The 57,671-nt window shown below is 63.3% G+C and carries 44 protein-coding genes and 1 pseudogene (2 of these 45 only partly in view); 22 read left to right on the forward strand and 23 right to left on the reverse strand.

Annotated features, from left to right (window positions below):
* The 9 genes from zomB to EHW12_RS01075 form a co-directional block, all read left to right on the forward strand.
* Positions 1-897, forward strand: partial view of a flagellar motor control protein ZomB gene (gene zomB, locus EHW12_RS01035; protein WP_125050187.1) — the 3' portion only. 1,023 nt of this gene lie to the left of the window's left edge; the window shows 897 of its 1,920 coding nt (coding positions 1,024-1,920); its start codon lies off the left edge, out of view; its stop codon occupies positions 895-897.
* Positions 898-1,227: 330 nt separating this feature from the next.
* Entirely contained in the window at positions 1,228-2,238 is a 1,011-nt protein-coding gene (locus EHW12_RS01040; RefSeq protein WP_125050188.1) for an alpha/beta hydrolase family protein, read from the forward strand.
* 252 nt (positions 2,239-2,490) lie between these two features.
* Positions 2,491-4,374, forward strand: coding sequence for an alpha/beta hydrolase-fold protein (locus tag EHW12_RS01045; RefSeq protein WP_003943922.1), 1,884 nt, complete (start codon positions 2,491-2,493; stop codon positions 4,372-4,374).
* 106 nt (positions 4,375-4,480) lie between these two features.
* On the forward strand, positions 4,481-5,032 hold the full coding sequence (locus EHW12_RS01050) for a DUF732 domain-containing protein (protein WP_003943980.1): 552 nt from the start codon (positions 4,481-4,483) through the stop codon (positions 5,030-5,032).
* A 9-nt stretch (positions 5,033-5,041) separates the two neighbouring features.
* Entirely contained in the window at positions 5,042-5,995 is a 954-nt protein-coding gene (locus tag EHW12_RS01055) for a cutinase family protein (protein ID WP_003943848.1), read from the forward strand.
* A gap of 205 nt (positions 5,996-6,200) precedes the next feature.
* Positions 6,201-7,196, forward strand: a complete 996-nt coding sequence (locus EHW12_RS01060) for an LLM class F420-dependent oxidoreductase (protein WP_007731815.1) — start codon at positions 6,201-6,203, stop codon at positions 7,194-7,196.
* 182 nt (positions 7,197-7,378) lie between these two features.
* Positions 7,379-9,268, forward strand: a complete 1,890-nt coding sequence (fadD32, locus tag EHW12_RS01065) for a long-chain-fatty-acid--AMP ligase FadD32 (protein WP_003943899.1) — start codon at positions 7,379-7,381, stop codon at positions 9,266-9,268.
* A 37-nt stretch (positions 9,269-9,305) separates the two neighbouring features.
* Positions 9,306-14,249 carry a polyketide synthase Pks13 gene (gene pks13 / locus EHW12_RS01070; RefSeq protein ID WP_007731814.1) on the forward strand — a complete coding sequence of 1,648 codons (4,944 nt, stop codon included), beginning with the start codon at positions 9,306-9,308 and terminating at the stop codon, positions 14,247-14,249.
* Entirely contained in the window at positions 14,246-15,787 is a 1,542-nt protein-coding gene (locus EHW12_RS01075; protein ID WP_003943957.1) for an acyl-CoA carboxylase subunit beta, read from the forward strand. The genes pks13 and EHW12_RS01075 overlap by 4 nt, the downstream gene beginning before the upstream one ends.
* Here the strand turns inward: EHW12_RS01075 and EHW12_RS01080 are convergent.
* Entirely contained in the window at positions 15,784-16,695 is a 912-nt protein-coding gene (locus EHW12_RS01080; RefSeq protein ID WP_030535818.1) for a LysR family transcriptional regulator, read from the reverse strand. The genes EHW12_RS01075 and EHW12_RS01080 overlap by 4 nt on opposite strands.
* A gap of 73 nt (positions 16,696-16,768) precedes the next feature.
* Here EHW12_RS01080 and EHW12_RS01085 point away from each other — a divergent pair, with 73 nt between their 5' ends.
* Complete coding sequence (locus EHW12_RS01085) at positions 16,769-17,719, forward strand: DMT family transporter (RefSeq protein ID WP_125050189.1); 951 nt, start codon at positions 16,769-16,771, stop codon at positions 17,717-17,719.
* On the opposite strand, the gene EHW12_RS01090 is transcribed toward EHW12_RS01085, so the two are convergent.
* From EHW12_RS01090 to EHW12_RS01100, 3 genes are all read right to left on the reverse strand, one after another.
* On the reverse strand, positions 17,716-21,018 hold the full coding sequence (locus EHW12_RS01090) for an arabinosyltransferase domain-containing protein (RefSeq protein ID WP_125050190.1): 3,303 nt from the start codon (positions 21,016-21,018) through the stop codon (positions 17,716-17,718). The two genes, EHW12_RS01085 and EHW12_RS01090, sit on opposite strands and share 4 nt — an antisense overlap.
* A 73-nt stretch (positions 21,019-21,091) precedes the next feature.
* Entirely contained in the window at positions 21,092-24,346 is a 3,255-nt protein-coding gene (locus tag EHW12_RS01095; RefSeq protein ID WP_125052502.1) for an arabinosyltransferase domain-containing protein, read from the reverse strand.
* Between the two features lie 82 nt (positions 24,347-24,428).
* Positions 24,429-24,698, reverse strand: coding sequence for a helix-turn-helix transcriptional regulator (locus EHW12_RS01100; RefSeq protein WP_003943854.1), 270 nt, complete (start codon positions 24,696-24,698; stop codon positions 24,429-24,431).
* 49 nt (positions 24,699-24,747) lie between these two features.
* Here EHW12_RS01100 and map point away from each other — a divergent pair, with 49 nt between their 5' ends.
* Positions 24,748-25,512 carry a type I methionyl aminopeptidase gene (gene map, locus EHW12_RS01105; RefSeq protein WP_030535815.1) on the forward strand — a complete coding sequence of 255 codons (765 nt, stop codon included), beginning with the start codon at positions 24,748-24,750 and terminating at the stop codon, positions 25,510-25,512.
* 9 nt (positions 25,513-25,521) lie between these two features.
* On the opposite strand, the gene EHW12_RS01110 is transcribed toward map, so the two are convergent.
* Complete coding sequence (locus tag EHW12_RS01110; protein WP_042921226.1) at positions 25,522-27,354, reverse strand: hypothetical protein; 1,833 nt, start codon at positions 27,352-27,354, stop codon at positions 25,522-25,524.
* A gap of 317 nt (positions 27,355-27,671) precedes the next feature.
* On the opposite strand from EHW12_RS01110, the gene EHW12_RS01115 reads away from it, so the two are divergent.
* Positions 27,672-28,361 (forward strand): MspA family porin, encoded by a 690-nt coding sequence (locus EHW12_RS01115; RefSeq protein WP_037126068.1) that lies wholly within the window; start codon positions 27,672-27,674, stop codon positions 28,359-28,361.
* 21 nt (positions 28,362-28,382) lie between these two features.
* On the opposite strand, the gene EHW12_RS01120 is transcribed toward EHW12_RS01115, so the two are convergent.
* From EHW12_RS01120 to EHW12_RS01140, 5 genes are all read right to left on the reverse strand, one after another.
* Entirely contained in the window at positions 28,383-29,015 is a 633-nt protein-coding gene (locus EHW12_RS01120; protein WP_202022615.1) for a hypothetical protein, read from the reverse strand.
* A 99-nt stretch (positions 29,016-29,114) separates the two neighbouring features.
* Positions 29,115-29,723, reverse strand: coding sequence for a TetR/AcrR family transcriptional regulator (locus EHW12_RS01125; RefSeq protein WP_228401673.1), 609 nt, complete (start codon positions 29,721-29,723; stop codon positions 29,115-29,117).
* Positions 29,724-29,796: 73 nt separating this feature from the next.
* A complete protein-coding gene (locus EHW12_RS01130) occupies positions 29,797-31,650 on the reverse strand; it encodes a galactan 5-O-arabinofuranosyltransferase (protein ID WP_125052506.1) in 1,854 nt (617 codons plus the stop codon).
* Between the two features lie 90 nt (positions 31,651-31,740).
* Positions 31,741-32,502 (reverse strand): decaprenylphospho-beta-D-erythro-pentofuranosid-2-ulose 2-reductase, encoded by a 762-nt coding sequence (locus EHW12_RS01135; RefSeq protein ID WP_007731800.1) that lies wholly within the window; start codon positions 32,500-32,502, stop codon positions 31,741-31,743.
* On the reverse strand, positions 32,499-33,932 hold the full coding sequence (locus EHW12_RS01140) for an FAD-binding oxidoreductase (protein WP_003943934.1): 1,434 nt from the start codon (positions 33,930-33,932) through the stop codon (positions 32,499-32,501). The genes EHW12_RS01135 and EHW12_RS01140 overlap by 4 nt, the downstream gene beginning before the upstream one ends.
* Positions 33,933-33,995: 63 nt before the next feature.
* On the opposite strand from EHW12_RS01140, the gene EHW12_RS01145 reads away from it, so the two are divergent.
* The 3 genes from EHW12_RS01145 to EHW12_RS01155 are packed head-to-tail and all read left to right on the forward strand — an operon-like array spanning position 33,996 to position 36,435.
* Complete coding sequence (locus tag EHW12_RS01145) at positions 33,996-34,469, forward strand: GtrA family protein (RefSeq protein WP_269465953.1); 474 nt, start codon at positions 33,996-33,998, stop codon at positions 34,467-34,469.
* Positions 34,470-34,523: 54 nt separating this feature from the next.
* Positions 34,524-35,432, forward strand: coding sequence for a PIN domain-containing protein (locus tag EHW12_RS01150; RefSeq protein ID WP_125050191.1), 909 nt, complete (start codon positions 34,524-34,526; stop codon positions 35,430-35,432).
* 19 nt (positions 35,433-35,451) lie between these two features.
* Positions 35,452-36,435: an alpha/beta hydrolase gene (locus tag EHW12_RS01155; protein WP_030535811.1), complete on the forward strand. Its 984-nt coding sequence runs from the start codon at positions 35,452-35,454 to the stop codon at positions 36,433-36,435.
* 13 nt (positions 36,436-36,448) lie between these two features.
* Here EHW12_RS01155 and EHW12_RS01160 read toward each other — a convergent pair whose 3' ends face one another.
* Positions 36,449-37,057: a TetR/AcrR family transcriptional regulator gene (locus EHW12_RS01160; RefSeq protein WP_158170230.1), complete on the reverse strand. Its 609-nt coding sequence runs from the start codon at positions 37,055-37,057 to the stop codon at positions 36,449-36,451.
* Between the two features lie 209 nt (positions 37,058-37,266).
* Here EHW12_RS01160 and EHW12_RS01165 point away from each other — a divergent pair, with 209 nt between their 5' ends.
* Genes EHW12_RS01165 through EHW12_RS01180 form a run of 4 tightly spaced genes read left to right on the forward strand, consistent with a single transcriptional unit; the run spans position 37,267 to position 41,823 of the window.
* Complete coding sequence (locus EHW12_RS01165; RefSeq protein WP_065351774.1) at positions 37,267-38,058, forward strand: cyclase family protein; 792 nt, start codon at positions 37,267-37,269, stop codon at positions 38,056-38,058.
* A 53-nt stretch (positions 38,059-38,111) separates the two neighbouring features.
* Entirely contained in the window at positions 38,112-39,044 is a 933-nt protein-coding gene (locus EHW12_RS01170; protein ID WP_030535808.1) for a fumarylacetoacetate hydrolase family protein, read from the forward strand.
* Positions 39,041-40,279, forward strand: a complete 1,239-nt coding sequence (locus EHW12_RS01175; RefSeq protein ID WP_030535807.1) for a thiolase family protein — start codon at positions 39,041-39,043, stop codon at positions 40,277-40,279. The genes EHW12_RS01170 and EHW12_RS01175 overlap by 4 nt, the downstream gene beginning before the upstream one ends.
* Positions 40,276-41,823 carry an AMP-binding protein gene (locus EHW12_RS01180; protein WP_058038043.1) on the forward strand — a complete coding sequence of 516 codons (1,548 nt, stop codon included), beginning with the start codon at positions 40,276-40,278 and terminating at the stop codon, positions 41,821-41,823. Before EHW12_RS01175 ends, EHW12_RS01180 begins: the two co-directional genes overlap by 4 nt.
* Here the strand turns inward: EHW12_RS01180 and EHW12_RS01185 are convergent.
* From EHW12_RS01185 to rfbA, 6 genes and pseudogenes are all read right to left on the reverse strand, one after another.
* A complete protein-coding gene (locus EHW12_RS01185) occupies positions 41,812-42,672 on the reverse strand; it encodes a hypothetical protein (protein ID WP_125050192.1) in 861 nt (286 codons plus the stop codon). The genes EHW12_RS01180 and EHW12_RS01185 overlap by 12 nt on opposite strands.
* Before the next feature lie 34 nt (positions 42,673-42,706).
* On the reverse strand, positions 42,707-43,798 hold the full coding sequence (locus EHW12_RS01190) for a trypsin-like peptidase domain-containing protein (RefSeq protein WP_003943984.1): 1,092 nt from the start codon (positions 43,796-43,798) through the stop codon (positions 42,707-42,709).
* 69 nt (positions 43,799-43,867) lie between these two features.
* Positions 43,868-44,698, reverse strand: a complete 831-nt coding sequence (locus tag EHW12_RS01195; protein WP_050655616.1) for a glycosyltransferase — start codon at positions 44,696-44,698, stop codon at positions 43,868-43,870.
* On the reverse strand, positions 44,695-45,126 hold the full coding sequence (locus EHW12_RS01200; protein ID WP_041814505.1) for a GtrA family protein: 432 nt from the start codon (positions 45,124-45,126) through the stop codon (positions 44,695-44,697). Before EHW12_RS01200 ends, EHW12_RS01195 begins: the two co-directional genes overlap by 4 nt.
* 37 nt (positions 45,127-45,163) lie before the next feature.
* Positions 45,164-45,756, reverse strand: a pseudogene (gene rfbC / locus EHW12_RS01205) (dTDP-4-dehydrorhamnose 3,5-epimerase).
* Positions 45,757-45,775: 19 nt separating this feature from the next.
* A complete protein-coding gene (gene rfbA, locus EHW12_RS01210; protein ID WP_020905793.1) occupies positions 45,776-46,651 on the reverse strand; it encodes a glucose-1-phosphate thymidylyltransferase RfbA in 876 nt (291 codons plus the stop codon).
* A gap of 107 nt (positions 46,652-46,758) precedes the next feature.
* On the opposite strand from rfbA, the gene rfbB reads away from it, so the two are divergent.
* The gene (gene rfbB, locus EHW12_RS01215) at positions 46,759-47,766 is read left to right on the forward strand and encodes a dTDP-glucose 4,6-dehydratase (protein WP_054188651.1); all 1,008 of its coding nucleotides are present in this window, start codon (positions 46,759-46,761) and stop codon (positions 47,764-47,766) included.
* On the opposite strand, the gene EHW12_RS01220 is transcribed toward rfbB, so the two are convergent.
* Both EHW12_RS01220 and EHW12_RS01225 read right to left on the reverse strand, forming a co-directional pair.
* On the reverse strand, positions 47,763-48,689 hold the full coding sequence (locus tag EHW12_RS01220; protein ID WP_020905795.1) for an NAD-dependent epimerase/dehydratase family protein: 927 nt from the start codon (positions 48,687-48,689) through the stop codon (positions 47,763-47,765). The genes rfbB and EHW12_RS01220 overlap by 4 nt on opposite strands.
* Positions 48,690-48,691: 2 nt before the next feature.
* A complete protein-coding gene (locus EHW12_RS01225; RefSeq protein WP_223257872.1) occupies positions 48,692-49,720 on the reverse strand; it encodes a glycosyltransferase in 1,029 nt (342 codons plus the stop codon).
* 108 nt (positions 49,721-49,828) lie between these two features.
* On the opposite strand from EHW12_RS01225, the gene EHW12_RS01230 reads away from it, so the two are divergent.
* A complete protein-coding gene (locus tag EHW12_RS01230; RefSeq protein WP_081557214.1) occupies positions 49,829-50,509 on the forward strand; it encodes a class I SAM-dependent methyltransferase in 681 nt (226 codons plus the stop codon).
* On the opposite strand, the gene EHW12_RS01235 is transcribed toward EHW12_RS01230, so the two are convergent.
* A complete protein-coding gene (locus EHW12_RS01235; RefSeq protein WP_054188737.1) occupies positions 50,464-52,683 on the reverse strand; it encodes a hypothetical protein in 2,220 nt (739 codons plus the stop codon). The genes EHW12_RS01230 and EHW12_RS01235 overlap by 46 nt on opposite strands.
* Before the next feature lie 135 nt (positions 52,684-52,818).
* Here EHW12_RS01235 and EHW12_RS01240 point away from each other — a divergent pair, with 135 nt between their 5' ends.
* On the forward strand, positions 52,819-54,672 hold the full coding sequence (locus EHW12_RS01240) for a glycosyltransferase (RefSeq protein ID WP_054188650.1): 1,854 nt from the start codon (positions 52,819-52,821) through the stop codon (positions 54,670-54,672).
* A gap of 3 nt (positions 54,673-54,675) precedes the next feature.
* Here the strand turns inward: EHW12_RS01240 and EHW12_RS01245 are convergent, their stop codons facing one another.
* The 3 genes from EHW12_RS01245 to EHW12_RS01255 form a co-directional block, all read right to left on the reverse strand.
* Positions 54,676-55,503, reverse strand: a complete 828-nt coding sequence (locus EHW12_RS01245) for a class I SAM-dependent methyltransferase (protein WP_125050194.1) — start codon at positions 55,501-55,503, stop codon at positions 54,676-54,678.
* A gap of 46 nt (positions 55,504-55,549) precedes the next feature.
* Entirely contained in the window at positions 55,550-56,620 is a 1,071-nt protein-coding gene (gene rsgA / locus EHW12_RS01250) for a ribosome small subunit-dependent GTPase A (protein ID WP_050655629.1), read from the reverse strand.
* 174 nt (positions 56,621-56,794) lie between these two features.
* On the reverse strand, positions 56,795-57,671 hold the 3' portion of the coding sequence (locus EHW12_RS01255) for a glycosyltransferase family 2 protein (protein ID WP_125050195.1). It continues 20 nt past the right edge of the window; only the last 877 of its 897 coding nucleotides appear in the window; the start codon falls outside the window, past its right edge — the gene reads right to left on this strand; its stop codon occupies positions 56,795-56,797.

The raw sequence follows: 57,671 nt of genomic DNA on the forward strand, positions 1-57,671 counted from the left end.
ATTCTCGGCAGTGGGCTGATCCTCGGGATCTACTCTCTGCGCGTCGGCGGCGACTTCATGCACGGCCGCGTCCTGTTGCCGGTGCTGTTCTGCCTGCTCATCCCGGTGGCGGTCATTCCGTTGCGGGTGCCGGCGCGGGCAGCGTTCGGAAGTAATCGCGACACCGCGATCTTCGGAGTCTCGGCGGTGCTGTGGATCGGCACGATCATCTGGGCCTTCTTCGCCGCGAACACGACGGGTATGCCCGAAGGATCCGTGGTGGGTCGCTCGGGAATCGTCGACGAGCGAGCGTTCTACGCACTCAACACCGGTCACAAGCATCCGATCCTGGCCGAGGACTACCTCGACTATCCGCGAATGCGTGCCATGGTCGAGACCATCGCGCGGACTCCGGAGGGTGGGCTGCTGCTGCCGTCCGCGAGCTACGACTCCTGGTTCGTCGTCCCACCACCCGGACCGATCGAAGAGCCGGCCGAGCACGTCGTCTTCTTCCTCAACCTCGGAATGACGAGCATGAACGTCGGCCTCGACGTTCGGGTGCTCGATCAGATGGGGCTGGCGTACCCCCTGGCAGCTCACACCGAGCGACTCGAGGACGGCCGGATCGGGCACGACAAGAATCTCTATCCGGACTGGGTGGTCGCGGACACGGGAATGATCGACGTTCGACCGTGGCTGCCGTTCTTCCTCGACGAAGACTGGGTTGCGGACGCAAAGCAGGCCATCACCTGCCCGGAAACGCAGGAGCTACTCACGTCGTACCGCTCCGAGCTGACCTGGGCCAGATTCAAACAGAACTTCCAGCAGGCATTCGACTTCGCGAAGTACCGATTCGACCGGGTTCCGGCCTACGAATTGGAACGCTGCGGTCTCGTTCCACCGGAGTCACCCAGGTGATGTGATCAGCATCACCGACTGTTGAGGGTTTGAATATTTCGATTCAGTAACACCGAATTGATTGGCCACGATGTACTCGAAGACGATTCACCTAACCTGAATCACCCCGAGGGGTGATGACGGTGTTGCTCGCGGATTGGGACGTAACGGTCCACCTATTTGTCACAGCTGAACCTGTGACATAAAGTCCAGCGAGCGCAGTGTGACTTGGAAGAGGTCCGCTGCCGACCCGAACTCGTTCGGGCTGGCAGAAAAGCCTGTTCCCCGACGGAATCCGCCGGAACCACTCCACCGAGTGGGTTCCGCAGACGAAGAGAGAGAGCAGTATCCATGCGTTTTGCCAGAAAGAGGCTGACCCAGCGCCTCAAGCACCGAGCGTTGGCCATCGGTGCCGCAGCACTTGTGCTCCCCCTTGCTGCAGGAGTTGCCGGTAGTGCTGTCGCCTCTGCTGCGCCTGCGCACACTGCTCCCGGCCACACCGCCCCCTCCGGCGGATACGACGAGCTGTGGGTGCCCTCCTCGATGGGCAACATCAAGGTCCAGGTCCAGTGGGCCGCTCGCGGCGGAAACGCTGCCCTTTACCTCCTCGACGGCCTGCGTGCGCGTAACGACGCCAACGCGTGGAGCTTCGAGACCAATGCGATGGACCAGTACCGCAACGACAACATCACCCTCGTGATGCCCGTCGGCGGCGAGTCCAGCTTCTACAGCGACTGGTATGCACCGTCGAACTTCAACGGCCAGCAGATCACGTACAAGTGGGAAACCTTCCTCACCGAAGAACTCCCCAACTTCCTCGCGAACTACGGCGTCTCGCCCACCAACAACGCGGTCCTCGGCCTCTCGATGGGTGGCAGCGCTGCTCTGACGCTGGCTGCTTACCACCGTGACCAGTTCAAGTTCGCCGGCTCGCTGTCGGGCTACCTGAACATCTCGGCTCCGGGCATGCGCGAGGCAATCCGCGTCGCAATGCTCGATGCCGGTCGCTTCAACGTCGACTCCATGTGGGGACCGCCGTGGAGCCCGTCCTGGCTGCGCAACGACCCGTTCGTCTTCGCACCGCGTCTGCAGGGCCTGTCGATGTACATCTCGTCGGCAAGCGGCCTGCCCGGTGAATACGACCACCCGCGCGCACCGATCGACTACTACAACACGGCTAACGGCATGGGCCTCGAGGCTCTCGCCCTGGTCAACACTCGTGCATTCCAGATCCGCATGAACTCGCTGGGTATCCCGGCAACCTACAGCTTCCCGTCCAACGGCACGCACTCGTGGCCGTACTGGTCGGCAGAGCTGTGGAAGGCTCGCGGCCAGATCCTCGACACCATGAACGCTTGGTGATCGTGCGCGATCCCGTGACCTAGTCACTTCACCAGTGCCGTTCCGGACTCCTCGAAGGAGAACCGGGACGGCACTTGTGTATTCAGGTGCTGCACAAGCGCCCGATGTCAGTAACAATTGCACCACCAGTAACAGCGCGGCTACCCCAAGCGGGGATCGTTTGCGTGTAGAAATAGTTTCAACGGGGGTCTGGCTGCTCAGGCGGCCACACGATCGACGCGCGGACCGAACGTAAGGAAAGAGAGTGAGCTCATGCGAGTAGGCCTTGCCACGGAGGACCGTCGCCGGTCCCGGGCAACCTTCCGGACAAAGGTCGTCGGCGCACTGGCAGCGATGCTGGTTCTGCCGATCGCCGCGGGCTTGACGACGGCCGGAACCGCGGCAGCCGCGCCGGCACCTGCTCAGGCCGCACCGGCCGCCACCCAGAACCCCACCGGAGCAGCGGTCACGAAGGTCGACTGGCTCAGCGAGCGTCGCGTCGCGCTGTGGGTGAACTCTCCCGCGATGGGCACCCCGATTCAGGTGCAGATCCTCTTGGCCCGCGATTGGAACGTCAATCCGTCGGCCAGCTTCCCCTCGGTCTGGATGCTCGACGGTCTTCGCGCGACCGACAACGAGAACGCCTGGACCTACGAGACCGACGCCGAGTCCTTCTACGCGGACAAGAACGTCAACGTCATCCTCCCGGTCGGCGGTCAGTCCAGCTTCTACTCCGACTGGCTCCAGCCCGACAACGGCAAGAACTACCAGTGGGAGACGTTCCTGACCAAGGAACTGCCCCCCATCCTCGAAAAGGACTGGCGGACCACGCAGACACGCGGTGTCGTCGGTCTGTCGATGGGCGGCACGTCCGCCATGTTCCTCACGGCGCGCAACCCCGGCTTCTTCAAGTTCGCCGCTTCGCTCTCCGGCATCCTCACCACCACCTCGCTCGGCATGCCTCAGGCAATCCAGTTCGCGATGACCGACGCCGGTGGATACAACTCCGCCGCGATGTGGGGACCGCCGTCCAACCCGCAGTGGGCTGCACACGATCCGTACGCGCTCGCCGAGAAGCTCAAGGGCGTCAGCCTGTACGTCTCGAGTGGTAGCGGTACGACCGGCCCGTACGACCAGCCGTCGGGAATTCCCGGCGTGAGCACCAACTACGCAGGCATGGGCCTCGAGATCCTCGCTCGCCTGACCTCGCAGACCTTCGCGACCAAGCTCAACCAGCTCGGAATCCCCGCGCAGGTCAACTACCGCCCGTCCGGAACCCACTCGTGGCCGTACTGGCAGTTCGAGCTTCATCAGCTGTGGCCGCAGTTGGCCAACGCCATCGGCGTCGAGGTCGAGAAGCCGGCTTGCGGCACTTCGGGTGAGATCGGTGCGACGGCCGCAGCCAACGGCTGGATCGGTGACTGCATCACCCCCGAGTACAGCGTCGCGGGTGGCCTGGCACAGGACTTCCGCAACGGTCGCATCTACTTCACCAGTGGAACGGGCGCCCAGCCCGTCGCCGGTCGTATCGCCGGCGCGTACATGAACACCGGAGCAGCGGCCGGCCCGCTCGGCTTCCCGCGTACCCCCGAACTCGGTACCCCCGACGGACGCGGACGCTTCAACCACTTCCAGAACGGCTCCATCTACTGGACCCCGCAGACCGGCGCTCACCCCGTCAGCGGCGACATCCTCGCCGAGTGGTCCGCACAGGGTTGGGAAGGTGGCCCGCTCGGCTACCCGACTGCCGACGAGATCGCGACCCCCGGCAAGCCGGGCAAGGTCCAGGGATTCGAGATCGGCGCAATGTACAGCAGCGCCAACGGAACTCACGCGGTTCTCGGAATGATCATGGGCAAGTACGGCGAACTCGGCTGGGAAAACGGCTGGCTCGGATTCCCGAAGTCGAACGAGGTTCCGATCAAGGACAACGGACGCTTCACCGAGTTCGAGGGCGGCAACATCTACTGGAGCCCCGGCACCGGTGCATGGTCCGTCGAGAACGGTCCGCTGTTCGACGGTTGGAAGAGCGTCGGATACGAAGGTGGACGACTCGGATTCCCGATCAGTGACAAGTTCGACATTCCCGGTGGTGTCCAGCAGAACTTCCAGTTCGGCTACATCACGGTGATCGGTGACAAGACAGAAGTTCACTAACTCACAGTGGTGCACGACGGGCGGGCCCGATCACGGATCGGTGCCCGCCCGCGTGCGTTGCGTAACCTGTTGATGGACTTTCGACTGAAGGCAAGGACGGACATTGATGTCGCTTTTCTCGGGTAACCGAAACACTTGTGCACGCGCGATCGCGGTCGGCGCCCTGGCGCTCGCCACCGGTGGCGCGCTTGTCGCGTGCGGTAGTGACGACTCCACTGCAACCTCCAATCCGGTCACCACGACGTCCGCGGCGGCTTCGTCCTCGAGCGGTTCGGCATCTGCGTCCGCCTCTGCGACCACGACGGCGTCGGCTGCGCCCACCAGTCCGGGAGCCGCGGCCACCGCGCCGCCGGAGCAGCCGCAGAGCATCGAGGGCTTCCCGGGTCCCACAGTCGTCGAGGTCAGTCCCGAGGCACAGAAGTTCCTCGACGGACTGAAGGCGAAGGGCATCACCCCAGCCGGTGACGGAAGCATCGCCGTCAACACGGCCAATTACATCTGCGCTGCCGGTCCTCAGACCGACGACGAGGTCCTGACCTTCGTGACCGCCTTCGTCGGCCAGGAAGCGTCGGCGGAAGGCAAGCAGATCACTCCCGAGCAGGCAGGTGCGAACGCTCAGATCTACATCGACGTCGCCAACGCCACCTACTGCAAGTAGGCGCGGGTCATGGCGAGGTCTGGAAAGCGTCGTGGGTGCCTGATCCCGCTGCTGATCATTCTTGTGGTCGCAGCGGTCGTGATCGGCGGTTGGTACATCCTGGCCGGGCGGGTGCCTTCGCCGACTCCGATCCCGCCGAGCCCGGAGCCTCCGGTGTCTCAGCCGGCCAGTTGCCCCGATGTCCAGGTAGTAGCCATACCGGGTACGTGGGAGTCGAGCGCTACCGACGACCCGTACAACCCGACGGCCAATCCGGCGTCCTTGATGCTGAACGTGACCCGTCCTCTGCAGGAGAAGTTCGATACTTCACGGGCCGACGTCTACACCGTTCCGTATGTCGCACAGTTTTCGAATCCGGTGGCGATCCCGCCGGACGGACAGCAGTCCTACAACAACAGTCGGGCCGCGGGAACTGCTGCCACTAACGACTTTCTGATGAAGCGGCACGCCGAGTGCCCGCTCACGAGTTACGTCCTGACCGGATTTTCCCAGGGCGCGGTGATTGCGGGTGACGTCGCCGCGAGTATCGGCGACGGTACCGGCGCGGTGCCTGCCGATCTGGTTCTGGGCGTCGGCTTGATCGCCGACGGTCGGCGCGATCCGGCGTTCGGGAACACCGTTGGCCCGAGCGTTGCCGGTGTCGGCGCCGAGCTGTCGCTGAACGGGCTGAAGCTGCCCGGTCTCACGATGACCGGCCCGAGGCCCGGCGGGTTCGGTGACCTCAACGATCGGACCTATCAGATCTGCGCGCCGAGCGACGGTATCTGCGACGCGCCGGCAGCCGCTCTCAACCCGACCAACTGGCTGAGTTCGGCGCCGCGACTGCTCGAGTACTACAACAACCCTGTGCACGCGATGTACAACTCCTTCCAAGTCGATCCGAACGGCACGACGGCCACCCAATGGATGGCACAGTGGGCTGCGGAGAAGATCGACGCTGCACCGACGCCGCCCCACAGTTGAGTCACCGCCGCACTGTTGATTCGTCACAATCGGGCGTCTCGGGAGTTCGCTCGCGGGTAATCTGCTCGTTTGGTCCCGGTAGAGTGCTGCACGGTCCGGGGGCTTCCTCTACAGTGCTGTCACGTAAGTGACTGGCGAGTAGGTTCGATTTGTCCGAGTTTGTAGTTCGAGTACGACGTACGTGTCCATCACAGGAGATCGATATATGAGTTCCACCCACGGCAGCGATGCCCTACGCAAATTTCGGTTTGCGGCCGGTGGCGAGGGCAACGCCGAAGAGGGTGGTGCGCGACGCTTCGTCAAGCTCGCGCAGAAGGCCGAGGAACTCGGCTACGACTCGTTCATGATTCCGGATCACCTGGGTAATCAGGTCGGCCCGATCGCCGCTCTCGGAGCGCTCGCGGTGGCCACCGACAAGATTCGTCTCGGCACCGCCGTGTTGGCCAACGGCTTCCGTCATCCTGCTGTGCTCGCGAAGGACGCGGCGACAATCGACGTGCTGTCCGGTGGTCGACTCGAACTCGGTATCGGTGCGGGCTGGATGAAGGAAGAGTTCGACAAGGGCGGCATCGCCTACGAAAGTCCGGGCGTTCGCATCGAGAAGCTCGAGGAGTCTCTGCAGATTCTCGACGTTCTGCTGCGCGGGCAGGAATGCACTTTCGAAGGCAAGCACTATCAGGTGCGCGGCCTCAAGGGCAGCCCGCGACCGCGGCAGGGCCCGCGGCCACCGATCATCGTGGGCGGCGGAGGCCCGAAGATGCTTGCTCTCGCGGCGAAGTACGCGGACATCATCTCGGTCGCCACACCGACCAACCGTGACGGGCGGCTTCTGCTCTCCGGAATCACGATGGAAAAGACCATCGAACGTGTCGAGCGGATCCGCGAAGCTGCCGGCGAGCGTTTCGATGAGATCGAACTCAACTGGACCATCACCATGATCATGATCACCGACGATCGAGAGCAGGCTGCCGAAATGGCAATCGCCGCTCTGGACCAAGGTTTTCCGCCGAACATCGAAGTGGATCGTAAGCTGAGCGTGGAGGAGCTGTTGAACTCTCCATACCTGGCTGTGGGCACTTTCGAGGAAATCGCAGACCAGATTCGACTGGTCCGCGAGAAGACGTCGATGTCGTACGTCGGGGTCTTCCCGACGCAGATGGAAGCGTTCGCCCCGATCATCCCGTTACTGGCGGGCGAGTAGGCCGGAGAATACGGACGATGCGAATCTGTAACATATCGATGGTTTGGGATCGATGAAGTGATTCAGGTGAGTTGCGCACAAAGTGCGATTCGATTGATCGAAGATGGACCCGAGAGAGCGAAGGAAGTCTGGGGCGCAGGCATGAAAGACAGTGCTTGTGTGATCGCTTCGGAGGAGATGGAATGAACGCGCTGTTCGATGGCTTTCTCGACGAGAAGGGCCAGATCCGCCTGCAACCAGGCTTCACGCTGGTCGACTACGTCGAGCAACACTCGCGTGTCAACGCGGACGAGCTCGCGTATCGGTACATCGACTACTCACGCGAGCGTGACGGTGAAGCCCTGGAGCTGACCTGGGAGCAGTTCGGTGTGCGTCTGCGCGCTGTTGCAGCCCGTCTGCAGCAGGTCACCAAGCGTGGCGACCGCGTCGCGATTCTTGCTCCGCAGGGACTCGACTACGTCATTTCGTTCTTCGCGGCCATTCAGGCCGGTTCCATCGCGGTGCCGCTCTTCGATCCGGACGAGCCCGGTCACACCGACCGTCTTCACGCTGTTCTCGGTGACTGCAAGCCGACTGCGATTCTGACTGCCGCATCGTCGGCGGCCGGTGTTCGCCAGTTGTTCCGCTCGCTTCCCGCTGCCGAGCGTCCGCGCATCATCGCCGTCGACGCGATTCCCGATACCGTCGGTGAAACGTGGGTTCGTCCCGACATCGAACTCGACGACATCGCGTACCTGCAGTACACCTCGGGTTCGACCCGAGTTCCCGCCGGCGTGGAGATCACCCATCGTGCTGTCGGAACGAACGCGCTCCAGATGGTCGACTCCATCGAACTCAACGAGGACTCACGCGGTGTCACGTGGCTGCCGCTGTTCCACGACATGGGCCTGCTGACGGTCATCCTGCCTGCTCTGGGCGGCAAGTACATCACCATCATGAGCCCGCGCGCTTTCGTGCAGCGGCCGTACCGGTGGATCAAGGAACTTGCTGCGGTTTCCGACGGCGCCGGCACCTTTGCTGCCGCTCCCAACTTCGCTTTCGAGCACGCTGCCGCGCGTGGCCTGCCGAAGGACGGCGAGACCCTGGACCTGAGCAACGTCATCGGTCTGATCAACGGCAGTGAGCCGGTCACGACGTCGTCGATGCGCAAGTTCAACGACGCTTTTGCTCAGTACGGTCTGCCCAAGACTGCGATCAAGCCGTCGTACGGCATGGCTGAGGCGACGCTCTTCGTCTCCTCGACCAAGCATTCCGACGAGGCCAAGGTCATCTACGTCGACCGCACGGAACTCAACAAGGGACGCATGGTCATCGTCGACCAGTACTCCGAGAACGCAATCGCGCAGGTCTCCTGTGGGTACGTCTCGCGCAGTCAGTGGGCGGCGATCGTCGATCCCGAGACGCTGACCGAGGTCCCCGACAATCACGTCGGCGAGATCTGGTTGCACGGCGAGAACATCGGTATCGGCTACTGGGGTCGCCCCGACGAGACGGCGGAGACCTTCCACAACAAGCTGGACAATCGGTTGAGCGAAGACAGCCACACCGAGGGCACGCCGGCGGATGCCAACTGGATGCGTACCGGCGACTTCGGCGTCTACGTCGACGGCGAGCTGTACATCACCGGGCGCGTCAAGGACCTCGTGATCGTCGACGGTCGCAATCATTACCCGCAGGACCTCGAGGCTTCGGCTCAGGAAGCCAGCCCGGCTCTGCGCCCCGGCTTCATCGCTGCGTTTGCCGTACCGGCCAACCAGCTGCCGTCCGTCGTGTTCTCCAACACGCACTCGGGTCTGAAGTTCGACGACGACGATTCCTCGGAGCAGTTGGTCATCGTGGCCGAGCGTGCTCCCGGCGCAGGCAAGGCCGATCCGCAGCCGATCGCGGACACCGTGCGTGCGGCGATTTCTTCCCGTCACGGTGTTACGGCCCGAGACATCCTGCTCGTCCCCGCGGGTTCGATTCCGCGTACGTCCAGCGGCAAGATCGCTCGCCGCGCGTGTAAGGCGAGCTATATCGAGGGAACGTTGCGAGGCGGCTATCAGCAGACCGCATTCCCCGATAGCGTTTGAGGAGCAGTCCCTTCATGATCGGTGGCTTGGTGAGTTGATGGTTGAACAAGATGGTGCGCAGAGCAAAGACGTTGTGAGCGAGATGAGTGTCGCGCAGCTGCGTGAGTGGCTTCGCAATTGGATCGCCAACGCGACCGGTCAGCCGGCGGGTTCGATCACGGACGATCGCCCGATGGAAGAGTTCGGGCTCGCCTCGCGGGACGCAGTCGCTCTGAGCGGAGACATCGAGGATCTGCTCGGCGTCACGCTGACCGCCACGGTTGCCTATCAACACCCCACCATCGCTTCGCTGGCTACTCGGATCATCGAAGGTGAGCCCGAGGCGCCGCAGGAGACCGTCGACGCCTCGTACTACGTCTCAGGCGGCACGACGGACGCTCACGACATCGCCATCGTCGGACTGTCCACACGATTCCCCGGTGCCGGGCACACGCCTTCGGACATGTGGGAAATGCTGGCGGACGGACGCGACGGCATCAGCGACCTCCCCGAGGACCGCTGGGCCGAGTTCATGTCGGATCCCGCCATCAAGGCCGCGGTCGAGAACGCGAACACCAAGGGCGGGTACCTCGACGACGTCAAGGGCTTCGACGCCGAGTTCTTCGCGATGTCTCCGCTCGAGGTCGTCAACGTCGATCCGCAGCAGCGCCTCGCACTCGAACTCGCGTGGGAAGCACTCGAGCACGCTCGCATTCCGGCCAGTGGGCTCAAGGGCAAGCAGGTCGGTGTTTTCATCGGCAGTTCCGCCAACGACTACCAGTTGCTCGCGGTCAGTGATCCGACGACGGCGCATCCGTACGCGTTGACCGGAACGTCGACGGCGATCGTCGCGAACCGGGTCTCGTACTTCTTCGACTTCCGTGGACCGTCCATCGCTCTGGACACCGCGTGTTCGTCTTCGCTGGTTGCCGTTCACGAGGCTGTGCGTTCGCTGCGCAGCGGTGACTCCAACATCGCGCTGGCCGGTGGCGTCAACATGCTGCTGGCCCCTCCCGGAACCCTCGGTTTCGATCAGACCGGGATGCTCGCTCCCGACGGAAAACTGCGTGCCTTCTCCGCTCAGGCTCAGGGCATCGTTCGCAGTGAGGGCGGCGGACTCGTCGTGCTCAAGCGTCTCGAAGACGCCGAGCGTGACGGAGATTCCATCCTCGCGGTGATCGCCGGATCCGCGGTCAACCAGGACGGCCGTTCCAACGGTCTGCTCGCACCCAATCCCGATGCCCAGGCCGACGTGTTGCGTTTCGCGTACCGCGACGCCGGAATCTTGCCGACCACCGTCGACTACATCGAGGCGCACGGAACGGGTACCGATCTCGGTGATCCCATCGAGGCCGACGCGCTCAGTCGTGTCGTCGGTCGTGGTCGTGACGAAGACAAGCCGGCTCTGCTCGGTAGTGCGAAGACCAACTTCGGGCACCTGGAAGCAGCTGCGGGCGCCGCCGGCCTGATCAAGGTCGTTCTGGCGATGCAGGAAAACAAGATTCCCGCGACGATCAACTACCTGGGCCCGAACCCGCACATCGACTTCGAGAAGTCGCACCTGCAGGTGACGCCCGAGGCCACCGACTGGCCGCGCTACACCGGCAAGGCTGTCGCCGGTGTCTCCGGTTTCGGTTTCGGTGGAACCAACGCGCACGTCGTGGTCAAGGAGTACGTACCTGCCGACGCGGTAGTCGATGAACCGGTTGTGGATGCCCCGGTGGTCGACGAACCGGCAGCAGAGAACGAGAGCACCGTTGTGCTGGCCGTTTCCGGTGCGCTGCCGTCGCGTCGTCGCCGCGCAGCCGCTGATCTGGCCGACTGGCTCGAAACCGAAGAGGGAAGCAAGACGCCCCTCGCCGACGTCGCCCGCACACTCGCGCGTCGCAACCACGGACGCTCGCGCGCCGCTGTTCTGGCGAAGACGCGCTCCGAGGCCATCAGCTCGCTGCGTGCCGTCGCCGCGGGCAAGCCTGCTCAAGGAGTCTTCTCCGCCGACTCGCCGTCGCCCAAGGGCGCGGTGTGGGTGTTCTCGGGCTTCGGCTCGCAGCACCGCAAGATGGCCAAGCAGCTCTACACGGAGAACTCGGCCTTCAAGGCGGCCGTCGACGAGGTCGACGCGCTGATCCAGGACGAGGCCGGTTACTCGATGGTCGAGATGTTCCTCGACGATTCGATCGAGTACAACGTCGAGACCGCCCAGGTGGGAATCTTCACCATCCAGGTCGGTCTGGCCGCGTTGCTGCGTCACCACGGCGCCGAGGCCGAAGCCGTGGTTCCGCACTCGATGGGTGAGGCCGCTGCCGCATACGTGTCCGGTGGTCTGAACCTGGAAGACGCTGTGCGCGTGATCTGTTCACGTTCACGGCTGATGGGTGAGGCCGAGGGCGCACTTGTCGGTGACGACATCCGTCTGATGGCTCTGCTCGAGTACAGCGCATCCGAGATCGAGGCGCTACTGCCCACGTACCCCAAGCTCGAGGTCTGTGTTTACGCAGCTCCGACGCACACGGTGATCGGTGGACCACAGCCGGACATCGAGGCGATCGTCGCGGCCGCCGAGGCCGACGGCAAGATGGCGCGTGTCCTGCAGACCAAGGGTGCCAGCCACACCTCACAGGTCGATCCGTTGCTCGGCGAGCTTGCCGCGGAGTTGGCCGGTATCGAGCCGACCACGTTGAAGCTCGGCGTCTACTCGTCCGTCGACAAGGACACTTTCTACCGTCCCGGTCACGAGCCGATCCATCAAGAGGCGTACTGGGTCAAGGGTCTTCGCCACAGCGTGTACTTCACCAATGCGGTACGCGGTGCAGTTGCCCACGGCCACACCACTTTTGTCGAGCTTGCACCCAACCCGGTGACGCTGATGTCGGTGGCGGCTACCGCTTTCGATTCGGGCCTGCACGATATGGAGCTCATCCAGACGCTCAAGCGTAAGGAAGACGAGTCCGCGGGTGTTCTTGCCGCTCTCGCACAGCTGTACGTGCACGGCCATGCCGTGAACCTCGAGTCTCTGCTTCCCGCAGGCGATTTCGCTTCGGTTCCGCGTACCGCATTCCTGCGTAAGCCGTATTGGCTCGACATTCGCGTCAGTGCCGGCGGTTCGGCTCGCGTACCCGGTTCGCACGTCGCTCTGCCCGACGGCCGCCACGTGTGGGAGGTCGACGCATCCGCCGTCACCGATCTGGCTGTGCTCGTGAGCGCTGCTGCCGGACAGGTGCTCTCGGATGTCGCTCTCACCGCCGCCGTTCCCCATGGTGAGCTGGCCGGCGCTGCGACCCTGACCACGACACTCAACCCGCATCCGGGTGGAGCGTCGGTGCAGGTGCACGCCCGTGAGGGTGCTACGTTCCGTTTGCTGTTCGACGCCGTCGTCACGTCCGGTGAGCCGCTGCCCGAGCTGGTCGTCAGCGCGCCGGTCAAGACCAGTGCGCCGATGGAATCCCTGGCCGAGGTCGTCGAAGACGCCGGAGACAAGTGGGATCCGAACGGTTCGCAGAGCCTCGACGACCGCCTCAAGATCGTGGTAGCCGAGTCGATGGGGTACTCGCCGGAGGATCTGCCGGCCGAGGTTCCGCTCATCGAACTGGGTCTCGACTCGCTCATGGCGATGCGTATCAAGAACCGCGTCGAGTACGAGTTCGACATTCCGCAGCTCCAGCTCCAGGCAGTCAAGGATGCGAGCCTCAACGAGGTCAACAAGTACCTGCGCTACGCGATCGACAATCGCGAAGAGGTTCAGGCGATGGCCGACAAGCAGGCCGCGGAGAAGTTGGCGGCCGACGCTGCTGACGAGGACGTTGCTCCCGCAGAGGTGGCAGTGGAACTACCTACCACTGCTCCGGTTGCTGCTGCGCCTTCCGATCCTTCTCGAGCCGGAACTGCCGACGACGCAGGCTCGGACGTTCCGCCGCGAGATGCGGCCGAGCGCTTGACGTTTGCGACGTGGGCGGTTGTCACCGGGAAGTCGGCCAAGGGCATCTTCAACGATCTGCCGATCGTCGGTGACGAGGTCGCCGAGAAGCTTGCTGCTCGGCTTTCCGAGCGTGCCGGCGGCGAGATCACTCTCGACGACGTTCTCGACTCCACCACCATCGAAGAGCTTGCGGACGTCGTTCGCCAGTACCTCGAGGACGACGGCAAGATCGACGGACTCGTACGTACTCTGCGTGCCCGTCCCGAAGGTTCCACTGCCGTACCGGTATTCGTCTTCCATGCTGCCGGTGGTTCGACGGTGACGTACGAGCCTCTGCTCAAGCGCCTGCCCGCCGGCACGCCGATGTACGGGTTCGAGCGGGTCGAGGGCTCGATCGAAACCCGCGCTGCTGCTTACGTTCCGCTGCTGCGTGAGATCCAGGGCGACGGGCCGTACGTGCTGTGTGGCTGGTCGTTCGGTGGCGTGATGTCGTATGCGGTCGCGAAGTTGCTGCGCGAGCAGGGCGCCGACGTGCGTGTGGTCGGGCTGCTCGACACCGTCATGGCCGGCGAGGTCGTGCCGGACACCGAGGCGGAACGACGCAAGCGCTGGGAGCGCTACGGCAAGTTCGCCAAGCGCACCTACAACCTGGATGTGCCGCTGCCGCTTGACGTTCTGGCTTCCACCGAAGCCGACGAGGATCAGATCCAGATCTTGATGGACATGATCAAGATGAGCGGTGCCAAGATTCCCGGCGGCATCATCGAGCATCAGCGGACGTCGTGGTTGGACAATCGCGCCATCCAGACGGCCGAGTTCAGCAGTTACGACGGCGACGTCGTGCTCTACATGGCTGACAAGTACCACGACGAGCTGATGACGCTCGAGCCTGCATTCAAGACCCGCAAGGCAGATGGTGGCTGGGGTGACTACGTGAAGAACCTCGAGGTCGTCTACATCGGCGGGGACCACCTGCAGATCGTCGACGAGCCGTACATCGCGAAGGTTGCGGCAGACCTCACCACCAAGCTGGCCCAGATCGAGACAGCTCAGACCAAAGCAGCGGAAACCGGAGTTCAGAAGTGACGACAACCACCGCGGAGAAGCTCGCTGAACTCCGCGAAAAGTTGGAGAAGGCAAAGGAACCCGGCTCGGCTCGGGCCATTGCCAAGCGCGATGCAGCAGGGCACAGCACGCCGCGCCAGCGCATCGACATGTTGCTCGACCCCGGTAGCTTCATCGAGATCGGTGCCCTGGTGAAGATGGCGGGCGAGGGCAACCCGTACAGCGACGGCGTCATGACCGGTCACGGAACCGTCGACGGGCGTCCGGTAGCCGTGTTCGCGCACGATCAGACGGTGTTCGGCGGTGCCGCCGGAGAGATGTTCGGCCGTAAGGTCGCAGCTGTCAACGATTTTGCGCTGAAGGTGGGCTGCCCGGTCGTCGGTATCAACGATTCCGGTGGAGCTCGCATCCAGGACGCCGTTTCCTCGTTGGCCTGGTACGCCAACATGGGTTCACGTCAGGAGCCGTTGTCCGGCCTGTGCCCGCAGATCTCGGTCATCCTCGGTAAATGCGCCGGCGGTGCCGTGTACGCCCCGATCAACACGGACGTCGTGGTCGCGACCGAAGAGTCGTACATGTTCGTCACCGGACCCGACGTCATCAAGTCGGTCACCGGCGAAGAGGTCAGCCTCGAGGACTTGGGTGGAGCCCGCAAGCAGGCGGAGTACGGAAACATCCATCACGTCGCTCCCGACGAGAAGGCTGCCTTCGACTGGGTGCGTGAGTACCTGAGCTTCATGCCGTCGTCATGCCAGGAGAAGGCGCCGCTGATCAACCCGGGCCTCGAACCCGAGATCACCGAGTCGGATCTCGAACTCAATGCGTTCATGCCGGATGCCGACAATGCCGGCTACGACATGCACGACATCATTCTGCGGATCTTCGACGACGGCACTTTCCACGAAATCGGAGCCCAGGTCGCGCACAACGTGATCACCGGATTCTCCCGCGTCGACGGCCTGCCCGTCGGTGTCGTGGCCAACCAGCCCACGTACCTCAGCGGCGCCCTCGACGCGGACAGCTCCGACAAGGCCGCTCACTTCGTGCGTCTGTGCGACGCTTTCAACATCCCGCTCGTCTTCGTCGTCGACACACCGGGCTTCCTTCCCGGCGTCGATCAGGAAAAGGTCGGCGTCATCAAGCGCGGCGGGCGTTTCCTGTTCTCGTACATCGAAGCCACTGTGCCGAAGGTGACTGTGGTGGTTCGTAAGGCGTACGGCGGCGGTTATGCCGTCATGGGCTGCAAGCAGCTCGGTGCCGACATCAACCTCGCGTGGCCGACCGCTCGTATCGCCGTGATGGGCGCCGAGGGTGCCGTCAACATCATGGGGCGGCGTCAGCTCGCCGAGGCCGGCGAGAATGCACCCGCGGTGCGTGCTCAGCTGATCAACTTCTACAACGAGTTCGTCGCGACGCCGTACATCGCGGCCGAGCGCGGATACATCGACGCGGTGATCGAGCCTTCGCAGACGCGTCTCGAGATCCGTAAGGCTCTGAAGTTGCTCGCGGACAAGACGATCTTCAAGAACCCGCGCAAGCACAACTTGATGCCGCTCTAGTTCTTTTTGTCACCGAGGGCGTCGAACTGGCGGCGTAGCGCTTCTATCGCCGCCAGGACGGCCGGCCTTTCGCTGTCGGTCCGCCAGGCGAGGTAAATGTCTCGGCCGAGCGGCGGAAGGGTGTCGAGCATTCGAACACCTTCCGGCGGTACAACTCTCGCCAGACGTGGAATCAATGCGACGGCGAGGCCCTGAGCGACGAATTCGACCTGGGTGGGAAACTCGGCGACCTCGTACTCGATTCGTGGGTCGAACCCCTGCGCGCGCAGGGTCCGGACGGTGAAGGTGTGAAAGTCCGTTCCCCGGGTCCACGTCGCCCAGGCGTGCTCGGACAGCTCGCTGAGCGCGACGACCTTGTTCTCCGCCAGCGGATGTGACGCCGGGAGAGCGAGCAGCGCCACGTCGTCGTACACGGGTGTGAAGGAGAGTCCGTCGGGAAGTTCGACGGGCAGAGTGCTCCAACTGTCGACCACCACGACGTCGAGGTCGCGGCGAATCAGTGCGGGGAGCAGTTCTTCGGATTCGCCTTCGTTGAAGGTGATTTCGAGCTGGGGGTGCGCGTGCCTGATCTCGGCGATGGCTCGCGGCAGCACCGTCCTGCTGGGGGAGACCAGGGCGCCGATACGTACGCGGCCCGTCACCTCGCTCTGCAGCGACGCGATTTCCGCCTCGGCCTGAGCGAGCGTCGAGAGAACCTCTGCGGTTCGGCGCGCGAGGATTCGGCCCGCTTCGGTGAGTCTCACACCGCGGCCCTGCGGTTCGAGGAGCGGAACACCGACCTCGCGCTCGAGTTTGTTCAACTGCTGCGAAATCCCGGACGGTGTGACATGCAAGGTGCGGGCGGCCGCCGCTACTGATCCGTTCTCGGCGACGGCGTGCAGGGCGCGGAGTCTTTCGAGATTCAACACAGTAGCAATGCTACCGAATATACGGTCTGAACATTTGCTTGTGCTGAATAGTTAGCGGCAGGAACATTGTCGAGTGACCACTCTGACCTCCGCGACCGCGCAGACACCGACACCCAGCCGAACTCCTCGGGGGCGCATCGACCCTCGACTGCTCGTCGTCGGAGGCGCAGCCGCGATCTCGATCAGTTCGCTCCTCATCAAGCTGGCCGATGTCGGGCCCTCGACGGCCGTCTTCTTCCGTTGCTTCCTGGCCCTGCCGCCGCTGTTGTGGTTGGCATGGCGGGAGTACCGCCGGGTGGGCAAGCCGAGCCGGCGGGCAGTTGTTCTGCAGGTGCTCGGCGGTCTGTTGCTCGGACTGGATTTCGCGTTGTGGTCGCAGTCGATTCTGATGATCGGCGCGGGGATGGCGAGCGTCGTCGTGAACGTGCAGGTGGTCGTGGTGCCCGCACTGTCCTGGTTGGTGTTCGGCAATCGGGTGCCGATGCGGTTCGTCTTCGCCCTGCCGTTCATGTTCACGGGAATCGCCTTGGCGGGCGGCGTGTTCGGAGGTGGGGGAACCGGCGACGACTTGCTGTGGGGAACGGCGCTCTCGCTCGTCTCCGGAATCGCCTACGGCGGCTACATCTTCGTGGTCGGCCGGACGGGCGAGGCGGATCGGGCCGCGAGCCAGGTGTTGATCTCGACGACGTCCGCGGGCATCGCCGGGTCCGTCATCGGATCACTGTGGGGCCGGATCGATTTCGTCCCGGGCTGGGAAGCGTTCGGCTGGCTCGCGGCACTGGCACTGGTCGGCCAGGTGTTCGGCTGGATGCTGATGGGGCACTCGCTCCCTCGGCTTCCCGCCGAGGTGGGCGCGACGCTCCTGCTCATGCAACCGGTACTTGCCGTACTGCTGGCGGTTGTGCTGCTCGGCGAACGGCCAGGCGTTGGGCAACTACTCGGGTGCGTCGTCGTTGTCGGAGCGGTCTCTGCCGTCTCCGTACGTCGCACCCGAGCAGTCACCCGAGTAGGTAGCGCAGGCTAGTGCACTCGCATCTCGCCGGGCATCCACATGCCCGAGCGGGTTGCGGTGCCCGTCTCCACCTCTGCCGGAACCGCATTGGGGAAGTACCGGTCGTACCGCTCGAGTGATCCCCAGTCCCGCGCCCAGTCGTCCTTCAGGTACGTAGGAACCGTCGTCGCACCGGCAAGAACCTCGGTGAATCCGAGCGGGCCACCGTTGTCCGCGGACTGCCAGGTGTCGGTGGAACTGACCGCAAGAGGACGGTCCGGGAGGATGCGGAAGTTCGGCATCTCGGCCACACCGTTCTGATGTGTGAACGGACGTTGGCACGGGAACTGAAGGCCGACAGCCCAGTCCAGGAGGACCGGCTGCTCGTTGCCGATGTACGAGTTCAGGGACTCGAGCTTGGGCACGCGCGGCGGCGTGAATGCCATCCACTGATCGCCCGTGAGGTTGGGATCGAACGCGACCACCCGAACGGCGTCCGCGTCCGGCGCGAGTTCGTCGATCGGGATACGGACGTTGCGCCACGACGGCGCGGGTCCGATGTCTCGCGGCATGTACGAACCCTGAACCTGCACGGTTCCGTCGGGCTGAGTCTTGCCGTACTCGACCAGAAGTGACTGGCCGTACGTGATCGCACCGGTGTTGTCGACGGACCACACACGCCCGGCGACGGACATGACCACCAGCGGTGATTCTTCACTGCGAGTGGGCAATCCGTACCAACTCGAGATGAGGGAAGCAGGTTCCTGCACGCCGGGCTGGTAGCTGCCCATGACCGGCGTTTTCGACGGATCGAGGCCGAAGGGGAGCTTGGCCGTGCTGCCGTTGACGCCGACGTTGCCGGTGCCGCCGCTGGTTCCGGCACCGGAACCGGTGGCGAAGGTGGGACCGACACTCTGGCTGTCGGTATTGCCCATGCCCTGCTTGACTTCGATGTAATCCGCAGTCAGATCGCTGGGAACCCCATTGGGGGAGAAGCCCTTCGAATCAACTCCGGACAACGGATTCTCGGCGTTGAATCCGGGAGCGGTCAGAGGCCGCAGATTCCCGGAATTGACGTCGGTCTCGACCAGAACGTCCTCGGCCATGCCGCAGGTCTTGCCCGCGAGTGCCTCGATGTTGCTTCGGCCCAGCGAGTACGCCGGGTACTGCGACACTGCACCCTTGAGTAGCGAGAGCACCTCGAACAGGACCATCAGACCGGCGATCACGGTGAGGGGAGCGGCCGCGAACTTGCGAATTCGTCTGCCCTTGGCCGTGTTCGGCTTCTCGGGCGGGGCGGCAAATCCCTCACGCAGGTACTGCCAGGCGGCAAAGGCCAAGGCGAGAGCAAAGAGCGCGAGGAACAGGGTGTTGGATTCACGGCCGTCGTAGGAGATGGTCTTGTCGAACCACGGCACGCCGTAACTCGAGACGTACCAATAGCCGTTGATGCCGGCGAACGTCAACGCGAGCATCAGGAGCAGTCCGGCCACGAACACCGATCGGTTACGACGCGAGCGCAGGGCGGACGCGGACACGGCCACGGCGGTCAGCGCGGCGAGAGAACCGGCGATGCCCGCGTACGCACCGAAGTGGTGAGTCCACTTGGTGGGGTTGAACATCATCAGGAACATCGTGCCGAAGACGACGCCGACCAGGCGCCACGACGGACCGGTTGCCGCGCCGGGGACGCGGCCGCGGCGCAACAACACGAAGAGCGTCGTGAAGAGGCACAGGATCATCGTCAAGAACGCGAAGCGTCGGGCAACCGAGCCGTCGACTGTCTGGACGAAGAGGTAGTAGTAGCGCAGGAAGTCCTGGTACCACTCGAGATTGGGGCCGATGATCGTTCGGACGCGCGTGGCTTCCATGACACCGGCAAAGGTCTGGTCGGCGAAGATGACCACCAGCACGATGGTTCCGGCAGCGGCGATCGGAGCGAGAAGCGGCAGTGTGCCGACCAGTCGGTGACGTTTGACGACGATGCGTACCAACGGGCGCACACCGGCGAGAAGGGCTGCGATACACATCAATCCGGTGGGTGCGGCGGCAAGAGTGAAGGCACCGATCAAGATTGCCGTGGCCGCGGGCAGCAGACGTCCGGTGGCGATGGCGCGCTCGATGGAGCACCAGGTGAGCAGTGCGCCGAGAGCCACGATGGGCTCGGGACGAAGACCGTTGTTGTACGCCAGCCAGAAGGACAGGAACACCAGACCGCCGGTCCAGAGGGCGACGTTGCTCCGGCGAACCGCCCGGCCGAGACGCGGGACGACCTCGCGGCTGATGACCATCCAGCACAGGATTCCGGCGAGCAGAGCGGGCAGACGCATGAACGGGCTCGCGGTCGAGATCTTCGCCATCACGGCCAGCACTTCGTAATACCAACCGAACGGGGCCTCGGGAACGCCGAACCAACGGAAGTAGTTGGCCATGTATCCCGCGTCCGGTGAGACTCGGGCCATGGTGAGGAGGTAACCGTCGTCGGCGGTGTTCGCGCCGATGAAGTGCCACACGACGAGCGTGCCGACCACCACTCCGTCGATACCGGAGAACTTCCACCAGCGTGCGGGCAGGAAGCGTCGGTGCTTGCGGCCGTCGGTGCCGTCGAGGCGAGCCAGGGCGACCAGCGCGACGATGGTCGAGAGGACGGCCACGATCATCGCGACCAGCTTCAAGACGCTGGGGCTCAAGGAGAAACGTGAGTCGATCGTCATCGAGAAGCCGAGGCCCTCGGGGGCAGCGCCGTCGGGCAGGTCGCTGAAGACGCCGACCACCTGCGGGCGGAAGTCACCGTCGAGCTGGCCACGAATCGGGTTGCCGTCGGGATACGTCAGTCCGACGAACTCTGCCGTGGTTCGGTTGACGTCGGAGCTGAACGCGATGGCGCCACAGCGACTGGACTCGACGTCCTCGCGTGCCGCCGAAGCGACGACGACGTTGCGATCGAGCACGTCGACGCTCGTCGCGGACACCCGGACGAACATCGACGACAGTGCCGCGCCGTCGCCCTGTGCAGGTGCCGTCGACAGCAAGATGCCGCCGCCCTCGGGCAGCGAGCTGACCGCGGTACAGGGGATCGACGCGTTGACGTCGATGGGAACCTGCGCCATCAGAGGTGCCTCGACGTCGCCGATCACACCGTTCTGCGGCCAGTTGACCGAAGCCGTCGTCTGCACGACGGGAAGCAGCGGAGTTGCCAGTGCGAGCACGAAGCCGAGCAAGCCGGCGATGATCGCGACCCATCGCGTGCGATGGAAACGCTCGCGGGCATCCTGACCAGCAGGAGGCGGCGAACTCGAAGTCTGAGGTGAAGCTGTCACGGCGTCGGGCACGGCTACCGATGGTATGTCAGGGCTGAGCGTGGACCTACCGTGCCTGGGTGGTTGGTAGGTCCACGCGTAACAGTTACGACTGGTAACGAATCGGGCCCGGTGTCCAGGTGCCCGATCGGGTCTCGGTGGTGACGTTCATTTGCGCGGGAACCGCGTCCGAATCGAGCGGTGTGTACTGCTCGAGCGATCCCCAGTCACGATCCCAGTCGTTGTCCAGATAGGTCGGCAATGCCCTGGCCGAGAGCAGTTCGGTAGTCCAGCCGAGCGGTCCGCCGCCGTAGTGGTCCTGCCAGGCGTTGGTGGACTCCGCGCCGATGCGGTCGGGCAGGATGCGCCAGTCGGGGATCTCGGCGACGCCGTACAGGTGATCCACCGGACGTTGGCACGGGAAGGCCAGACCGACAGCCCAGTCCATCAGCACGGGATCGGTGGATCCGACGACGTCCTGCAGCGTGCGCATGGTCGGCACTCGTGGCGGTGTGACCGCCAGCCACTGGTCGGCGCTGATGTCGGTGTCACTGGCCACCAGACGCACGGTGTCGGCGTCTGCGGGCAGCTGATCCATCGGAACGCGCAGGTTGCGCCACGACGGCGACGGGCCGATGTCGATCGGATCGACACGTCCCAGTGCGTCGACGCTCCCGTCGGCCTGCTTCTTGCCGTACTCGACCTGCAGCACTGCGCCGGGGGTGACGATGCCGTCGGAGTTGACGTAGCGGATGCGTCCGGCGGCCGCGACGGTCAGGAGCGGTGCGGCGTCGTTGCGCTCGGGGAGTGAATACCAACCGGTGGTCAGTGACGCGTTCTGAGGTGCTCCGTAACTACCGAGCACCGGGGTTTTTGCGGGGTCGAGCCCGAACGGGAGCGCGACGTTGCTGCCGTTGACGCCGGCCGTCGACTGCGAGCCACCGGCGGTGCCGGATCCGGTTCCCGGCGTGGTGGTGCCGGACTGCGAGGTCGAGGTGTCGAGGCTGTTTGCACTGCCTGCCGTCGAGTCTTCTGCGTCGGCCGTGAGGTCGCCTGCAACCCCGTCCGGCGAGAACCCGGTTGATTCGCTCGCACCGAATGCACCTGCGCCGGCGAGATCGGTGGGCCGATCCGTCAATTGCAGAACGCCGGCGTTCGGATCGGACTCGACGAGTACCTCACCCGCGAGACCGCAGCTTCCGCCGAAGACGGATTCGATGTTGGACTTGCCGATCGAATACGCGGGGTACTGCGCGACCGCGCCCTTGAGCAGGGACAGCACCTCGAACAGCACGACCGCTCCGGCCGCGATGGTCAACGGTGACGGGGCGAGAAGGCGGAGTCGCCTGGTCTTCTTGACGCTGTCCTCCGTGCCGTTTCGCCGGCGCGGCTCCATGACGTGGTACCACGCGGCCAGCAGCAGCGCGAGAATCGTGAGGCCGAGGAAGGCCGTCGAGAATCCCTTGCCGGCGATTGACGGCGGCTTGTCCCACCACGGGACGCCGTAACTCGAGACGTACCACCAGCCGTTGGAGCTCGTGAACGCCACAGCGAGGATGAACAGGATGCCCGCGGCGAACAGCGCGCGGTTTCGTTTGGAACGCATGCTCGACGCACTCACACCGACGGCAGCGAGGACGGCCACCGTGGCGGCCAGACCGGCGTACACACCGAAGTGGTGAGTCCACTTGGTGGGGGTGAACTGCATCAGGAGCAGCGACGCGAACACGATGCCGAGGATTCGGCGCGAGGGCCCGATAGCGGTGCCGGGGATCCGGCCCTTGCGCAGGATCATCATGACGCAGAAGACGAGTCCGACGATCATGACGAACATGCCGAAGCGGCGGGCCAGTGAGCCGTCGGGGGAGATGGTCATCAGTGCGTCCCAACGCAACCGTTCCTCGAACCACGGAACGTTCGGCCCGACGGCCGTTCGCACTCTGGTCGATTCGAGAACTGTCGCGAGGGTTTGATCTGCGAAGACCGCGACGAGCACCACGGTTCCGGCGGCGAGAATCGGCATGATCTGGGACAGGAAGCCGACGCGTTTGCCGCGGGCGATCAGGATCTGCAGGATCGGCCGGGCGCCGGCGATCAACGCGCCGATCGCGATCAACCCGGAAGGTCCGGCGGCCAGCGAGAATGCGGCGATCAGCACGGCCATCGCGGCGGGCAACAGACGTCCGGTAGCGATGGCGCGTTCGATGGAGCACCACGTGAGCAGAGCGCCGAGGGCGATGATGGGCTCGGGGCGCAGGCCGTTGTTGTACGGCAACCAGAAGGCGAGGAACACGAGCCCGCCGGTCCAGATGGCAACCTTGTTGCGGCGCACCGCAACACCGAGTCGCGGGATCACCTCGCGGCTGATCACCATCCAACACAGAATGCCGGCGATCAGCGCGGGCAGGCGCATCCACATGCTCGCGGTGCTGACCTTCGCGAACAATGCCAGCACGTCGTAGTACCAACCGAACGGCGCTTCGGGGACTCCGAACCAGCGGAAGTAATTGGCCATGTACCCGGAGTGCTCCGAGACCCGGGCCATGCCGAGCAGGTAACCGTCGTCGGAAGTGTTGGCGCCGAACACATGCCACAGCGCCAGCGTGCCGATAACCAGGGCGTCGATGCCGGTGAACTTCCACCATCGCGCCGGCAGGAACCGCCGTGCACGACGGCCGTCGACGCCGTCGATCCGGTGCAGTGCGTACAGCGAGACGATGGTCGAGAGTGCCGCGACGATCATCGCGAACAGTTTGAGAAGTGTGGGGCTGGACGAGAACCGGGAGTCGACGTCCATGTGGGCGGACAGTCCGGCGGGCGCTGCGCCCTGCAAGTCGGTGAAGATGCCGACAACCTGTGGGCGGTAGTCACCGGTCAGGGTGGTGCCGACGCCGTCGATACCGGTGACCGCCGCGACGGTCTGCTCGGAGTTGGTCGTGATGGTGATCGCCGTGCACCCGCTCAGTTGATCGAGCGGGGTCGAGATCAATACCGAATCGCGGATGAGTGCTTCGAGGCGGTCGGCAGTGGTGCGGACGGTGAGGCCGCGGGCGTTTCGGTCCGGCGCCCCGTTCGGCATGGTCGAGAGCAGTGTGCCGCCGCTGCCGCCCAACTGGCCGAGGGTGGAACACGGGATGGTGATGTCGAGCGATGTGGGCGAGTAGGAGATCAGCGGCGACGAAACGCTGTTGACGGTCCCACCCTGCGGCCAGTCGATGCTCGCGGCTTCCTGCTTGACGGGCAGGAAGGGCGTAGCGAGTGCAAGAAGCAGGCCAAGAAGGCCGGTGACTATCGCGATGAGTCGTGCCGTCCGGACTCTCTGGGAATCCGATTCTCGGGGAGCTTCGGGGCCAGTGGGCACGGGTTTCGGGGGCACTACTACTTCAGACGGCACAAGGAACGATGTTAGGCGAGTGCGGGCCCGCACATCCTGAGAGAACTACTCAGGATGCAACTTCCTGTTCGGATTGTGGTGTTTCAAGTGTTCGGGCGATGGTGTCGAGTGAAATACCCAACACTTCCGCGACCGCGCTGATGGTGAAGAAGGCGGGTGTCGCGATGCGGCCGGTTTCGATCTTGCGCAGAGTTTCGACCGAGATGCCGGCGTCGAGCGCTACCTGAACCATGCTTCGGTCGCCCCGCGCCGATCGCAGGAGTTCACCCAGTCGTAGTCCTCGTTCGAGTTCTTCCGCCGTCAGCGGCACGCGCACCATGTGCTTATAGTAATACCGGTATAGTTATTCGACAAGGAAGGTGTTCGAAATGGTCGAAATCAAGACCGCAGGGGAAATCGACGCGATGGCGGCGGCTGGGAGAATCACGGCGCAGGCTCTGGCTGCGGCGCGTGAGGCGGCAAGCGTCGGGGTGACGTTGCTCGAATTGGACGCCGTTGCCGCGGAGGTTATTTCGGCGGCCGGCGCCTCGGCGCTGTTCTTGAACTACCGGCCGGCAACGGCATCGACGCCGTTCCCAGGCGCCATCTGTGCGAGTGTGAACGATGCTGTGGTGCACGGTATCCCGAATGAGTACCGGCTTCGCGACGGTGACCTGGTCAGCATCGACTGCGGCGCGAGACTCGACGGCTGGTGCGGCGACTCCGCCATCAGCTTCACTGTCGGGCGGGGGAGTAGTGAGGATCAGGCACTGATCGACGCGACCGATGAGGCACTTGCCCGTGGCATTGCCGCTGCCCAGCCCGGAAACCGATTGGGCGACATCGGTGCCGCGATCGGACAGTACGCGCGTGGCCGCGGGTACGGCATGCTGGCCGATCACGGTGGGCACGGCATCGGCCGCGAGATGCACGAAGGCCCGGACGTGCCCAACGAAGGTCGAGCAGGCAAAGGCTTCCGGCTGCGTCCCGGCCTGGTCATCGCCATCGAACCGATGCTCATCGCCGACGGAACCGACGACTACCGGCACGACGCCGACGGGTGGACCCTTCGCACCGTTTCGGGCGCCCGGGCTGCGCACAGTGAGCACACGGTCGCGATCACCGAAGACGGTCCGGTGATCATGACCCGCTGATCAACCCGCTCAGCTCTGGTTGGAGGTCTTGCCGCTCACGAGGTCTCGTACGTCCCACACCCACACGTCGTCGACGCGCTTGGCGTCGAAGCCGACCAGCTCGTCGACCGTGTGGCGCAGGGCGTCGTCGCCGGAGAATCGGGGAAGCACCAGTACGTCGGCGTGCCAGTACCGCAGGTCGGTCAGTGCGTTCGCTCTGGTGCCCACGTCGATCAACGGGACCTTGCCGGTTTGTTTGGCATTGACCAGCAGGGTCGAGGTGGGCCGGGACTCGGCGCCGTAGATTCCGGCGCGGGTCTTCGAATCCGGGCCGACGAAGTACCCGCCGGCGATGGGGAAGCCGAAGTCGGCGTCGACCTGCCAGCTCAGTGCGCGGGCGTCTTCGGCGCTCGCGACGGGAACCGTCACCAGGGTGCCGTCGCTGACGTAGTTCTCCCACGAGCCGCTGGTGATGAATTCGGGCGTCGCAGATCGCTGATCGGCGTCAATGGGGGTCGGGATCAGGGGAATCATCGCGACGGCGAGAGCCACCAGCCAGACACCGGCTGCCGTGCGGCGCGGTCCACGAAGTTCGACAAAAGCGCGGTAGGTGCCGAGGGTGAGCAGCAGCCCGATCGCCGGAATCGCGCCCATCGCGAATCGGGATTCGAGCACCGATTCGAACAACGGCAGGTCGGCGAGGAGTTTCCACGGCAGAGTGATGCCGGTCTTGTCACCGTCGATGGTCAGTTCGGAACCGAGTGAGAGCACACCCATGACCACGATCACGGCGGCAGCCGCGCGGGTCAGGCGGATGCGCCACAGCCACACCGTTGCACCGAGAAGCAGGAGCACCAGCGGCCATCCGAAGTACGCGTTCTCCTCGGTCGGGTTCATTCGGAACTCCGCGCCCTCGGGGTCGCCCGCAACCGATTCGGTCGGGAACGTGGTGAGTGCAGCGGTGTCGTTGCCTGCCTGACCGTGTGAGACGCCGTCGTAGCTCGCTGGGCCGAAGAACTGCGACCACAGCGGCACCGCGGTGATCAGGAGTGTGACCGCGCCGCCGATCACGAGGCCGGGCATCGCGCGCTTGATCGCCTGGCGCGACTTGGCCAGGCCGGGCAGTGCATAGGCGGCGCCGAACACCATGGCTGACATCGTGAAGATGAGGAGCGGTTCTTCGCCGAGGAAGATCTGCCAGGCGACGAGTAGGCCGAGGACGACACCGTCGCGAACCGGACGCTTGCCGTTCGAAATGCGCACTACCTGCAAGAATATGAACGGAAGTACGAAGAACGCGACGAAGTTCGGGTGGCCGTTGGCATGCGAGATCATGGCGGGCGCAAATCCGCAGAACCCCGCTCCGACGGCGGCGGCGACCTTGGAGCGGACGGAGACGCCGGTCAGCACGTGCCGCGAGAATGCCCAGTACCAGGCGATAGCGGTGCCGCCGAGGCCGGCAGTCAGTCCGATCGCATACGTGGCTGTCGGTCCGAAGATCAATGTGATCGGGGCCAGCGGGATGCTGATCCCGAACATGGCGGTATTGGCCATCAGGTTCACGCCGAGCGGGTAATTCTGCAGGTCACTGAACAGTGGGCTGCGGAACTGGGCGAGGGCGTGAGCGGTATCGGCGAAGAACCATTCCCACATGGCCTGGTCGCGGCCCGCGTTGAACAGATAGCCGGACTGCAGATCGCTCCACAGGTTGGACATCACGTAGATCGCCGCGACGGTGAACGTCGCCATGATCGCGAGGTCGACCAGACGACCGCGCTGGACGACCGAGCGCCGCACTGCTGAACGGACTCGCCCTGGACGTGCTTCTTCGAGCAGTTGGACGTCGGGCAAGGTCTCGGTCATGCAGTCGGTGCCTTTCGGTTCTGGCGCCCATCCCTGAAGTGGCAGTTCTCAGAAGTTCGGGGTGGCCTACTTAGGTCTCGATTCGATAACTTCCTCTGTCAGAGTAACGAACAAAACGGTTCGCGTCCGCGAGCGGGCGCACTCAGCGGGACAAACCGGTCCGCCCGACTTGTCCGAAAAGTAATGTTTTCGTGCACCGTTTGACGGGTTCGTGACCGGGGTATCGCAACAAGGATCTTGCTCGCGTTTGTTCAGGCAGCCCCGACGAATCCCATCCTCGACGAAGAGTTGGAACCTACGTCCGGGGCCTATACCGGATGGGATGGTGCTTGTGCATGTCGAAGACAGCAGTTCGTAGTAGCGCAGTAGGAGCAGTGGCCTTGTTGGCCGTTGTCCTGGGGGGTGGGACGGCGTCGGCAGGCGTCGACAACACCAGTTCGATCACCGACGTCAAAGGAAATCGGATAGAAGTCTTCCAGGCTGATACCGCTATCCACGTCTTTCCACCTCTCGACAGCTCACCGCTGAGTGTCGAGTTCTTCCACGACGGGGTTGCCGGCGTGAAGATCGACGGCCCGGATGCAGCAAGTTTCACCGGAACGAAGCTGACGATCGGCTATCAGATCGGTTACCCGATCGCGCTGACCGGCGCGACGGTCGTTCTCAACAGTCCTGGTCTCGACTGGGCAGTCGAGAGCGGAACGAACCTCGGGATCGGTCTGGTTCCGGATTTCGAACTGGGCCTGGATATTTCCAATGGGTTCGTCATCGGCGGCGACATCATTCCGTCGCAGGAACTGGACGTCGACCTGGCGCCGGGCGGTATCACCGACGTCGCGCTGCTCGAAGATCAGGAGTTCGACGGTCCCGAAGCCGCTGTCCGTCTGTCCGGAGTTCACGGTTACGTACAGGGAGCAATCGGGCCGGTGACCATCAGGCCGTACGCGAAGGCTGTCACGTCGAATGGCGATACCGTCGTCACTTACGGTGTACCGCAGAGGCTTTAGCGAAAGCGGATGCTCCCGCCGTCACGCTGCAACAGCGTGATGGTGGGAGTTTTCCGCGTTCCTTGTGGTCGAATCGGCGCCACGAATCGGCGAAGCGTCCGCCCAGTGGGCACTACGGGAAACACTGACGAGTTTCGCGACCAACCGTGCCGCGATCCACACGAGGTACACGGCGGTGATCAGAAGCAGAAGTGCCCAGTCGTGCGCGAAGAATCCGACTATCCCGCCGATCGTGAACGCGAGGGCGACGAAGACGACCCGTCCGCCCACGTCGGTCTCGACCAGATACTCGGGTTCGATCGGGTCGTCGGGTTCACTCGATTCATCGACGTCCTCGGATGACTCGGCCCTGGACTTCTCGTGGTGTTCGGTGGGGATCTCGAGTAGCTCGCCCCATTCGAGCACCGCAACGGTGTGCGCGGTGTCGGTCGGGATCGCGCGGTAGTCGCGGGACTCGGACACGTCGATGAGAGCCCTTGCCAGAGTGAGTACTTCGATGCGATTGCGAATCGCGACGCTCAACACTTCATGGAAAGCCTGCTCGCGCCCGAACGGTTTGCCGCGCGCAATGACCAGAACATGCTCTGCGGAATCGAGAACTGCACGATGCGGTACAAGCTCGCGGCTTTGCGCAACGAGTTCGCTCACTGTCATCACCTACCCCGCCGGTGGTTGATGCGGCCGTTTGCTCGACTGCGCTTGGAGGGGCTGAGTACCCCGGCAGTTTCGGAAACAAACTCGCCGGACAGCGTGTCAGATTTGCGCAGCCGGGGCCGAGAGTGCTCCGAGGCAACTTTCGATCAGGTCGGCAACGATCACGTGAGCACGTTCGCGGCTGTCGACGCGGCCTTCCCACGTGGCAAAAGTGACGACGGTGAGCACGGTCAGAGTTCCCGCCCGAAGTTCGGCGATCTCTGCCGGTAACGAGGACACAGCGACTATCCGCCGCTGAACTTCGCGGAAACTCTCGGCCTGCATGTGGTCACGGATAGTCGACGACATCGCCGGGTCGAAGATCGACTGCACCAGGAACCGCGCGTACAACGTGCCCTCGCGGTAGATGGTCTGTTCCGCCAACGGCAGGACGAGAGCCTCGACGAGGGCACGCATCGTCGGTGGATTCGCGTCGAGATCGATCGTGTCGAGCAACTCACGACGACGCTCACCGGCAGGTCGCATTCTGGACTCGACGACGGCCGCCAGCAAACCTTCACGTGACCCGAAGTGATACTGCGCAGCCGATTTGTTGGCCTGCCCGGCTTCGGTCTGAACATCACGAAGAGTCAGAGCGGCCAGACCTCGCTCGGCAACCAGACGCTCGGCTGCATCGATCATCGCCGCTCGGGCATCGGTTCGGGGCACGGTATGAAGTTAGGGGTGCGTCGGGGTCGCGTCAACGACCCCGACGGTAAGCCTTTTGTGACGTATCTCCTGGTTAGATTGCGTCAGAGCGGGTAACGACCACAAACGGCCCCTGCTCGGTCACGGTGAAACGAGGATCGTCGAACAGTTCCTTGGGGAACGTGACCGTGTAGCGGCGGACGTTCGGGTCGTTGGGGTAGACGTCCTCTGCCAACCGCAGCGTGTACCCGTCGGCGCCCTGGCGGAAGACGAAGGCGTCGGGGCTGCGCCACGGCGCCGAGTCCAGCGCAGCTACCAGTTCGTCAGGCGTCTTCAGTTCCGACCACTGCTCGATCAGCGCGGCGCGCGCACGGAAATCGGCGAGCGGGTTCGCGTAGTGCGACGTCAGTCCTTGAAAGCCGAAGTACGGGTAGAAGCTGAGGAAGCCGATGTCGGCAGTGAGGACCACCGTGTCATGGGGTTCGCGTCCCAACTGCTCGCGAATGATCCGGTCGATGTCGGCGTAATTGGCTTCGGCACCCGGGGGTCGCTTGTCCCCGCGCTCGCCGTTGCCGTCGGTATCGCTGTATGCCACAGCGATATCCGGCGCCAGCACCTGCGGGATGTTCTGCGCGAAGGCGATGGCTCCGATGACACCGAGTGCAACCAGTACCGCTTTGACGCGAGGATTTTCGCTGGTGGCCAGCACGATCCAACCGGCGAACTCGAAGAAACCGAACACACCGGCGGCGGCAAGGAGTCCGATCAGGACCGGCTCCAGTCGGAAACCGAGGAGCGTACTGCCGGCGACGGTGAACGTCATGGACAGCAATGCCCACAGATACACGGCAATGACACCGATGCCGAGTGCCCGGGCGCGGCGGGAGAAGAGGAAACGAGAAATCAGCCAGATCGTGCCGAGTAGGCACAGCCCACCGACGAGGGTGAAGCTCAGCATCGGGAAGGGCAGTACCGCACCGGAATCGGGAAGATAGTGGAATGCCGTGCCGGATTCGGAAGTTGCCCCTGAAAGTGCTTTCAACAGGTACGGAGTCCAGACCGTGAGGGCCACTACCCCTGCGATCGCGGCGATCACTACCAGTCGGATCAGCGGATTCAGCGCTGCCTTCCACGTGTTTTTGGCCTTCGCTGCCATTACTGCTGCGACGACGGCCATCAAAGTGACTGAGAAGGCGGCAAAGGCGAGGTACAACGTGTAGACCGTTGCGGCGAAACCGAGGAACAGGCCCGTCCCGAGTATTGCGCCGGCTCCGGCAAATCGAGATGCCCCCGGCCGGTCCAATGCGCCCCACGCGAGGATCAGCACCGGCGGGATCAGGAGGTTGATGACGGCGCCGTACGCCTCGGGGGAGTTGTACGCCAACACGACGGCAGTGACGGCCAAGGCCGCGACGACGGCCCAATCGCGTCGAATCATCTTGGTCCACAACACGAGTGCAACGACGGCGACGACAGCCAACGAGCCGATCGCATAAGGCTTGAAGGCTTCCCAGCCGTCCATTCCCAGCAGGTTCGCGACGCGTCCACCGATCCAGAACCAGCCGGCCGGGTAGAACGGCGGCAGATCCACGTACGTCATGTCCTGCAGCGCAGCAGAATCCGTCAGCCGGGTCAGGTACTCGGTTCGGAACTGCTGATCGACCGAGACCCCGTGCAGATACAGACTCGTCGCGGCCAGGGGAAGTCCGAGCGTCGTGGTGACGAAGCCGGAGAGCCCGGCCCACGAGAGGAGTTTTGCGACCCGCTCGGCCTTGCGGGCGCGGAACATCAGAACCGCAACACCGACCACTGCGATGCAGAGCACCTGCAGCACCGTCGTGACTGCCTGCGTGACATTGGAAGAGGTGAACGCCGGCCACTGCACTCGGCCGAAAGCAAAGAGCCCGACAGCGGCTACAACAGCGGCGACCAGCGCTCCGAGGGCCATTTCCACCACCGTCGCCGCGGCATTACGCCACGGCGACGGGGTCGAAAGGTCTGTACTCGGAGCAGTTGTTGTTTCTGGCACGGGAGGAGCTTAAACCGGCAACTTCCGGAAGATCGGGCGCGGCACGTGGCGAAGACCCATCATGACGAAGCGCCACGGGCCGGGAGTCCAGACGATTTCCTTGCCCTTGTCCGAGGCGGCAACAGCGAGCTTCGCGACGATGTCCTTGTTGACCGTCAGCGGAGCTTCCTTGACGTGGGCACTGAACTGCGTGCGCACCATGCCGGGGCGAACGACGGTGACCTGCGGTCCGAATTCCGCGAGAGCCTCGCCGAGTCCGAGGTAGAAACCGTCGAGGCCCGCCTTGGTGGATCCGTAGACGAAGTTGGCACGCTTGACGCGCTCGCCGGCAACCGACGACATCGCGATGATCTTGCCGAAGCCCTGAGCCTTCATCTTCTCGCCGAGAAGAACACCGACCGAGACGGAAGCGGTGTAGTTGACGTTTGCCACCAGAACGGCCTTGCGCTGGTTCTGCCACAGCTCTTCGGAGTCACCGTCCAGTGCGAAGGCGACGATGGCGACGTCGACGTCACCGTTCGAGAACGCCTGGTCGATCACCTTCGGGTGCGATTCGAAATCAACGGCGTCGAAGTCGATGAGCTCCACCGAGGTGGCACCCTTCGCTTCGAGCTGCTTGACCGCAGCTTCGCGTCCCGGATCGCCAGGGAGTGCCGCCAGAACGACGCGGAGCGGCGCCTTCTTCAGGTATTCCTCACAGATGGCGAGGCCGATCTCGGAGGTTCCACCGAGAAGCAAAACGGTTTGCGGGTTACCTACAGCGTTGATCACAGTTCCAGCCTTCTGGACATATCGGAGGCGAAAACGCCTGTGGGGTCGTACTTGCGGCGCGTCGCGATCCACTCGTCGATGCGCGGGTACATGGCGTGGAAGGTTTCCGCGGACGTCCGCGAGTCCTTGGCCGTGTACAGGCGTCCGCCGAATTCGAGGACACGCTTGTCGAGTTCGGTGACGAACTCGTTCAGGCCCGGCTTGATGCGGAAGTCGACGCAGATGTTCCAGCCCGGGATCGGGAAGCTCAGCGGCGCCTGATTGCCTTCGCCGAAGAGCTTGAACACGTTGAGGAACGAGTAGTGCCCGCTGCGCTGGATGTCGACGATGATCTTCTTGAACTCGTCGACGGCCTCCGGCGGAACCACGAACTGGTACTGCAGGAATCCGTTGGATCCGTACGCGCGGTTCCACTCACCGAACATGTCGAGCGGGTGGTAGAACTGCGTCAGATTCTGGACCTTGCCGCGATACTTGCCGGACTTGCGGAACCAGACCTCACCGATCGCGGTGAAGTTGAACTTGTTGGCCAGCCCGTTCGGGAAGACGTCGGGGAACGTCAGCAACTGCGGTGCGTCGAAGGCGAGCGGGTTCTTCTGCAGCTTGGCCGGAAGCTGGTCGAGCTTCGCCAATGACCCGCGCGAGACTGCCGCCCGGCCGAGCTTCGGGGGCGCGGAAATCGCGTCGAACCACGCGCTCGAATACTCGTAGTTGGCCTCACTGCCGTCGCTGTGCAGCGCGATGGTCTCGTCGAGGCTGTTGGTGACGTCGCCGTCGGCGATGAAGTACGCCGTCTCCGTCGGTGTCATCTTGATGGTTGCCCGCAAGATGATGCCCGTCAGGCCCATGCCGCCGATCGTGGCCCAGAACAGTGCGGCCTTCGGGTCGTTGCGCCCGCCCTTGGGGGTGAGCGTGCGAACCTTGCCGTCGGCCGTCAGCAGATCCAACGACACGACGTGGTTGCCGAAGCTGCCCGCGCTGTGGTGGTTCTTGCCGTGGATATCCGAGCCGATGGCGCCGCCGATCGTGACCTGACGAGTACCCGGCAGGACCGGAACCCACAGGCCGAACGGCAGAGCAGCCTTCATCAGCTGATCCAGATTCACGCCGGCGTCGACGTCCACCAGAGCGGTGTCGCGATCGATGCGGTGAATGCGGCTGAGTGCATTCATGTCGATGACCAGGCCGCCGGCGTTCTGCGCTGGGTCACCGTACGAGCGGCCGAGGCCGCGCGCGATGACGCCGCGTCGCAGATGCGAGGGCTTGGAATCGTTCTGTTCCGCAACCTGGGCGACCGCGTTGGCGATCACTTCCACGTCGGGGGTGGACAGCACCTGTGCAGTGGTGGCGGCGGTGCGTCCCCAACCGGTGAGGGTGCGGGCTTGGGTGTGGAGAGCCGGCTGCGGCGTCTCTTCTGCTGTCGTGGACATCAAGGTAGAGGTTACCTGGGAGTAGTGCCGACGGCTCCGACTCGAGTGGTTACTCTCGTCGTCGTGCCCGAAACACCTGCAAGTCACCAGCACGAACCCCACGTCCCGCTGCCCGTCGAGATTCCTGTCACGACGGACATCGCCGACGACGCGATGGACCTGAAAACGCAGATCGTCCGGTTCGTCGCGACGGGTGGGCTGTCGGCTGTCGTGGACTACGGGCTGTACGTGCTGCTCTTTGCGTTGGGGTTGCCGCGCGTCGCCGCAAAATCGCTGAGCTTCGTTGCGGGCACCACGACGGCGTACCTCATCAATCGTCGGTGGACGTTCAAGGCCGAGCCTTCTCGCGCCCGCTTCATCGCTGTAGTCGCGCTGTACGCGGTCACTTTTGCGGTTCAGGTCGGACTCAACGAACTGATGGTCCATGTCTTCGACGAGCATTGGTGGCGGACACCGCTGGCCTTCGTCATCGCGCAGGGCACCGCGACGGTCATCAACTTCATCGTTCAGCGGGCAGTGATCTTCAAGATCAAGTAACGGTTCGGGGTGGATTAGCGCATTCGTCCGGTTTCTCGAGAGAGAATCGAGCCCATGATCATCGTTCTCGATTCTTCGGCCCTGACCAGGGGCGCACGGTTCGACACTGCCATCGCCGACGCTCGCGCACTCGGACACCGCGTCGTCGTGCCGCGATTGGTCGTCCTCGAGGTTGCGAGTCGCTACCGCGAGGAATCGGCGGAGATGATCGCGGCCCTGAGCGTCCAGGCGCGCATGTACGACCGACTGGGGTTGCGGCGCGACCTTACGAGGTTCGTCGACGCGGCTCACGACAAGGCCGACGGCTACGTCGACGACGTGATCGAAGGCCTCGTGGCGATCGGCGTCGAAGTGGTCGATCCAGTCGACGTTTCGCATCTCGAGGTGGCCGAGAGGGCGATCTCGCTGCGTCGGCCCTATACCGACAAGAAGAAGCGAGACGGATATCCGGCGACGCTGAACTGGCTGACCGTGCTCGATCTCGCCGACCGCAACCCGGGCGTCGACGTCATCTGGGTGAGCTCCGACGCACGGGCATACGGCGACGGCGAAGACGGGGTCTGGCACGGCGATCTCGCGCGTGAGCTGGCGTCGCGCGGTCTGGAGTATCGGGTCCGCTGGGCGTCGGACATCCCGGTGATCGACGGACCGGTGCAGGTGGAGCAAGTGGCGGAGGTCGAGGAAGCCGCTGAGGTCGCGCCCGAGGCCCCGGTTGCTCAGGGCTTCGTGGAGCCGGAAGCGGTGGTTCCAGCCGAGGTTCCCGAACCCGCGGCACCTGCAGCAGCCCCCGCCCCCAAGCCTGTTCAGCGCGCAGCGCGGACGAGAGTTGCGCCGCAGCGCATCGAACCCGCCCCGAAAGCTCAGTCCGGTGGACTGCGCGGTCTGGGCAAGGTCATCGGCGGGCGGAAACGAAAGGTCACGATCGTCGACGATCTCGACGAAGTCGACCTCTTCGGTGCCTGATCGCTTCTAATCTGGACAGATGTCTCTGTTGCCGACAGTCAGTCGAAGGACCGGAACTCGATACGGCAGGCCGAGTATCGAATCGCAGGTCCTCTACAACGCGTGTCGATGGATGCTTCGGCCCGTGGTCGGGATCGCGCCGCTGACGCCTGGCGCCATGCGCCGCGCCGCAGTGCTGGACTCGGCCGCGGGTGTACGCATTCCGTCCGGGATCGATCGGGAAGCGATTCGCTTTCCAGGTTTCGACGGTGAACTCGTGCGGACGGCAGGCTCGACGGCTGATCTGCGCGACGGTGTTGTTCTCTACCTGCACGGCGGCGGGTTCATGTGCTGCGGGCTCAACACGCATCGGCCGGTCGTTGCAAGCATCGCCAAGCGAACCGGCCTTCCGGTCCTGCACATCGCATATCGACAGTTGCCGAGCACGAGCATCAGCGGGTCCGTCGACGACTGTCTCGATGCATACCGGTGGCTCCTCGAACAGGGAGCCTTGCCGGAAAAGGTTGTCTTCGTTGGCGATTCGGCCGGAGGCTTCCTGGTCTTCGCGACGGCACTTGCAGCTGTTTCCGCGGGGCTCGAGGTTCCGGCCGGTCTGGTCGGGCTCTCACCGCTCCTCGATCTCGATTGCACCACCAAATCGGTCCATGCCAACGCTCGACGCGACGTGATCGCCCCGGTGTCGGCATTGATGGCGATCGGAAAGCTTGGCGGACAGACGAACTCACCCGTCGACGGCGATCTGGCCGCTCTGCCGCCGTCGTTGCTGATCGCCGCCGAATCCGAGGTGCTCAGAGTCGATTCGGAGGTGATGGCGCAACGGCTCGCCGCCGCGGGGGTGCCGTGCTCGCTGCAGATCTGGAACGGCCAGGTTCACGCGTTTCCCGCCGTCTGGCCTGGCTTGCCGGAGAGCCGGGCTGCGCTACGTGACGTTGCCAGGTTCATTCGCGCCAGGCTGGATGCGGTCCCGCCCCAGGTCGCGGGCGAAAGTTGTTCGGGAAGTTGAACTTCCGGTCCGGTTAGGGATTCTCGTGTCCTGACGTTGTGGTAGGTGCCATCGCGCGGGCATAGATCGATTCGAGCTCGGTTACTGCTGAACGTCGATCGACGTTGTCGGGATCGAGGCGATGTTGGAGGTTGATCCCGAGAGTGCCGGCCAGAAGGGTGACGGCAACCAACTCCGGATTGGTGACCGGGGTGTCGATCGAACGCAGGTAGTCCGCGTACAGCGTTCGCATTGCGACGTACTGCTCTGCGTAGGTCTCGCGGATGGTGGACCCGGGAATCACGGCTTCGATCAAGATGGTCGAGAAAATTCGTGCCTCGGGGTATGACATCAGTACGAAGTTGGCTTCGATCAATGCTTCGATTCCAGTCGCCGAGGATGATGCCAACTCTGCGCGTAGCTTTTCCATGCCCCACCGGAATGCGTCCTCGACGACGGCTCGTAGAAGCCCGTCCTTCGATCCGAAGTGCCAGGCCACGGACCCTCTGCTGATACCGGATCTTTCTGCCACGGCTTGTACGGACATCGCGGTCGACCCGCCTTCGGCAGCCAGTTCGGCCGCGGCTTTCACCAGTCGCCGTCTGGTTTCCTCGGAAATCTCCTGCTTGCGTGTCGACGCCATTCGGTGTTCCTGCCTTCTTTCGTTCTCGAGTGCAGCCAATTCCGGCACGCGGTGACGTCGACGCGCCCGTCGGGGCCGAGACCTGCGCACCGCACTCATGCTACGAGGCCGGCCATCGGCCGGCCGTATTCCTCTCGCGACACCCTCTTGCCTATGTTGATCGTCCAGTTCTATGCTGAGCGTCCAATAACTTAACGGAATGGGCGGACATGGAATTCATCGATCTGACTAGAACTCTCGATCCGGCCGATCGGGAATTGCTCCCCGAGGGTTTGAAGGCACTGGCTTCCGTCGTTGCCCCCTCGGTGACCTACTCGCACCCCGCAGGTGCCGGACGCGACGAGTTCGCGGCAGCACTGCAGTGCGGAGTTCATGATCTTCCGGACGGTGAGGGGTGGGGATCGGAGATGTTGAGTGAGTTCAACAGCCATCTGGGCACACACGTCGACGCGCCGTTGCACTACGGATCAACCTCGGAGGGTAAGCCTTCTCGCACGATCACAGACATCGCGTTGGATGAATTGTTCTGCGAGACAGTGGTGCTCGACCTGCGCGGCCGGTGCGAGGCGAATCAGCCGATCTCGGTGGACGCGCTGAAAGCTGCCCTGGCGGAAAACGGTGCGTCCGTTCCCCAGGGTGGTGCCGTGTTGCTCCGTACCGGACAAGAGAGCTTCACCTTGGCTGATCCAGGGTTCTTTCAGTATCCAGGGATGAGTCGCGAAGGCACGCTGTTTCTCGCCGAGCAAGGCGCGAAGGTGCTGGGCACCGACGCTGCCGGCTGGGACTTGAGCTTTGCAGTCATGGCGCAGAAATTTCGTGACACCGGGGACAACTCGGTTCTCTGGGACGGGCACCGGGCCGGACGCGAACGTGAAGTATTCATCGTTCAGCAACTGGCGAACCTCGCCGCGCTTCCGCCCTCGGGATTTCACGTGGCGTTTTTCCCGATCAAGCTTGCGCGAGCCAGCGCTGCCCCGGCTCGTGTGGTCGCGTTCGTCTGAGCAAAATTCCTGCCTCACCTAACGAACAATTCAGTGAAAGGTATTGACTCACAGTGAAACTTGCGACCGTCGAATACGAAAAGACTCAGCAGACGGCTCTGGTGACGGGCAGCGGCGAGCAACTGTTGTTACTCGAGCGAGCTCATCATGATGTGACGGGAAAACCGGCTCCAGAACTGGAAACCATGCAAACCATCATCGAAGGTGGTCCGGCGGCACGGGAGACCCTGGATCGGCTCGCAGACGAGCCGCCGGCAAGTGCAATCGTCGACGCAGGTGATGTGCGCTGGATGTCGCCGCTTCCTCAGCCGGTCCAGATCCGAGACTTCGGCTGCTTCATGGATCACTTCCGCAACGCTCGCGCCCGAATTCAAGGGGTCGCACTCGAGGACGTCGAACTGCCGAAGATCCAGTTGGAGCGCCCGCTGTATTACATAGCGAACCGATTGGCGGTGACCGGACACAAATCTGACGTCGTGTGGCCCGAGTACTCGAGCCTGCGCGATTACGAACTCGAATTCGCCTGTGTGCTGGGGCGCGGTGGAACCGACATCTCACGCGCGGATGCCCCTGCGCATATCTTCGGTTACACCATCTTCAACGATTTCAGCGCCCGCGATACTCAGCTCGAGGAGATCTCCACCGGACTCGGTCTCAGTAAGAGCAAGGACTTTTCGAACGCGAATGTCCTCGGGCCCTGGATCGTGACGGCCGACGAAGTCGGTGACCCCTACCAACTCGAGATGACCGCGAGAATCAACGGAGACGAGGTGAGCCGAGGAACCAGCGCCGACATGGACCATCGTTTCGAGGACGTGATTTCGTTCGCTTCGACTTCCACGCGGCTGTACCCGGGTGAAGTCTTCTGTTCCGGCACCGTGCCGAGTGGATGCGGCTTGGAGCACGGGCGGTTCCTGGAACCGGGAGACGTAGTCGAACTCGAGGTCACCGGCCTCGGTGTATTGAGGAATCGAGTGGTGGCGTGAGCGGCGAAGTCATGGTTCTCGGTGTCGGCGCGACTCTCTTCGGGCGGCACGCGGATACCGCGGCCTCGGAATTGGCGGGGCGTGCGGCGATCGATGCCGTCGAAGACGCGGGCCTGACCCGCGGTGACGTCGGTGCGGTCTTCTACGCGACAGTCAGCCAGAAGGCGATCGACCGGCAGCACATGATCCCAGGCCAGATTGCCTTGAGGCCATACGGTTTCGGGGGAGTCCCGGTCGTCAATGTCGAAAATGCCTGCGCCGGCGGCGCGACTGCACTCTGGCTGGCGATCGCCCACGTTCGCGCCGGTCTGTCCGAGGTCGCGTTGGCGGTCGGGGTGGACAAGCTGGTGTGCTCGGATCCGGCTCGAAGTCTGGAGGTGTTCGACGGTGCACTCGACGTTGCGCATCGCGACGAGACGCTCGCGGGCCTTGCTTCGCTGTCCGCTCCGCTGCCGGATGCACTCGGATCGCAGGGTGAGCGGTCGGTGTTCATGGAGATCTACGCTTCTCTTGCCCGGGCGCACATGGAGAGATTCGGAACCACCGAGTTCGAGCTCGCGTCCGTAGCAGCCAAAAATCATGCGCATTCCGTGCACAATCCGCGGTCGCACTTTCGCAAACTCTTCAGCGTCGAAGAGGTGCTTGCCGCAAGGCGAGTCGCGTGGCCTCTGACAGTTCCGATGTGCTCGCCCGTCAGTGACGGTGCAGCGGCGGTCATTGTGACCAGTGCGGACTTTGCTCGAAGGCACGATTCCTCTCGGCGGGCGGCGCAGGTACTCGGTTGCAGCTTGGTGTCAGGCACGGATCGGACCGCAGATGACGTGGAGAGTCACATCGGTCGCCGTGCAGCAATGAGCGCATACGAGGAAGCCGGAGTCGGGCCAGGCGATGTGGATGTGGCAGAGGTCCACGACGCCACGGCCTTCGGTGAAGTGCAGCAGGTCGAGAATCTGGGGTTCTGCCCGATCGGTGAGGGCGGCGCGTGGTCGGCGTCCGGTGCGAGTTCGTTGGGAGGCGTGCGTCCGGTCAATCCGTCAGGTGGGCTCGAGTCCCGTGGTCATCCGGTCTCGGCAACGGGACTGGCGCAGGTCTTCGAACTTGTCACGCAGTTGCGTGGACAAGCAGGGCGGCGACAAGTTCCGGGTGCTCGAATCGCGGTCGCAGAGAACGGCGGAGGTCTCTACGGCATCGAGGAAGCCGTCGCCGCGGTCACGATCTTGGGAGGGCCACGATGAACGCGGACATCATGAACGATGAACCGATGGCGCCAGGCTTGCAGGTGCAAGCGGGATATGCGGATCTGATTCTGTCGGCGCTGCGACGCCGACCAGACCACATCGCGTTTCGATTCACGGATCGGAACGGTGATCGGGCCGAGCTGACATATTGGCAGACTGCGGAACAGATCGAGCGGATTGCAGGTGTCCTCAGTAGCTTCGCTCTGCCGGACGGAGCCGGGGTCGCCCTGCTTGCGGGGCCGTGTCCTGAAGCATTCACGGTCATGGCCGCGGCGTGTCTGGCGGGCGTGCGCTACACGGCACTCCATCCGCTCGCGACCGAAGAGAACGACAGGATGGTGCTGAAAGACAGTGGTACCGATCTCCTGTTGGTTGCCGACGGACAGTTCCAGGTACGCGCCGAAGCGGCACAGACTCGAGTGATGTCACTGTCAGCCCTCGAATCAGCGTGTGAATTGGGTACGGCGGGAATAGGTTCAGGCTTAGGCGGTCAGGGTCGAGCTTTGTATCTCTTCTACACCGGTGGAACCACCGGTGAGCCGAAAGGCGTCATGCTCAGGGACCGATCCTTGGTCGCCAATGCCTGGGCCTGCACCACGTGGGAGTGGCCGGCTGAAACCACCATGCTGCTCACTACGCCGATGTCTCATGCTGCCGGTCTGCTCGTCGCACCCGGTCTGCTGCGAGGTGCAAGCTTCGAGTTGCACAGGTCGTTCGACCCGGACAGAGTTGTCGACGCCATCGAAAATGGCGGAGTCACAGCTACATTCGTGGTTCCCACGATGCTCTATGCCTTACTCGACCATCCACGCCTGTCGGATGCGAATCTGTCTGGGCTGAACTGGATGCTTTACGGTGCTGCACCCATCGACCCCACCAGGCTCGAGCAGGCAGGGGCGGTGTTCGGGCCGATCCTGAGCCAGCATTACGGTCAGGCCGAAGCCCCGAATGCGTTGACGGTACTCGATACACGTGAGCACACGGACGATCCCGCAGTTTTGGGGAGTTGTGGGCGCGCGATGCCAGGTGTCGAAGTGGTGTTGCTTGACGAGCAGGGAAACGAGACGGCGACGGGCGTACCCGGCGAGCTTTGTGTGCGAGGTCCGCTCGTGATGGACGGCTATTGGAACAAACCTGAACAAACCGCTGCAGCGCTCGCGAATGGGTGGTTGCACACCGGCGACGTTGCTCGAATCGACGAAAGTGGGCTCATCTCGATCGTCGACCGCATCAAAGACACGATCATCAGTGGTGGATTCAACGTCTACCCGCGCGAAGTCGAGGACTCACTCGGACATCATCCCGCGGTGGCAGCATGTGCGGTATTCGGTGTCCCCGATTCTCAATGGGGAGAAGCTGTTACCGCCGCAGTCGTACTGAAGACGGGATGGTCGGTCACACCCGATCAACTCATCGCGCACGTGAGATCGCACAAGGGTCCGATCTGGGCGCCCAAGGAGATTTCGATTCTGGAAGCGCTGCCGCTCACTGCTTTGGGGAAGATCGACAAGAAGGCACTCCGTGGCGCGTCACCGACCTAGTGACGCGACAACTGCCTGTGCGAGGGCGTCGGCAGATCCAGGGGCGAATGGCAGAAAGAGTTCGGGCTCGATCAGTTCCACTTCCATGAGCAGTGGCTGATCCACCGGACCCACGACGTCCACACGCGCATAAAGCAATTCGCCGGGGCCGCATGGGGTCGCGGCCAGTGCTGCGTCGGCCACCGCGAGTTCGGCGGCGGACGGTTGGTGGAGGTGGTTGGTTCCGCCGTGAAATTCCTGCACGCGGAAGTCGTGGGCGGCCGGGATCTTCCGGACAGCGTGTGAGTAGCGTCCGCTGATGTGGATGATCGAGCGCTCACCGTCGACGACGTCCGAGACGAATGGCTGGACCAACGCGTCGTTACCGCCGTCGAGGATCGAGCTGAGGTGAGCGTGGGCCTGCGCGGACCCGGCGGCAAACTTTCCCACTCCGACAGCGCCGGCGGACACTGCAGGCTTGACGATGACGTCGGCACCCTCGAACGAAGGGAGGGTGAGTGTTTCGCTCTTTCCGGCAGCGATCACAGCGGTTGGGACGATAGGGACGCCGGCCGCGGCAAGTTCGGTGAGGTATCCCTTGTGCGCGTTCCACTTCACGATCGAGAGTGGATTGGCGATCGGAGCGGTCAGCTGATCGAGAACGGCGAGAAATTCGTCGAGGCGCTGGGTGTAGTCCCAGGTCGACCGGATCAGAACCAGGTCGGCGTCGATATCGAGGAGGGACGGGCTCGACCACGGCGCCATCGTCGACGCGATGCCGTAGGAGGTGAGAGCATCCATGACGAGTTTGCTTTCGACATCCGCTTCGCGGGCGGCGCCGTCACAGGTGAGCAGGAGAACCGTGGTCATGCCACGATGCTTTCACGGCTGGCGCCTTCTAAGACTAGCGAGGTGGCCCCTCGTCGAGGACCAGCGAACCGGTCCCGGGTTGCCCGGTTGCGTCCACCCACGTCACCGCGACGGTGTCGCCGGGGCGGCGCGAGCTCATCGCCGCGTTGAGATCAGCGGACGACGCGATCCGGCTGCCACCGAACTCGGTGATGACCGCACCTTTGGTCAGCCCCACCCGCTCGGCCGGCGAATCGAAGCTCACGGCAACAACTTCGGCGCCGGCCGGCATGTCCGCGTGATCCTTCACCGCGACACCGAGTACGGGTGTCGGTCCCACACGCACGGTCTCGGAGGAGCGGCCACCGAGTACCTGCTCGACGATCGGTAGTGCGGTGTCGATCGGTATCGCGTAGGACTGAGGCGCCGGTGAGGTTTCGGTGCGGTCGGTGACGGCGTTGCCCGCGCTGCTGACGCCGATCAGCTCGCCAACGGCGTTGACCAGGGGGCCACCGGAATCGCCAGGCCGGATGTCCGCGTCGACCTCGATGAGGCCCTTCAACTGGTTTCGCGATCCGTCGGACACGTTGCGGGTGTTGACGGTGACACCGAGGTTGGTGATGACGCCGGGAGCAGGGACGGGTACTCCGCCGCCTTCCGCATTTCCGATTGCGGTGACGGAGTCCCCGCGAGCGGCTTCTGCTGATTTGCCGACCACAGCCACCGGCAGATCGTCAGCGCCCGCGAGTCGAAGGACGGCAAGATCGCTGACGCTGTCGTACCCGAGGATCTCGGCGTCGTAGATCAGCCCGTTGGACATGCTGACGGCGGTGACGTCCGAGGCTCCGCTGATGACGTGGTGATTCGTGAGCACCACTCCGTCAGGGGAGAGCACGATCCCGGTCCCAGCAGTGGTGGTGAATCCGGCCGGCGCCGTGATGGTGACGATGGTGGGGACCACCCGGGCCGAGAGCTCCTCCGGGGTGAGCGGAACAACCGGCGCGGGTGGGGTGGTCGTGATGACGGTGACCGGTGCGGACTCGATCGTTCCCGGGGTCAGGGGCGGTGCGACCAGCGCGAGACCACCGAGGCCGGCTGCGAGAACGACGGCCGTCCACAGGCCGCGTCTGCTCGCACGTTTGGTCATCCAGCCGTCCGTCCCGCCGGTGTCATGCCATCGAGTCGTGAAAGGTGAAGATTACCCAACCGGCAAAGATCAAGACATGCGATGGCGCAACAGCATGTAGACGCCGCGACGCATGAACGAAGTGGCGAGTGCGCGTGCGTCGCCGATTCGGACGTCCATTGCGGAGACGAGAGTCGGATCCGATTCCCGGAGATCTTTGTGGAATGCCGCTGCCTGGCGTGCCTGATCCTTGGCCAGACGCACACTCCACTGTCCGGCGTTGACGCGGAAGGACGCGAGGGGTTTGGCGATCGCATAGACGTCCCCTTGGAGTGCGACGGCGGTGTACGTGGCTTCGTCGATGACGTACGGGTTGGTGTCGTCCCACCATCCGATGGCCTTCAAGGCGGATCGCTTCATGAGTACACATCCGGGCTCGCCGAAGATGTTCGCTCCCGCCGTTACCGTCTTTCGGGCCGCGTCGCGCCCGGTGACCAGTCCCTTCAGCCCTGCAAGTCCGCGCGCGGAGAGGATGGTCTTTCCGTTTGCATCGACCAGTTTGCGTTGCGAGGCCACGAGTACCACCGAGGGGTGCTCGTCGAAAGCCGCGACCTGTTCCGCCAGGCACTCGGGGTAGATGGTGTCGTCACCGCACACCAGTTTCAGGAGCTCTCCGTTCGCAGCTTCGCTGACCCGGTCCCAGTTTCGCTTCGCTCCGCCGCCGGCCTCGGTCGACAGGATCTCGATCCGCGGATCGTCGGCGTATCGCGCCAGGACCTTGACGGTGTCGTCGGTCGACGAATGATCCGAGATGATCAGTTCGAAGTCCTGGTAGCTCTGATTCAGGATCGAGTCGATCGTCTCGGCAATGTAGTCGGCATTGTTGTAAGCCGGGACGACGACGGAAACACGCGGAGTCATGAGTTGCCTGTTCTCTTGTTTCGACTGAACGAGAAATCGCGGTAACCGAAGAAGCTTGCTGTTGCGGTTACCGCAGTGATGACGAGTTGTGACGGGATGGGAGGAAAGTGCAGGACCGAGACCGCGACGGTCATCAGCGCGAGGTTGATCACGAAGGCGCCGAAATTGACGACGACGAATCGCCAGAAGTCACGGAGGAAGTGGCCGCGAACTTCGAAGACCAGGTAGCGGTACATCGCAAAAGCGCACAGCAGGTTGCAGACGTACCCGGCAACGATCGCGAAGTGGTAGCCGAATTGATCGCCGAGCGCGATCTGCCAGGCAATGAACCAGGCGGTTCCGAGCGCCGTGTTGACGCCACCGACGAGCAGAAAGGCAAGGGCCTGATTCTTGACGACGCGCATCAACGGACCCGGCCTGCCGGTCATTCCGGCGGGGGTGTTGCAGTCGAATCCGGTGAAGCCATCAGCCTTCGCCGAACGTGGGCAGCAGCCCTGCCGACACGGCATCTTGAAGCGACGGTGCCGCTGTGTCCTTCGCGGAGAGCGTGATGTTCAGGGGCTCACCGCTGCGACCCACGGTGGGCCAGTCGATCGCTATGTCGGGATCGAGGGGGTGAACTTCGTGCTCACGCTCGGGGCGTATCCCGTCGAGCACAGGTAAACCACTGTCGAGTTGTCCTCGAGGGACAGGAAGGCATGCCCAAGCCCTTCGGACAGAAAGATCGCTCTGCGGTCGACGTCGTCGAGAAGGACCGAATCCCACTGGCCGAAGGTCGGCGATCCCACGCGGAGGTCGACGGCGATGTCGAGTATCGCGCCTTTGACACACGTAACGTACTTGGCCTGTCCGGGAGGGACGTCGGCAAAATGGATGCCTCGTAGGACGCCGGCAGCCGAGACCGAGCAATTGGCCTGCTGAAGGTCGAGGGTGCGGCCGGTGATCTCGGAGAATCCGGGTTCACGGAACCATTCGAGGAAGACTCCACGGTCGTCGCCGAACTGTTTGGGTGTGAATTCCCAGGCCCCTGGCACTTTCAGTTCGCGATACTGGCTCATCACGTGAGTATCTGCCATGTCACCAGTCCTTGCCGCGGTCGAGAAGTTCGAGAAGGTATTTTCCGTATCCGGATTTGAGGAGCTTCTCAGCACGAATGCGTAGCTCGTCGTCGGTGATGAATCCGTGCCGCCACGCAACTTCTTCGGGCGCGCCGATCTTGAGTCCCTGACGCTCCTCGATCGTGCGCACGTAGTTCGATGCGTCGAGAAGCGAATCGAAAGTTCCGGTGTCGAGCCACGCGGTGCCGCGAGGAAGTACTTCGACCTGGAGGCGGCCAGCTTCGAGGTACGCACGGTTGACGTCGGTGATCTCGTATTCGCCGCGTGCCGATGGTTCGAGGTCCTTGGCGATGGCGACAACGTCGTTGTCGTAGAAATAGAGGCCAGGCACCGAATAGTTGGAGCGCGGGTTCGCCGGCTTCTCCTCGAGCGAGACGGCTTTGCCTTCGCGGTCGAACTCGATGACTCCGTAAGCCGTGGGGTCCGAAACCCAGTACGCGAATACGGCGCCACCGTCGATGTTCTCGAAACGCGTGAGCTTACTGCCCAGACCTGGGCCGTAGAAGATGTTGTCGCCGAGGACCAGGGCCGCGGATTCCGAACCGATGTGGCCGGCTCCGAGTACGAAGGCTTGTGCGAGACCATTCGGCTCGTGCTGGATCTGGTAGGTCAGGTCGACGCCGAACTGCGAGCCGTCGCCGAGCAACCGCTGGAACTGCGGTGCGTCGTCTTCTGTGGTGATGATCATGATGTCGCGAATCCCGGCCAGCATCAGGGTGCTGAGTGGGTAATAGATCATCGGTTTGTCGTAGACGGGGACCAGCTGTTTGCTCACGCCGAGCGTGATGGGGTGCAACCTCGACCCCGTGCCGCCCGCCAGAATGATTCCGCGCATGCCTCGAAGTGTTCCAGTGTTCGCTGGAGAAACAAATCTCGGGCGCACGGTATCGTGCGTGGCCGGTAGATAGATCGGTTCGATTCGGTGATCGTGGAGGCGCAAACGTGAGAGTTCTCGTGACTGGCGGTGCAGGCTTCATCGGCGCCAATTTCGTGCATCAGACGGTGGCAGAGCGCCCCGACTCCGAGGTCACGGTGCTCGATGCGCTGACCTACGCGGGCAACAAGTCTTCGCTCGATTCGATAGCCGACCGCATCACGTTTGTTCACGGCGACATCACCGACGCAGTTCTCGTCGACCAACTGGTGGGCGCTGCCGACGTGGTCGTTCATTTTGCTGCCGAGTCGCACAACGACAATTCGCTCGCTGATCCGTGGCCGTTCGTGCAGACCAACATCGTGGGAACCTTCACGCTCCTGCAGGCTGTGCGCAAGCACGACGTCAGGTATCACCACATTTCCACCGACGAGGTGTACGGAGACCTCGAACTGGGCGATCCGGACCGTTTCACGGAGTCGACCGCGTACAACCCGTCGAGCCCCTACTCGTCGACGAAGGCATCGAGCGACATGTTGGTGCGCGCGTGGACCCGTTCGTTCGGCGTCCGGGCCACCCTGTCGAACTGCTCGAACAATTACGGCCCTTATCAACATGTCGAGAAGTTCATCCCACGGCAGATCACCAATGTTCTCGCCGGATTGCGTCCCAAGTTGTACGGCGACGGTTTGAACGTCCGTGACTGGATTCATGTCGACGACCACAACAGCGCGGTCTGGGCGATCATCGACGGTGGCCGGATCGGTCAGACCTACTTGATCGGCGCTGATGGTGAGATGAACAACCGAACTGTCATGGAGTCGATTCTGCAGATATTGGGCCGTGGCGCCGACGAGTTCGATTTTGTCACCGACCGCCCGGGGCACGACGTGAGGTACGCGATCGACTCGAGTCTGCTCCGGAAAGAACTTGGCTGGTCCCCGCGCTACGAGGACTTCCGCAGTGGTCTGGAAGCGACGATCGACTGGTACCGCGACAACGAACAGTGGTGGCGTCCGCAGAAGGACGCGACCGAGCAGGCATACGTGGCAGCCGGCGAGAAGACCACTTCCTAGCGTGCAGCCAGATTGCGGCGGATGGAGTCGAGGGTCGACGCTATCCCGGCAGGCAACGGGCGATGTGTGCGCTGGTCCAGATCGGTCCACACGATCGATCGCAGCCGTAGGTCTCGGGCTTGCGCCGAAGCGAGTGGAGAACTGGCGAGCACAACGTTGGGGCGTTTTCTGAAGACGGTGTGGCACGCGCCGAGGATCGCCCCGATGGTGACGCTGCGTCCGGACGCGTAGATCTTGGTGACCGTCGGTTCCTGCGACGCTTCCGCTCGGGTGAAGCTGTCGACCACCATTTCGGCCGCGTCGGAGACGTAGACGTAGTCCCGAAGCGTGTCCATGGGAACGTAGATCGAAATGGGCATCGACAGCAGATAGCCTCGGCAGAGGTGCGAAATCAGGCCTTGGGGTTTCGCCAGATTCTGACCCGGGCCGTAGAGATTTGCGAATCTTCCTATGACAGTGCGGGTTCCGCTTCTGGAGCCGAATTCGCGAACAATGGATTCGGCATCGAGCTTTGCTCGCCCGTAGTCGGCCAGTGGATTGGTCGCGCTTGTTTCGGTGTGCGGTGCTCCGGGAGCTCCGGCGTAGACGCCGCCGGCAGACGAAGCGTGGAAGACGGTCCCGACGCCTGCGTCCGCCGTCCCCAGCTCGTCGAGAACGTCCTTCATGAGTTGGTTCTCGCGAGCGAATTCGTCACTGCTCGTACCGTTCACACCTGCACCGGCGCACCACGCCATTCGCCACGGGCCGCCGGCGGCGTCAGTAACCAGTTTCCTGGCATCGGCGAACAGGATTTCTCTGGCCAGAGCGGGTTCCCCCCACGGGACGCGGCTGGTGCGGATGTCGGCCCCACGGCGCTCGAGTTCGCGGGCCACGGAGCTGCCGAGGAGGCCGCCGCTGCCGACTACCCACGTGGGGACATTCATCGTTACGCGGGTGGCTCGGTGGCGTTCCGGCGCCCCAACGGGCCTGACGCGGGGTCGCTGACGATGAGGTACGGCGGCTTTCCCATTGCCGTCTTGACTGCGACACCGATGTATTCGGCGATCACACCCAACGAGAAGAGCACTGCCCCGAAACCGAACAGCATCACGATCATCGTCGACGCCCATCCTCGTACCTCGACGCCGGCGTCGAAGAACACGTACGACGCCAACACGTAGAGGACGATGACGAGACCGCCGACAGCGAACAGGAAGCCGATCAAGCTGACCATTCGCAGGCCCTTGGTGCCGCTGGAGAGAACCATTCGCCAGAAATGCGACAGCAAGCTTCTGAGGTGATATCCGGATGCGCGTCCGCGTTCCTCACGCAGTTGAACCGGGCTGGTGGTGACCTCTCCCGCGATCCAGCCCAGAGCCACGTCGAGGTACGCCTCGGATCCGGCGTATGCGGCGACCGACCGTCCGACCTCTCCGAGGACCAGTCGGAAACTCTGATACTTCACGGAGTTCTCGGACGAGAGAATTTTGGTGGTCAGCCATTTCGACGACTTCGACGCCGCGTTGCGTAGCGCACCGTGGGGTGCCGCGTTCACGGGCTGCGCGTAGACGAGGGTGGCCTGTTGATCCAGTGCAGTGTCGAGGAGTCCACCGATGTCGGCAGGGTCGTGCTGGCCGTCTTCATCCATGGTGACAACCCATTCGCCACCACTCGACGCCATTCCCGCCAGTGTTGCCGGATGTTGGCCGAAGTTGCGCGAGAGCCAAATGGGTCGGATGAAGTCATGTTGTCTCGCGAGTTCACGGATGACCGCAGCTGATCCGTCCGGACCGTGGTCGAAGACGAGAAGGACTTCTTCGACGACCAACGGCCGCCCGCCGGGAGTGGTCTGGGTTTTCGTCAGGGGAAGTATCTCGTCGATGAGTGCATTGAGAGTGTGTTCGCCCTGGTAAACCGGCACGACGACGGAAATTCGGTGCGGTTGCACCGACTCGGGTGTGCCATCGGTCTTCACAGGCGGGGAGTGTATACGTCGCCGGGGGTCGGCTTCTCGGCGTGGGGGCGTACATGTCGGCGAATCGTGAAGTTATGATCCGGATCACTCGACGAAAGTGAGTCTCCAGTGGCCGAGTTCGAAGATCACACCAACGATCGACGCGAGAACAATCGCGAGAACACAGGCCTTCCGGGGAGAGCCGATACGGGTAGCGGTGATACCACCGACACCGAGTACACGGCTCGGTTGCGTGAGCTTCAAGGCGCCAAATGGAAGCGCATTCTGAACGTGCAAGCGCCGTATCAATGGAATATCCGACGTTTCCTCGGCGGCCGGAAGGTGCTCGACGTCGGCTGCGGGATCGGCCGAAATCTGCGAAATCTTCCCCCTGGCAGTGTCGGGGTGGACCACAATGAACATTCGGTGGAGTTCTGTCGATCGGTCGGGTTCGAGGCGTACTCTTCGGCGGAATTTCACTCCGAAAGCGATCAGAGAACCTTCGACGGAATGCTGATGGCGCATCTCCTCGAGCACCTGCCGGCGGGAGAAGCTTCCGGCATCGTCGCCGAGTACCTTCCATTCCTGGAACCGGGTGCGACCGTCATGCTGATCTGCCCTCAGGAACGTGGCTTCGCCAGCGATCCCACGCATACCGTCTTCCTCGACGGCGTCGACCTCGAAAAGATCTGTGCGGACAACGGTCTTGTAGTCAGGCGCTCGCTGTCGTTCCCGTTTCCGCGGTGGATGGGAAAGCCGTTCATCTACAACGAGTCTGTGGTGATCGCGGAGGTCCCGTCCCGGCTCTGACGCCTGTCGCGGTAGTAGATCACGGAGAGGCCGGCAAGGATAACGAGTCCGAAGCCCATACCGACATAGCCGATCCTTTGTCCTGGGGAACGGAAGTTGATCACCAGTTCGGCGTTGTCGGTGCCAGGCGGCAGATCGACGTAGAGGTACGTTCCGCCGAGGCCCTTGGTCGGGATGGGTTCGCCGTCGAGGGTCGCGGTGTAGCCCGGCCATGCCAACCGTGCGAAGACCACGCTGCCACCGCCCGGTGAGCTGACTCGTACACGCTCGTTCTTGACGCTCATGTACTCGGACTGTGCGTCGGCATTGACAGTTGCCGACACACGGCCCGGTTGACCGGAGATCGGGCCGGCGTCGCGTTCGAGGACGTAGATCTGGTCCTGGGCGACCTCGGGCACTTCTGCCCAGTGCCACCCGGGTGGGGCGGGTTCGTTGTCAGCGCCCGGGTACTGCTTGCGCTGAAGGACGACGCGGTCGAGCAGCATCAGGTCTGCGCTGGTTCGACCGGTGTATTCATCCGGCCTGAACACGTTTCGGTAGGCGTCGTCGCACGTCGACCCGTCGAATCCCATACACAGCAGCGAAGCGAAGTCGGCGTGGCCGACAGGGGTGTACGCGTTGACGTAGTCGAGATCGAGCACCTTGGCGTAGTTTCCGTACACCTGCGAAGTCCACGGGAGTTCGGTTGTTTCGGCGTCGATTCGGATCAGCGCGCGATTGCCGAGCTGAAGGGTCGTGCCCGGGAAATCCGGAAAGTTCGCCTTGGCTTCGGATTGGCTGGTCGGCAGGTACCACTTGTTCAGCGCCTGGGGATACGCGATCACTTGATACAGAGTCACCGGAGCGATGGTGAGAATCAGTAGACCTGCGATCGCCGGGGCGCCGTATCTACGACCGAGGTAGATGGCGAGTGCTCCGACGGCAATGATCACGACAGCCCAGGTGAGATGCCGGATGAAGTACTGCGGACCCGAAGAACTGGCGCGAATCATCAAGACGAACACGATCAACGATGCAGCGATGACGCGTGATCGCAGTTTGTCCAAAGTCCCGAATCGGCTCAGCAGCACACCGAGTAGTACCAGGGAGAACACCGCGACGAAGGGAAGTAGTCGTGCCGGCCACCGAATCTGGCCGATGTCGCTGGGGCCCGCGGTGAACAGCAGAATGAAGGCCAACAGCAGCAGCGGGGTCACCAACTCTCGCAGCGAACCCTGTGCTTTCCGCCAGCCGATGAATGCCAGTGCCGGTATCGCGAACCAGGCGATGTAGGTGATCGGTGCGTAGGTGGTTTCGCCCGTCCAGGACTCGATACTCGAGACGGACGACGGAATACTCGCCGTCAGTGTTTCCGACCACGGTGCCGTCAGGAAATTGTCGTTGAACGTACCTTCTTCGCCGGTGCGCCATGTGACGGCCGAGGAGAGCAGACCGGGAAGAAAGGTGATCGCGCCGCAGGCTGCGGCCGAGACGCCGACCAGTCCGAGCTTCACTGTTGTCCGCCACTGCGGACTGCGGACGTATTCGCCCACCATCAGTGCCCCGACGGTCACTCCGGCCATCAATGCCGCATGGACGTATCCGACGCTGATCGCGAGATAGAGGAAGACGAAGACGGGTATCGGCCCCGACCGGCCGCGGGCATAGCGAATTCCGCTGGCCCACGCCTGCACCACCCAGGCCATTCCGATCACCGACGTAACCCACGACGGGTACTCGAAGTACAGAGTGAACCCGGCAAAGGGCACTGCGCTTCCGGCGACGGCCGCCCAGTAGGGGCGCGCGCCGTATTCGAGGCAGACTCGATAGACGCCCCATCCGAGGATGATCGCGAATGCCAACTTCACCAGCGTGGCCAGCAAAGCGAGATTGTCGACGGACGGTGCGATGTAGTTGATGAAGATCTGGACCGGGTTCCACAGCCCACCCTGACCCTCGACCGGATAGTTTCCTGCCATCCACTGATCCAGAACCAGCGAGGGGAATTGTCCCTCTCGCATCAGATGGCCCAGCTGAACCCAGTTGCCGACCGCACCGGATTCGGTGTCGTCGACATAGAAGTAGCGAGGGTCCACCGTGACGATCGCGAAGAATGCGAGGCACACGACTGCTGGGATCACAGCGCCCCAGCTCCAGCGTTCCCGACGGGTGGGAGCGGGTAGTTCGAGTGTCAAGGGATCTCCAGGTCGCACGGGTGGATGCACCAGAGACAGTAGCCGAGGCTGTGTTTTCGAGTTTCGGGGGTAATTCCACCTCGGATACCCTGCGAGTGACAGGTACAGCTTTTTCAAGATTCACGTAGGAGTCATATGCCCGAGCAGGTAAAGGTGGGGGTGCCGGAGAACGGGCAGGTCATGGCTCGCCGTTTGGTGGTCCAGCGCGGCGTGTTCGTCGGAATGTCGCCGATAGTCAACGACGACCTGTACGTCGAGTTCCGGAAGGGCTCCGGTGAGCGGACCCGGCACCGAGTCGCTCTGGACAAGGGCACACGTATCAGCACCAACACCTATTTCGGGCGTTTCGCTGCCAGCTACTGGCAGCGGTGGACGACTGTCACTGAGGTCGAGGCTTCGCTGCGGATCGAGAGCGAGGGTCGGTTCCGCGTCCGGATGGTTGCTTCGGATATCGCCGGGCATCGCCGTATTCTCGAGACCCGCGACGGATTGGGGTCCTCGCAGGTCGCGTTGACTTCACCGTTGGACAAGTTCGTCGACGGCGGCGCCCTCTGGCTCGAGGTGGATTCTCTCGACGCTCCGATGACGATCGACCACTTGGAATGGACCGTGGCGGCTCCGGAGACGGTGCGCCCGGTCTCGGTGGCGATCTGCACCTTCAATCGGGCCGACGATTGTGCCGAGACAGTTGCTGCACTCGCTTCCGATGCCACCGTGCGTGACCTCGTCAGCTCCGTGTACGTCGTCGACCAGGGCAACGACCTGGTGAAAGATCGGGCGCGCTTCGTCGAGGCGGCAGACAAGCTCGGTGAGAAGCTGAAATATCTGCAGCAGCCGAATCTCGGCGGAGCGGGCGGTTTTTCACGTGGGCTTTTCGAGGCTACATCCGAGGGGGCAGATCTCGCCGACGTCATCCTGATGGACGACGATATTCTCTGTGAACCAGAAACAGTGTTGCGCCTCAACGCTTTTGCGAATATGACGGTGAAACCGACATTGGTGGGTGCGCAGATGATGTATCTGCTCAATCCCGATTTCCTCAATGTCGGTGCCGAAGACGTAGATCTGAAGACTCTCCATCACGGGCAACGAGTGCCCAAGGCTCTCATCAACACGAGCATGCTCAAGAAGCGTCAAGAGCGTCGAGTCGATGCGGGATACAACGCCTGGTGGACGTGCCTGATCCCCGCCGAAGTTGTCGAAGCCATCGGGTTGCCCGTTCCGATCTTCTTTCAGTGGGATGACGTGGAGTACGGAATCAGGGCCCGGAAAGCAGGGTTTGTCACTGTCACGTTGCCCAACGCCGCTGTGTGGCATGCCGATTTCTATTGGAAGGACTTCGACGACTGGGCCCGCTACTTCAGTACGCGTAACTCCCTCGTCGTCGGGTCTTTGCACAGCGATCTCGACACCAAGGGACTTTCACGTCAGTTCTTCCGCCAGATCTCCGAATTCCTCGTCGGAATGCAATACGGCCTTGCCTTCACGACGTTGAAGGGCATCGAGGACTATCTCGACGGTCCGGAAGCGTTGCGGGACGGCGGCATCGAGGCCATGGCAAGCGTCCGTGCCGGCCGAGCGCAGTATGCCGAGACGATCAAACACGATGCGGCTACCGCCCCGATCGCCTCGAACGAACTCCACACCGAGCGTGCCGGTGGTGAGCCGAGCCTGATGCGAGTGATTCTGGCCAAACGTGGGTTGAATCAGTGGCTGGGGCGCACCCGTGGCGGTTTGGTCAATATTCCGCGCGAGGATGCGCACTGGTGGCACATCTCGCAGTTCGACCATGTAGTCGTCACCGATGCTTCGCAGTCGGGGGTACGTATCCGGCAGCGAGACAAGGCCACGGCGCGCGCTCTCCTTGTCCGAACGGTCAAGCTACTGCGTCGATTCCAGAAGGAAGCACCTGCCGTTTCGACGAAGTACCGTGCTGCGATGCCCGAACTCACGAGTCGAGAGAACTGGGCACGTCTGTACGAGAAGTGATTCTCAGCTGGTGATCTTGACGACGACCTGCTCGTTGTCGACGGTGTACCCGAGGTATTCGAACGAGATGCCGGTGCGTGTGACGAACTCCGTCCACGCCCGGTACTCGTGCTGCTGCCACCCGGGATAGTTGAAGAATTCGTCGAAGACGACGATCGACCCGGGTACCAGGCGGTCGCCGAGGAGATCGAGCACCGTCTTGGTGGACGAGTAGAGATCGGCGTCGAGGTGCAGGAACGCAACGGGGCCGGGTTCGTCGTTCAGGAACGAGGGCAAGGTGTCCTCGAAGAGGCCCGGAACAAGTTGCGCTCCAGGCACTTCGGGGATGGATTCCTGTGCGAACTCGCCGACCGGGAACCCGGTGCGCCAGGTCTCCGGAAGGCCGGAGAACACGTCGAAACCTGCGACGGTCCCCTCGCGTTCGGTGAAAGCCTCCGCGACGATCCTGAGTGTGGTTCCGCTGGCGACGCCGAATTCGAGTGCCATGCCGGGTATTTCGATCAAGCCCAATGCGTGGCGCAGCGTGTCGTGCGGGTGGCCGAATGTCTCCGCGACTCGAAGGTGTTCGAGGATGAACTCGGCAGTCGACGCTGTCGCTTCCAGATCCACGGCGTAGGCCAGATCCCGACGCTGGCGAAATTCCAGCTCGTCGATCCTGGACCGGAGGCCCGCGATGTCACCGCGGGCCTCGGCCAGTTCGTCACGTGAGAGTGCCAGCGCGTCGAGGATCTGTTGCGTGCGATCTGCGTTGCGCCGGTCGGCGGCCTCGACCACCTCGGATACCGCACGCTGAAGCTTGGTTCTGGCGCTGGAACGGAACTGCTCGAACATGGCAACCTCTCGTCGGGATCACCCCCATGCTGCCAGGCTTTGTTCGCTACCGGTCCCGACCGCGGTAGTGACTCTTGAGTTGTCGGGAGATCACCTTGATCTCCCGCGTCCTCTCTGCCTGCAGACGAGCATCGCTTCGCGCGGCGTTCCATGCATTCTCTCGCTGTAGTTTCCGGTAGCTCGCGAGCCTCCGCTCATCGATATCGCCACGCCCGAGTGCGCTCAGGACTGCGCATCCCGGCTCGGAGTTGTGTGCGCAATCGGAGAACCGGCACTCTGCAATCAGCTCCTCGATCTCGGGGAACGTCTTCTCGATCCCCTCCGCCGCGTTCCACATGCCGACCCCTCGCAGGCCGGGTGTGTCGATCAGTGTCCGGCCGCCGGAGAATGAGATCAACTCTCTGGTGACGGTGGTGTGGCGTCCCTTTCCGTCACCGGTCCGAACGCGACCGGTCTCGAGTCGATCGGCGTCTGTGGTGTCCGCGAGGAGGGCGTTCGCGAGCGTCGACTTACCGGCGCCTGATGGACCGAGTATCGCCACGGTGCCGTCCAGAACTGCATCGAGTACATCCATTCCTTCGTTGGTCTCGGCACTGACGGCCAGCACTGTTGCGCCGGGCGCAATGGCAGTGACCTCGGCGAGAGTGTCGGAGATATAGTGAGCTGCATCCGATTTGGTGAGTGCGACGACAGGGGTTGCACCACTTTCCCAGGCGAGTGCGAGTAGTCGCTCGATGCGCCCGAGATCGACGTCGCCGTCCGAAGCCGTGGCGATGACGACGGTGTCGACATTGGCCGCCAGAATCTGGCCTTCCGATTTTCCGGATGCCGAGGATCGAACGATGCTGCTTGATCGAGGGAGTATCGAAGTGACCGTGTGCATCTCGGGTTCGCGTGAGTCCCGTAACTCGGCCACGGCGACCCAGTCACCCGTACAGAGTGGATCGCTGCCGCTGAGTGCGCGAACTGTGCCTTCGGCGACGGCCACGTCGCATCGGCCGCGGTCGACGCGAAGAATGCGCCCGGGTGCGGAGTCCGGTGGGGCCAGGTCAGTGAATGTGTTCGAGAGTGTTGCGTTCCAACCGTATTCGGTCAGGGGCGTGCTGTTTTCCGACATGGTGAGTGTGTCCTCGAGTGCGAAGAAGTGTGAATTTTGACGGCGCTGAAACTGCGGAACACGACAGTCATCAATACTCACTCCTCGAAAATCTCAGGACGCACCATGCGTCGGATCAGAATCGTCTCAGCCGCGGTCGCGACTGTGCAACTGAATTAACTCGGGGCGGCCGACTTAACTCGGACGTTCGAACTTCTCTTCCCGGCCGAGCTTGCGCAATCGCATCCACTCGCGCAGTCCGGCCGGATCGCGGCGTGTGATCAGGAAGTACCAGCCGAACCGAACCCATTCCTGCGGAAGCAGTTTCCGCATTCCCGGTTGGGAGAGGATGTATCCACGGTTGCGGTACGTGAAGTAGCGCTTCGCGTCGTTGTCGGGGTACTGCGTGTGCATGCGTCCGCCGAGGATCGGCTTGAACTCGTCCGCGCCGTTGGGGTGGACGTAGGCAGTTTGCAGGCAGGTACCGAACTTCAGGCCGGAGCGCACGAGGCGACGGTGTACCTCGACCTCGTCGCCGCGGACGAACAGGCGTAGATCCGGAACTCCGACGGCATCGATCGCGTCGGCGGTGAACAGTGCGCCGTTGAAGAGGGACGCGATACCGGGCAGGAGATCCTCGTCGCCGAGCTCGGAACGCAACCGGCGCCACGACGTGCCGCGGCGAAGTGGGAAAGCGAGTCGGTCGGGGTCGTCGATGTCGCAGACGACGGGGGAGACCTCGGCCAGGTCGTTCCGAATTGCACAGTCGAGCAGTGTTTCCAGGACCTCAGGCCCCTCCGGGCGGCCGTCGTCGTCGGCGAGCCAGACGCGGTCGGCGCCGAGTGAAAGCGCGTAGAGAATGCCAAGAGCAAATCCTCCGGCACCGCCGAGGTTGTGCTGAGAACCGATGTAACTGGTCGGCAGTGGAGCGTTGTCGACGAGCTCTTTCACATCGGCTTCGTCGGCATTGTCGACGACAACCAGATGATCGAGCGGACGCGACTGGGTGCTGAGAACCTTCAAGGATTCAGCCAGTAGTTCACGACGCTTGTGAGTGACGACGACCCCGATG

The sequence above is a fragment of the Rhodococcus sp. NJ-530 genome (genome assembly GCF_003860625.1).
Lineage (GTDB): Bacteria > Actinomycetota > Actinomycetes > Mycobacteriales > Mycobacteriaceae > Rhodococcus_F > Rhodococcus_F qingshengii.

Coding starts and splice junctions, on each gene's coding strand:
- EHW12_RS01045 (WP_003943922.1), top strand. CDS start 2,491: ATGCGAGTAGGCCTTGCCACGGAGGACCGTCGCCGGTCCCGGGCAACC.
- EHW12_RS01050 (WP_003943980.1), top strand. CDS start 4,481: ATGTCGCTTTTCTCGGGTAACCGAAACACTTGTGCACGCGCGATCGCG.
- EHW12_RS01115 (WP_037126068.1), top strand. CDS start 27,672: ATGGGATGGTGCTTGTGCATGTCGAAGACAGCAGTTCGTAGTAGCGCA.
- EHW12_RS01180 (WP_058038043.1), top strand. CDS start 40,276: ATGAACGCGGACATCATGAACGATGAACCGATGGCGCCAGGCTTGCAG.
- map (WP_030535815.1), top strand. CDS start 24,748: ATGGTCGAAATCAAGACCGCAGGGGAAATCGACGCGATGGCGGCGGCT.
- EHW12_RS01100 (WP_003943854.1), bottom strand. CDS start 24,698: ATGGTGCGCGTGCCGCTGACGGCGGAAGAACTCGAACGAGGACTACGA.
- EHW12_RS01120 (WP_202022615.1), bottom strand. CDS start 29,015: ATGACAGTGAGCGAACTCGTTGCGCAAAGCCGCGAGCTTGTACCGCAT.
- EHW12_RS01055 (WP_003943848.1), top strand. CDS start 5,042: ATGGCGAGGTCTGGAAAGCGTCGTGGGTGCCTGATCCCGCTGCTGATC.
- fadD32 (WP_003943899.1), top strand. CDS start 7,379: ATGAACGCGCTGTTCGATGGCTTTCTCGACGAGAAGGGCCAGATCCGC.
- EHW12_RS01130 (WP_125052506.1), bottom strand. CDS start 31,650: ATGGCCCTCGGAGCGCTGGTCGCCGCTGTTGTAGCCGCTGTCGGGCTC.
- EHW12_RS01165 (WP_065351774.1), top strand. CDS start 37,267: ATGGAATTCATCGATCTGACTAGAACTCTCGATCCGGCCGATCGGGAA.
- EHW12_RS01220 (WP_020905795.1), bottom strand. CDS start 48,689: ATGAATGTCCCCACGTGGGTAGTCGGCAGCGGCGGCCTCCTCGGCAGC.
- EHW12_RS01110 (WP_042921226.1), bottom strand. CDS start 27,354: ATGACCGAGACCTTGCCCGACGTCCAACTGCTCGAAGAAGCACGTCCA.
- EHW12_RS01150 (WP_125050191.1), top strand. CDS start 34,524: ATGATCATCGTTCTCGATTCTTCGGCCCTGACCAGGGGCGCACGGTTC.
- EHW12_RS01190 (WP_003943984.1), bottom strand. CDS start 43,798: ATGACCAAACGTGCGAGCAGACGCGGCCTGTGGACGGCCGTCGTTCTC.
- EHW12_RS01155 (WP_030535811.1), top strand. CDS start 35,452: ATGTCTCTGTTGCCGACAGTCAGTCGAAGGACCGGAACTCGATACGGC.
- EHW12_RS01200 (WP_041814505.1), bottom strand. CDS start 45,126: ATGACCGGCAGGCCGGGTCCGTTGATGCGCGTCGTCAAGAATCAGGCC.
- EHW12_RS01040 (WP_125050188.1), top strand. CDS start 1,228: ATGCGTTTTGCCAGAAAGAGGCTGACCCAGCGCCTCAAGCACCGAGCG.
- EHW12_RS01195 (WP_050655616.1), bottom strand. CDS start 44,698: ATGACTCCGCGTGTTTCCGTCGTCGTCCCGGCTTACAACAATGCCGAC.
- EHW12_RS01245 (WP_125050194.1), bottom strand. CDS start 55,503: ATGTTCGAGCAGTTCCGTTCCAGCGCCAGAACCAAGCTTCAGCGTGCG.
- EHW12_RS01240 (WP_054188650.1), top strand. CDS start 52,819: ATGCCCGAGCAGGTAAAGGTGGGGGTGCCGGAGAACGGGCAGGTCATG.
- pks13 (WP_007731814.1), top strand. CDS start 9,306: ATGGTTGAACAAGATGGTGCGCAGAGCAAAGACGTTGTGAGCGAGATG.
- rfbA (WP_020905793.1), bottom strand. CDS start 46,651: ATGCGCGGAATCATTCTGGCGGGCGGCACGGGGTCGAGGTTGCACCCC.
- rsgA (WP_050655629.1), bottom strand. CDS start 56,620: ATGTCGGAAAACAGCACGCCCCTGACCGAATACGGTTGGAACGCAACA.
- EHW12_RS01140 (WP_003943934.1), bottom strand. CDS start 33,932: ATGTCCACGACAGCAGAAGAGACGCCGCAGCCGGCTCTCCACACCCAA.
- EHW12_RS01185 (WP_125050192.1), bottom strand. CDS start 42,672: ATGACCACGGTTCTCCTGCTCACCTGTGACGGCGCCGCCCGCGAAGCG.
- EHW12_RS01160 (WP_158170230.1), bottom strand. CDS start 37,057: ATGGCGTCGACACGCAAGCAGGAGATTTCCGAGGAAACCAGACGGCGA.
- EHW12_RS01060 (WP_007731815.1), top strand. CDS start 6,201: ATGAGTTCCACCCACGGCAGCGATGCCCTACGCAAATTTCGGTTTGCG.